Origin of the sequence: Psychrobacter sp. FME5, from assembly GCF_014861375.1 — a bacterium.
GTDB lineage: Bacteria > Pseudomonadota > Gammaproteobacteria > Pseudomonadales > Moraxellaceae > Psychrobacter.
Genome location: NZ_RRYX01000015.1, coordinates 1 through 43916, shown reverse-complemented (window position 1 = coordinate 43916; position 43916 = coordinate 1). Strand labels below are relative to the sequence as shown.

Here is a 43916-nt window from a genome sequence, read left to right as displayed (position 1 = left end):
CTGCAAAAAAACTATACCCGCAGTATCGTAGCGTTTTTAAAGTATTTTAACTATATTGCTTGGTATAAACTCTTATAACCACGCATAACTAAAAAAGCCCTGCTATTCGCAAGGCTTTTTCATTTACTTTAACCAACTTTCTTTATAAAGCTGTTGTTAGTTATACACCACGCTTGCTCATGATCATCTCATATATGAACAACAGGATAATCGCGCCGATTACTGAGAAGATAAGACCCGTGAAACCGCCATCAGCGTTGATACCGATCAGTCCAGCGATGAAACCACCAACTAGAGCACCGACGATACCCAGTACGATCGTCATTATCCAGCCCATAGGGTCGCTACCCGGCTTGATAGCACGTGCCAATAGCCCAGCGACCAAACCTACAATAATCATCCAAATAAAGCTCATTTTTTTCTCCTAATTTATTATCATTTATAATGTTTATTAATTTTGATTGTTCAGTTTTAAATCATCATTCTTATTAATAGATACATTGTAGGCGCAGCTCAGGCGTAAAGGTAAGCACTAAATGTTACCAGTGTATGAGCTATGTGAGGAAAAACACTGATTTGCTAATATGAAGGTAGGATAGGTAAATGAAAGGTTACAAAGGTAGCGGGGACGCTAACACGGTGCATTATTTATGGTTATTACCGATTAAATTGCTCATGGAAACTCGAGAGTAAAAAAGCGTAGCTTGTCTATAACGAAGCGACGCTTTTGGCTAAATTATGTGCTAAGCAGATGCTAGATAACAGGGCTACTGATTGCGCAGCGCAGTCAGTAGACGCTGATGAATACCTTCAAAGCCGCCATTAGACATAATCACAATCGCATCACCCGCTTTTGCTTGCGTGCTGATATGGTCAATAATCGCATCGACACTAGAGAGGACTTGTTGGTTGCCCAGATTCGCGTTTGTGCTACTAGCGCGCTCGATGACTTCTTTTAAGCCCCACTCTAAACCCGTAGGCTCATACCACAAAGTATGGTCAGCCAGTGCAGCAGATTCAGCCAAGCTATCTTGATGAACGCCCATTTTCATGGTGTTGCTGCGTGGCTCAATGATGGCCCAAATGCGTCTGTTTGCCAATTTCTTTTTGGCGCCATCGAGCGTGGTAGTAATAGCCGTCGGATGGTGGGCAAAATCGTCAAACACTAGAACGTCATTAACATCACCGATCAGCTCCATTCGGCGTTTGATACCAGCAAAGGCTGATAAGGCTGCACAAGCAGTTTTAACACTAACGCCAACGTCATAAGCGGCAGCGACAGCGACCAGCGCGTTATTAACATTATGGATGCCACTCATCGACCAATCTACGACGGCTGTGGCTTCTTTATCAGCCGAAAAGCTCACGGTAAACTGGCCACCGTCTTCGCTAATTAGTTCAGCTTGCCAATCACTACTATTTTTTGATTTACCATCATTTTCGGTAGCGCTCGTTGCTTCTTTATCAATAACAGCAGTACGCCAAATAGGGGTCCAAACGCCTTTGGCCAACGTATCTTCTAGGCTAATAGTGGCTGCTGGCATGATGATTTTACCAGTGCTTGGAATCATACGTACCATATGATGAAACTGGGTTTGGATGGCATTGAGGTCAGCAAAAATATCGGCGTGATCGAATTCAAGATTGTTCAAAATCGCTGTACGCGGGCGATAATGGACGAACTTTGAGCGTTTATCAAAAAATGCTGAGTCGTATTCATCAGCCTCAATGACAAAATAGCCCATCTTTTCTGAACTGTCATTGCCGGTCTTTTCTGCACCCAAATAACTGCTATGGGCAAACACTTGCTGCAAATGTTCATCGGTAGTGTCTACTAACGGTACTCCGCCAATCAAAAACCCTGCATCAATACCTGCATAATGCAATATCCAAGCAAGCATGGTTGTCGTTGTGGTCTTACCATGCGTACCTGCCACCGCGATGACGTGACGTGATTGCAGTACTTGCTCAGATAAAAATTGTGGCCCTGAGGTATAGCGCAGACCCGTATCGAGCATATACTCGATCACATCCATGCCACGCTTCATCGCATTGCCGACCACCACCAAATCGGGCGCTGGTTGCAAATGCTCTATGCGATAACCTTCCTCGATAGTCACGCCTGCATGTTCAAGTTGGGTGGACATAGGAGGATAAACATTGGCGTCTGAGCCAGTGACTGTATGTCCAAGGGCGCGCGCTAGTAATGCCAACGAGCCCATAAAAGTACCACAAATACCAAGAATATGAATATGCATAGACGTTCCGTACGGGAGTAAAGTAAAAGAATAAAAGTGCTAAGGTATCCATAACAATGACAGTATTAGCGTGATTCAATGTGTCACTCTTTTATTTTAAACCAACGATATGCTGTATAAAAAAGAGTCAATGGACACTGGTATATCAGTATGGCGCTCGTGCACGCGCTCATTGTAAAGTAAAGATTATAAGATGACCAATAAAAAACGCCTAATAAGTAGGCGTTGTTCAGCTCGTCAATTTGACTGGTTTAACGGTGTTTTATTTATCATTTGATAAATTCTACTGCCTACCTTGGGAGTGTAGATACTTTGCTATTTACGCGACAAGGTATAGTCATTGTCAGGTGTTTTATCTTCATCCATCATAACCAAGTGATTGTCTTTAATTTGATAGGTTTCGATATTTTTTTTCTCATAAACAATGGTGATCATGTCACTATCTTGGCGATAAACACCCGATTCGAGTAAAGGTGGCTGCGCAGGTTCAGCATTATGAAACACACTGGTCTTTAGGACAGAGCCATCGGCAAATAAATTTAAGGTAATATCAATATTATCACAAGATGCGCACGGCACCATACCGCCATAATCGCCCATTAATGTAGCCTGCAGCGTGCTATCGCTACTCGATGCTGAAATCATTGGCGCGCTATGTGTATTGTCGTTTGGATTGGCCGCTGCAATCAGGGATTGGCCCTCTTCGTTGTCAGTTTTATCCGCTAAATCTTTGGCCTTGTTGTTTAATCCAGCAGCCTCATCATTTTGCACCCCAGCATTCTGCGTACTGTTAATTGCTGCACTTTGGGTCATTTCATTATTGGTAGAGGAAGAGGCACTGTCACAGCTAGCGAGCAGTAGGCACACTGGCACCGCCAATAAGGAGCGCATACAGCGACTGATTACTGTGAGCGTTGTCGAAGAAGTAGACGGAAAATATATCATAGTATTACCAAAAACAATTTTTCAAAGTGTATGGCTAGGCGCTGTCTGTATTATGGATAACCTAAAGTTATAGTAAGAAATAATGAAAACAAGAATGACAAGCTTAACGATAATACGTAAACGGTGCGAGTCCGACTTCGTTAATTTATGTGATAGAAATAGGCGGGTCTTTCAGTAGCGTCGCGTTTAGGCACTGTAGTCATTGGCTATATGCGATTATAGTTATAGAAAACCACCCTTTATTCTAATAGGTTAAATAAAGCCTCTTGAGATATCAAAGCGTAAAAGTGACCAGAGAGGTTTTTAAATAGCCGTCTGCAATCCTAATATTTGACTGTTCAACAGGTCCTAAGCTTGACGGCTGTGTCTAGTAGGTCGCACGATACGCCATAATATCAATCCATGTACCACTAGCAGTCCACTAAAGAAGATCAAAGACTGCTCAGGGATACTGAGCCCCCAAAAAGTCCAATCGATAGATGCACACTCACCAGAACCGGCAAAAACTTCTTTTAATACTTGCTGCATGGGTAGGGTGTCGAGCCAGTAATCCAACCCTGGACCACAAGAAGGCACTTGGTCGGCTGGTAAATGCTGTAGCCAAACATGACGTCCCGCCACCACAGTCGCCCAGCCAATACCTGCTAAGCTTCCAAGCCATAATAGTAGTTTAATAGCCATTGACTTGGGGTTAAATAAAGCAGCGATTAAAGCAAAGCCGCCCATCACCATCAGCCCAATACGCTGAAAGACACATAGCGGACAAGGTGAAAAGCCCATATAGCGCTGCAAAAACAACAATGCAAAACTCATGCCTATCACGGCCATTATCACCAAAAATACTTGCAAATTGCGGTAAGTGGTCAGCTTTAGCATTGGGCGGTTACTCTTATAAAATGTTCATTGATGTATAGTAAAAGCAAATAAAGTGCTAACGATATTGTTGCAAGAAGTCCATAAAGTCTTCTGTTTCGGCTTGCTCAATATCAGCTTGTTGCAGTACCGATTTTTCTGCCAATACTTCATATTTGGCTTGGGTATTTGGACTCAGTGTTTGCTGCAATAAAGACTCGCGATGCTGCTGAGCTAAGGTAAAACCAAGCTGCCATAAGCTGCCTAAACGCTGACTATCAGAATTTACTTGGGCAGAAATAGTTGACTCAGAATGCCCTGCTTTCCCTTGCATTAAGGCAACTGCCGCACGGTAATCATTGCCACCATAATGGGCATCAAGTAGCGCGGCAAGTGGCTGCATATGCTCTAAATGTCGCAGCATCCAGCTCTCAAGTAGCTGCTCTTCGCCATTGCTTATGATGTGCAAGCCATCGAGGCGACCTTCATTTACCACACGCTCAAGATTGATGGCTAGGGTTTCTTCTTCCTCAGGTAGCAGGTCGGGTGAGTCGCTGAATAAACAATACAGCGCCATGACTTCTAAAAAGCAGGCGCTAGAGAGGCGAATACCGACGTCGCTATAAGGATCAAGATCGATGGCACGGAACTCGACATAGGCGATACCGCGACGCTCAAGCGCTTCAGTCGGTGTCTCTCCGCTCATCGCAATTTGTTTCGGACGAATGGGACTGTAGTATTCATTTTCTATCTGTAAAATATGATTGTTGATTTGGATAGGATTGCCATCCTCATCATCTAAACCGAGTTTCTCAAAGCTTTCATGCGGGGTTTGAATCGCGCGGCGTAAGCCATCGACATACTCTGGCAGATAGTTATAACGAATATCGAGGTGTTCTTGCACACTATTGGTATAGCCGAGCTTGCCCATACGCAGGCTGGTGGCGGCAGGCCTATAATAGGTAGAATCATTCATCAATTCTAAATCATGCTCACGCCCCGCTAAGAAACAAGGACAAACGCTAGGACTGGCACCCAGTAAATACAGTACCAAACTGGTCAAGCGCTTAAAGTTACGAATTAAGCCTAGGTATTTTTCATTTTTAAATTCTGTCAGCGTTTGGCTTTTTGCATCTGGCATTTCTGCTTGCCAGACTTCAAATAATCCGTCGCCAAACGATAAGTTATAATGCAAACCGGCGATTGCCTGCATGCGGCGACCATAACGGATGCTCAGACCACTACGGTATAGAGTCTTGAGTTTACCCGTATTAGAGCTGCCATAATCAGCCAGTGGAATATCTTCATCATTCGATGACAGCATACAAGGCATAGACAGCGGCCACATCAGCTCACCTTCAGGCATGGCTTGATAAACCAGCACATGCAACTGACGCAGCATGTTTAGCGTCTCTTTTGGTGAGGTTTTTGGGTCGGTAATCAGCTCAAGCAGACTTTCTGAATAATCAGTGGTGATAAAGGGGTGGGTGAGTTTTGAACCTAGTTTGGCTGGGTGAGGCGTTTGGGCCAAATAACCATCAGGCTTAACGCGCAGACCTTCTTTTTCGATACCGCGTAGCATGCCTGTTAAATGCTTGCTGTCAAACCAGTTAGGAATTTCAAAGTTAACAAAGCTGCTCGCAAAATTACTCATAATAGTCATCTATTGTTATTTGTTATGGCGGATCAAAACACCACTGGTGTTTGACCATAAAAGAGGTAGATATTGGATGAAGAATCCCGTCAGTTTAGCTCAAAGCTGCCCTGAAAACCACGGACAATTACAAATACGATAAGCTTTACAGGTGCTAATTTATCTAGATTTTAATGGTGGGTTTCAATCAAAATTTTTATAAATAGCGCGTTATTCTTCTTCTAGAAAACGGATAAAGCAAAAAGCATCTACCTACTAGATAGATGCCTGAAATAGACAGATGCTTCGAAAGTGCGACGTTAAGCTGTTTGTGATAGCTTTGGCTAACGACTAGGGCATCTCGATCAAAGGTCATACGAATCGCTAACTTAAATAGAGAATGACGAGCCGCAGCCGCACGTGGTGGTGGCGTTTGGATTGGTGACGATAAAGCGTGCGCCCTCCAGCCCTTCGGTGTAGTCAACGGTAGAGCCTTGTAGATACTGATAACTTAGCGAATCGACGACTAAGGTCACATCACCATTGTCAAAGTTAGCATCGTCCTCATTTAGATCATTGGCAAAGTTAAAACCATAAGAGAAGCCCGAACAGCCACCCCCAGTCACATAAACACGTAACATCAGGTCGCTATCGCCTTCTTCTTCACGCAGACGACGTACTTTTTGCGCCGCACTGTCGGTTAGATTCAAGACCGTTGGGTCTACTGGCTGGCTTGAGCTTGGGTTAAATTGGTTGGTTGATTCGTTCATATCTACCTCAGTTGCTAGGATCAAATGCGGTGGTCGTCCTGTTTGGGTTTGCAAAATACTTGCAAATAAAGATACGCACGGCGTTTGATTCGATTGGGTACTATTATTATGGCGGTGCTGTTATTACTATTAGCGCATTATAATCGGCACGTTGTACACGTTATAACTGGCACATTATAAATATCATATTTGTACCAGTACGACGATTTGTACCAGTACGACGGTTTGGTTGACGACTGGCACTTATCTAATAGCAGTATATCATAATGGGGGTATTGATTCGTTTGTCAAGAGTGACGCTGCGAGCTGAATTTGATGCGGTGATATTCGTTTTTATTGTCCCAATAAACACTTAGTTTTGAAATAGTTATTTAATCGTTTGCCTATGGGGCAAGCGTTTGAAATAATAGCCGCCAATTAACATGCCCTAACATGCCAGATGTGTGTTTTTCTTATTGCCTTATATTTTATATCACTGTTGAGATGAAGAAATTATATGATCGAATTTAAAGACGTTGGTGTTCGCCGTGATGGCCGCGAGTTGTTTGCAGAGGCAAGCTTCCAGCTACATCCGGGCCACAAAGTTGGTTTAACGGGCAATAACGGCACCGGCAAATCGACCTTATTTGCCTTATTACTAACGCAAATGGGCACGGGCGATACCGAGGTCACGCTCGATAAGGGTGAGGTGAGTATTCCTGATAGCTGGAATGTGGCACATATGGCGCAGGAAGTGGGCGCGAGTAAGCAGTCGGCGATTGATTATGTGCTCAGTGGTGATGAACAGTGGTACGAGATTAATGCAGCATTAAATGATTTGAGCAGCGTCAGTGATGAGCAGATTGGTGTGTTGCACCAACAATTTGATGAAATTGATGGTTATCGTACGCCGACCAAAGCCGCGCAAATTATGGCAGGGTTGGGTTTTAGCACCACTCAACACGAGCTGCCAGTAGAGGGGTTTTCGGGGGGGTGGCGTATGCGTCTAAACCTCGCCAAAACCTTGATGAGCCGTGCAGACTTGATGTTACTCGATGAGCCGACCAACCATTTGGATTTGGATGCGATTTTATGGCTTGAGACGTGGATTAATGCGTTTACTGGTCTGGTGATTGTTATCTCGCATGACCAAGCCTTTTTAGATGCCACAGTCGGTCATATTTTGCATGTCGAACAACAAAAAATTACCCTCTATACGGGTAATTATCAGCAGTTTATTCGTACCCGTCACGAGCGTATGGCGCAGCAACAACAAGCGTTTGAGAAGCAAGAAGCCACCAAGGCGCATTTGGATGACTTTATTCGTCGTTTCCGTGCCAAAGCCAGTAAAGCCAAACAAGCACAGAGCCGTATCAAGCAGCTTGAGCGCATGGCTGAGCTGTCCCCGATGATGGCCGACAATCCGTTCTCATTCCGATTTTATGAGCCGGCAAATATGAGCTCGCCATTGATTGAGCTGACCCAAGCAGATATTGGTTACACCGATACGCCACTATTGCATAACGCCAATGTCCAAGTCACTCCAGATACGCGTCTTGGCTTGCTGGGTATGAATGGTGCGGGTAAATCGACGTTGATTAAAGCCTTAGTCGGCGAGCTTGGCATATTAACAGGGGCGTATCGTGTGTCTGATACGTTAAAATTAGGCTATTTTAACCAGCATCAAATGGATATCCTAGATGCCAAAGCAACTCCTATCGAGATGCTGCGTCGCCTAGCCGGCAAGACTTCTGATGCTGAGCTACGCTCGTTTTTGGGCAGTTTTGACTTTCGCGGCGACCGCATCGACACGCCAAGCGAGCTGTTTTCTGGTGGTGAGCGTGCGCGTTTAACCTTGGCATTAATCGTTTGGCAGCGTCCGAACGTCCTCGTCCTCGATGAGCCAACCAACCATTTAGACTTACAAATGCGCCAAGCGTTAACTATTGCCTTGCAAGGGTTTGAAGGGGCAGTGGTGCTGGTATCGCATGATCGTGAGCTGATTGCCAACGTCTGTGATGAGCTGTATCTGGTACATGACGGTATAATCGAAGAGTTTGATGGTGACATTAGCGACTACGGCAAGTGGCTGGCTGAAAAACGTAAGCAAGAGAATGCCCAAGACAAAAATCCAGGTAAGAAAAAAAGTAAAAAGGAGAGTAAGAAGTTTGTTTCACGTGAAACAAAGGATAGCTCAGCCTCTAATACAGCAGATACCAATAAAAAATCAGACCTATCTTCAAATACTGCAGCGTCGAAAAAGAGCGCATCGGCTCGGCCTGCGCTTAGTAAAGAAGAGCAACGCAAGTTTGCCGCTGAACAACGCAAATTAACCGCACCGTTTCGCCGCGCTATTGACGATACAGAGAAGGCGTTGGCTACCATTGATAAAAAGCTGCTAGCGCTTGAAGAAAAGCTTGCCAACACTGAGCTTTATGAAGAAAGTCGTAAGTCCGACTTGATCGTATTACTCAACGAGCAGACGGCACTACAGCAGCAGCACGGTGATAATGAAGAGAAGTTATTACTATCGATGACGACATTAGAAGAAATGGAAGCTGGATTGGAGTAACAAGCTTTAGATTGTTTAAATTATAGTCGATGAATAATTAAACTAGTGTAGCTGTATTAATGTGCTACTGGTATAAATTTTTCTGGCGTGCTGCATACGCAGAGGCTGCGCAAAATTCATCCCAATAGCACTGTAGTTATTCTAAGTTTTTTTGAATCTATTAAACAGTCTTTAGCTTGAAAAATAGACATAAAAAAGGGAGAGCGTTGGCTCTCCCTTTTTTATTACATTGGTTTTTATTGTATTGGTTCTTATACCATTCACAAAAATTAGCGTAGCAAGGAAAACGAGTGCAAGTGCTACACATTGTAGACTAAACGAATATGACACAGCTAATCGTACTTTTTGGGTTTGGTATTATTCCCTACGGTATTTACCATCACCATAAGAGAGTATTTCCATCGTGGTCGTACACAGTTGACAGTTTATTTGACCTGCAGCGGCTTTCGATAAATCAAGGATACGGCCTCGAATAAAAGGCCCTCTATCGGTAATTTTTACGATTACGCTCTGCTTAGTCTTCTGGTTAGTCACTTGTACCTTCGTCCCAAACGGCAGCGTTTTATGTGCAGCAGTCAGGGAATTCATATTGAAGATACTACCACTAGCGGTACGTTTACCGTGAAACTTATTACCATAATAACTGGTGTTTCCAGCAAAAGCCGTGGTCGTAATTAGTAGTGATAAGGTGATAACTAAAGACTTGATTAAATAGGACATTCAATACCTTTGAGCAATTTATAAAATAGACAGATACGCTTGCCTACGCTATCCATACTCCCTATGAGTACAAATAATAAAGGCATCTTACAAGAAATAGCTTGTTATATCCTTTCTGTTATGTAAAAGAACTGATAAGGTCAAACGACTGTTTTTAAAGACAAAAATGTATCTGTTAATGCTGAGTAATCACATAATAATTATTCAGAACCTGCCTAATACATAAGTTTAAGCGGATGCAAGTATGGTTACAACCGCTACTGTTACAGTGTGGCAGCACTCCTGTTAATATTTATATAACGCGGTGTAATCTTTTTATTGTTATCATTGTTAGTAATTTATGACGAAATAGTTAGTCAAAGCAGCGTAAAATTTATACCAACCGTCAGTGATGTATCGATACTATTGTTCACTGACTATATGGCTGTTCACTGACTATATGTCGTAGCCGAATAAAATTTTAGATTCTATGCTTTAAAATGGGCATACCAATATTGTTAACATGCTTTTATTTTGGAGAAAAATAACATGGCAGAAAAAAACTACTATGACATTTTAGGAGTCAAAAAAGACGCCTCAGACGCCGATATTAAAAAAAGATACCGTAAGCTGGTGCGCCAATATCATCCTGATGTCAGTGACGATCCAGACGCTGACAATAAAATCGCTGAAATTAATAACGCTTACGAAACCATCAGAGATAAGGACAAGCGCGCTGAATACGACGCCATGCTAAACAATCCGTTTGCAGGTCAAGGCGGCACTGGCGGTTTTGGTGGACAAGCAGGTGCTGGGCAAGGCGGTTTTCGTTGGGAAGATATCAAAGATCAGTTTGGTGACGGTGAAGCCTATGGCGATGGTGGCTTTCGCTTCGATGATATTTTTTCGGCATTTGGACGCGGCGCGCGCGGTTCAGCCAATGGGCAGGCAGGCGGTCGCTCTCAAAATAGCGGCTTTGATCAGTTTGGCGGCGGCTTTGGCGCGAACAGTAAAGGTCAAGATCAACATGCAGAAATCACCGTCGATTTGGCATCGGTTTATAGCGGTGATGACTACAGTATCAAGTTAAACGTTCCGGTACGTCAGCCTAACGGCAATGTTGATTACGAGAATAAGACCCTTAAAATTAAGATTCCGAAAGGCATTACCGATGGCAAACAAATTCGTCTCACTGGACAAGGTGCGGCTGGTAGCGGTGGTGGTAAAAATGGCGATTTGTTTTTGAAAGTTAAAATTCGTCATACGGCCAATATTCGTATCGAAGGTGCTGATGTCTATCAAACCGTCAATATAACGCCATGGGAAGCAGCGTTGGGTGAGAAAATCAACGTCAGTACACCAGCGGGCACATTGGGTGTGACCATTCCTAAAAACAGCAAATCTGGCAGCAACTTACGCTTAAAAGGTAAGGGTATCCCCGCCAAGCAAGCGGGTGATTTATACCTATCCTTGAATATCGTCAATCCTAATATCGATAGCGAAGCCGCTACCCAAGCTTATGAGCAGTTAAAACAAGCCTTTGCTGATACTAAGGTTGCACGTTAAATGATGACCGTAGTACCCGACATTTAACAACGTAATAGAGATGCAGACGATAACGATAAAATAAAGAGAAAACGAGGATAATCGCTATGAAACACTCGCCTGAATTTACCGATATTATCATGAGCTTAGATGAACTAGTATCCGCCTGTGGTCAAGAGCGCCAATGGATTATCGAGCTAATTGAAGAAAATATCATTGAATATGATGTGCCTGAGCGCGAACAGTTCACTGGTTATCAGCTCACGATCGTGCGCCGTGCCACACGCCTTAGCCGCGACTTTGAAGCCAGCGTGCCAGCGATTGGTTTGATACTTGAGTTGCTGGATGAAGTCGAACAGTTACGCCAGCTAAAACGTCAAATAGATAGTCAGACGCCCGTCATCGAAGTAGAGATAGAAAATCTAAAGTAGTTAATTGGCCGTACTCAAGCGCATAAAAAAAGGGTCTCTGAAATGAGACCCTTTATTGTTTACAACACTTTGTTTATAGCACTTTTTTATAAAGGACTAACGCGCATACTTTGGATCAGCCGCTGCGGTAAATAACACGTCCGTTGATGAGTTCAAGGCGGTTTCTGCCGAGTCTTGTATTACCCCGATGATAAAGCCAATCGCAACCACCTGCATGGCAATGTCGTTTGGAATACTAAATAGGCTGGCGGCCAGTGGAATCAATAATAATGAACCACCCGCGACACCAGAAGCACCGCAAGCACTAATGGTGGCGACCAGACTCAATAGCAGCGCTGATGCAAAGGTTACCTCGATACCGAGCGTATGCGCCGCCGCGAGGGTTAAGACGTTAATGGTAATCGCCGCCCCTGCCATATTAATGGTTGCACCCAGTGGAATGGTCACCGAGTAAGTATCTTCGTGTAACCCTAATTTACGCGCAAGGTTCATATTGACTGGAATATTAGCTGCCGAACTACGGGTAAAGAATGCCGTGATTCCTGACTCACGTAGGCAAGTAAAGACCAGCGGATATGGGTTTTTGCCCGTCTTAACAAGGACGATAAGAGGGTTGGCAACCAGAGCAATAAACAGCATACAACCGACCAATATCAACAAAATACGCGCATAACCGGCTAAAGAAGCAAAGCCGGTCTCAGCGACTGTATTGGCAACCAAGCCCAAGATACCGAAAGGCGCTAGTGCAATGACCCATTTGACCACTTGTGAGATGGCTTCTGCGAAATCACCGACGACGGTACGAGCAGTGTCGCTGGCTTGACGTAGGGCAAAACCGATAATGATTGCCCATGCTAAAATACCAATATAGTTGGCCTCAGCGATAGCACTCACCGGGTTTGCCACTAGATTCATCAGTAGGTTGGTTAATACTTCTCTGAGATTGGCGGGTGGTACTTGTTCAATATTGGCATTAACCAATACCAAATCCGTTGGGAATAAAAAGCTTGCCCCAACCGCGGTCAGAGCCGCCAAAAAAGTGCCGAACATATACATGATGAGCACGGGTTTGACATAAACTTCATTGCCACTGCGGTGTTGGCTAATGGCTGCCATGACCAAGATAAACACTAATATCGGAGCAACGGCTTTTAGCGCGCCGACAAATAGCGTTCCTAGTAACCCTAACGCAATACCGACACTTGGTGCTAGCCAGCCAATTAAAACGCCCAATACCAAACCAATAATAATGAGCGGTACCAGCCCTATACGCTGATACATCGCAATCAATGAACGCATCTATACACCTTCGAGTTAGTTGATAAATAAGAAATACATAAAGCAAATGAAAAATTAATCGAAAGATGGTAGCATTTTTTTTAATTAAGCGCATGCCTTTAAGCCACACCTAGCTGGGCTTATAGCGCCAAAATAAGAGTAGCATTAAGGAAGTTAAAGAGTTTTTAAGTGCGAGAAGTGGTGGGGTTTTATTGATTAAACTTTAAAATGGCTCAGCTCGTAGCCCAATTGCTGATAGGCTTTATATTTGTGACGACCTTCTTGCACGCTAGTGGCGTCAGGCTTTATCAGCTCAAGTACCCGAGTAGGTTGAGCGTTATTGGTTGTCGCCATAAAAGCATTCACTGGATGTATCGTAGTATTAAGGACGATTCCTTTAAAATTGGCGGGCATATAGGTGCTAAGCAATACGGGTGCTAACGCCTCGTTATTGACCATATCAACAACATCAGTATCAGCGCCCTCTATATCAGAACCCAAAAGGCGTTGATGCGGTATAAAGCTTGCCGCCTCTTGTGCCCATAGCGCCTCATCAAGCGTCGATAACAATTCATCATTACTATCGGTAAGAATCAGTAAAGACTGACTACTTTTATTGAGCGCCGTTTGGGTCAGCTGACAAATAAAGCCCAAGAAATCTTGGGCTTTATTCTCACTTAAAATATAAAAGCTAATGTTCATAAACTGATTTTCATTAATTAGTTTTCATAAATTGGTTTTCATTAACTCATTATGCCATGCCAGCGCTGTTTTTTAGATATTGCATAAATAGCGGTACAGGACGACCAGTGGCGGCTTTGTCTTTGCCTGAATTCCATGCCGTACCAGCGATGTCTAAATGTGCCCATGCTTGACCTTCTTCGACGAAACGCGACAAGAAACAGGCAGCAGTGACAGCGCCAGCACCTTTACCACCGATGTTTTGCATATCCGCGATAGGCGAGTCGAGCTGTGCTTGATACTCGTCATCTATTGGCATGTGCCAGATGAGGTCACCCGATAAGTTACTGGCATTTTCTAAATTAAACAACACATCTTCGTCATTACTAAAGACCGCTGAACGTACGTGACCTAGAGCAACCACACAAGCACCAGTCAAGGTGGCGACATCGATGATGGCTTTTGGTTGATAGCGTTGTACATAGCATAAAGTATCTGCCAATACCAAACGGCCTTCGGCGTCGGTATTTAGAATCTCGACCGATTTGCCGTTCATGGCTTTGACGATATCACCTGGACGGGTGGCATCACCTGATGGCATGTTCTCAGCACAAGCTAGGGCACCAACGACGTTGATTGGCAGACGTGCTTCACACAAGGCTTTAATCGTACCCAGTACCGAAGCTGACCCGCCCATGTCGAACTTCATTTCATCCATGGCCGCACCAGGCTTGATAGAAATACCGCCTGAATCAAAGGTCACGCCTTTACCGACTAATACGATAGGAGCATCGTCGTTTGTCGATTGAGAGTTGCCTTTTTTATCAGACTTTTTATCAGAAGCTTTACTTGGTAGCTTCTCTGCCAGTGCTTTTAGTCCACCCGTTACTTTTGCGCTGTTGCTTGTGGCTTTGCCAGAGTCAGCATTGGCGCTGAAATTAGATTTACCGCGATATTCCATCAGCACGAGCTTACCTTCTTTGGTAGAGCCTTGTGCAACGGCTAAAAAGCATTCCATGCCCAGTGCTGACATCTCATCTTCACCCAATACCGTAACTTTTAATAAATCAGGATAAGTTTTGGCAAGCTCTTGTGCTTGTTCTGCCATGTAAGCGGGGAAGCAAATATTCCCCGGCTCATTGGCCACATTGCGTGTTAGGCTTTGACCAGCGAAAACTGCCTGGGTAAATTCTAATGAAGCTTGCAACGATTTGTCGGCGAGTAAATAGATATCCGTCAATACAGGGGTTTGTTGCTCAGATTTATACTTATCAAAACGATAGCTTGCCGCCAATAAGTTAAGCGCAAACTGACCAAACTGGTTTTCTTCTAAGGCATCGCCTAAAGCGACAGTAATAGAGTCAACACGTTTTTGCGTGCTTTGATAAACTGTATTGGCGATTTTTTGCAATACGCTATGGCTCAGTTTATCAAGGCTACCAACGCCGACCAATAATAATTGGACTGGGTTTTCTTTGGTGGTTTTCTTATCACCGGCTAATGCATAATCAGCCACAGTCTCACAGGCTTTACCATTAAAGTGTGATACTTCAATCAATTGCTCAATGCGCGTTTGATAGTCGCTCAGCTCTAACTCAGCCAAGATGTTTTTTTGATCGTCGACTAAAACGACCAGACAGGCCGCGTCTTTACTTTTGGCTTCTTTTTTAAGTATTTTTTGTGTATGAGTCTTTGGAAGATTTTGGGTTAATTTAATATTCATATAATGATCCTTATTAGAGTTATAAAAATGGCAGATATTATTAATTTAGTTGTACTTTTTAAAATACTATTTTTTAAATGACTGGGTTTTTAAATGGTTTGGCTTATTGAGCCAGCACAATAGTGTAGCATATTGCGAGGCCAGTGCGCAGTGCGCAAGGCTTAGGTAATATGTTCAAATTACTTGGCTATGCTAATTCAGGCTGATGTTGCTGAGTTATCAGTTTAGCAACTAATATGGGAGACACAGGGCCACTGATACGAAGGGCAAACAAAGCTTTCTAAAGTACATAAAGTAAAAGTGTAGTCAGCAAGATGAGCGCAATGTTTTCAAACACATTTCACAGCCATTTTAGAGCAAAATATGCTAGGATTAGCGGTTATCTTTATCGCTGATATTTATAGGGTATAGCTAATAAATGACGCAGGAACTTTTACGTTTATGTACGTTGGTGGTCATTGTTCTTACGGCTGTTTAAGTATAGCCCGTCCTAAATAAAATAAGTGCAAATATTATCACGTGCTACTGGCATAAGTTTTCCTTGCTTGTAGTGCCTGCGCAGACAGAGGCGCCGCAAAACTTATGCCACACGGCCTCTGTTTTATAGTGAATAAACTATATTTGTATGAATAGCCCGATGTCTTTATTACCCAGTTATTACCATTGAATTGTCGTCATTAGCTCTGTCTTTAGTCTGACAATCAAGCGGTGATGAACCCTGCGACTACCAACCTTTTTTTAAGAGTGCCTATTGTGATATTACGCCGCTACATGACCCAACAAGTTGCCTCAACGACCGCATTGGTTTTGGGGTTTTTAGTGGTGATGATGCTGGGCGGCCGTTTGATACGTTATTTTGGTATTGCAGCGGAAGGCAATCTAGATATCAGCTTATTATTTACCATCATTGGTTATAATTTGCCGTACTTTTTAGAATTGATTTTGCCATTGGCTTTTTTTATTGCCTTGATGTTGGTGTTTGGGCGCCTGTATGTCGATCAAGAAATGGCAGTCATCAACGCCAGCGGTATATCGCGTGGCAAGCTTGCCCGTTTGATGACGCCACTGATATTAGCGCTGTTTGTCGGAGAGGCGGCTTTATCCATCGTTGGGAAACCGTGGGGTGTACGTTCATCCGAAAGTATTTGGCAGCAGCAAGCATTGACCAGCGCCTTTGATTTAATTCGTCCCAATCAGTTTATCAGTAGTGGCAACTATCATTTGTATGTGGGTAGCTTGAGTGATGATAAAAAACAACTACAAGATGTGATACTTATTCAATCTGAGCCAAACAAAAAAGGTAGCACCTCTAAAGATAACGCCGCTAAAAATGATGGTGTCGATGTAAAAAACAACATCGATCCACAAACTGCTGAGCAATTAAATATCCCAGAGCTACCAAAAGCGCTAATAGATACGAATATTAGTAAAGACACCATTACGCTGGCCAATCGTGCTCAGCAAGTAGAGACGGGCAGTAGCGGCGTGACCCAGTTGGATTTATTTCAAGGGCGACGTTATGAAGTCGGTGCAGGTAGCCTGAAGTACAATCAAGTGGGCTTTGATCGTTACCGGATTACTTTGACCGAACCATCCAAAGAAGTCATTACGGAAACCAATATCGAAACGCAAGCGATTGGTCCGTTATGGCAAGCAGCAACAGGCAATGCGCCGTTAAATAGTGAAAATACGCTACGAGCCACACAAGCCGAATTGGGCTATCGTTTGGCACTACCGTGGCTGATGATTATCGCGCCTATGCTGGCAGTGCCACTGGCGCAAGTACGCCCGCGTCAAGGTCGCTGGTTGCGGCTATTTCCTTCTATCTTATTATTTGTCAGCTGTGCGCTAGGCATTATTTCACTCAAAAATGCCGTGAGTAAGGGCAGTGTGAGCGTTTGGGCCTATGCGTGGTTGGTGTTAGGGTTTATGGCCTTGGCACTTTATATGAATTGGGGCAGCCGCGTGCAGCATCGATTGCGTTTTCGCAAACCAGAGCATGAACCTTTAGCGGTGGCTAATAATCAAAACAATACTGACAATCAAAGCAATGGCTCACAAGGAGGGCAATCTTAATGCGTTCCTTATTTGCCAAGTCCCCAAAGCCGATACAGCTGGCCGCAAAACCTACCAACCTAAAAGTGCTTAGTCGCTATGTGAAACTCAATGCTTTATTAGCGATTATTGCTGCAGTCATTGGTTTATGGGCACTGCAACTTATTTTCTCTTATTTATCAGAGCTGGACTCACTAGATGATAGCTATACGATGGGTGAGGCGATTAAGTATATCTTTTATCGTTCACCGTATTTTTTAGAGCAATTTATCCCAACGGGCGCGCTCCTTGGGGCAGTGGTTGGTTTGGGCCTGCTCGCCAATAACAGCGAGTTGGTCGTGATGCGCGCCGCTGGAGTTAGCGTCTATCGTATCGTCGGCTGGGTATTGCAGCCAGCTTTAATTTTTGTCCTGTTGGCATTGATGGTTAATCAGTTTGTGTTGCCGCATTCCAATCAATTGGCAAAAGAGATTAACGATGAGGATAACAGCTCGTTGGTGACATCGGTACGCGGTTATTGGACCGTGCAGCCACGCTTTGTAGAGTCAAACGATGGCAGTACAAAACCAGATGGCAGCGATATCTTATATATCGATTATGCCGATGTTCAAGGCAATATCGGTCAGGTAAAGCGTTGGCACTTAGATAACAAGGGTAGCTTGCAAACTGCCGTTCATGCTGAGGGCGGCCAATATATCGGGCGCGAGCCTATTAATACTGCCAGTAGCAAACTGAGCGAACAATATCGTTACGAATGGCAGCTGAATAATATGACCGAGCTTACTATCAATCAAGGTTTTGAAAGTAGCCAAGCCATCTCACCGTCAGATACCTTAAGTCTGCCCTTTGCCCCTGAGTCAGTGTATTTGCTCACTCGTGAGGCGGATGATTTATCATTGACCCAGTTGTATGAGCATCGTCAGTTTATGCGCCAACAAAGTACCCGTTCTTTAGGTCATGAGCTGGCATTTTGGCAAAAGCTGTTATCGCCATTGTCTATCTTATCACTGGTGATTGTTGCTTGTTCATTCGTCTTTGGCTCGCTGCGTACGCATAGCTTGGGTTTACGTATCGTAGTGGCCTTATTATTTGGCTTGTTGTTTAGCTACGTCCAGGATTTAGTTGGTTTTGTCTCGCTGGCAACTGGGTTTTCACCGTTATTAATGGTCATATTACCGATTATCGCCAGTGCGATATTGGGTGGCTATTTATTAAAACGACAAATGTAAAAAAGTAGCTAAGCACAAAAAAGCCCACCAAAACGATAATGTCTTAGTGGGCTTTTTTGTGCTTAGCTTTTAAAAACTTAAGGTTTCAAAAAGCTATTCTTTGGTCGCCATGGTAATGGTATAAGTCTTGCCTTGTTTGACCTTTTCGCTATTGCCAAACACTTCGGTAAACGAGCGTTTCATAAACTGACGTAAGCCATTAATCGTTACCACATAAAAACGGCCCCCTTGACGCATACGTGCATAGGCATCGAGGAAGTATAAATAGTGCTGCTCTTTACCCACTTTGGCTGGCAAGTTCGACATCACAAGACTAAAGTCTTTGTCCTTTGCTACCTGATTAAAGCCGTTGGATAAATGTACATCGACATTTTTTAGACCATTTTTTTCACAATTAAGACGCGCATATTCTACTGCCATAAAGTCTTTATCAATCAAAGTATGTCGGCCATTCGGACATTCACGCGCCGCCGTCATACCGAGCACGCCATAACCACAGCCTAAATCTATCGAGTCATCATCGGCTTGAAAGTCCACATAATCAAGTAGCATCAGGCTACCATCGTCAAGCTTTTGCGGTGAAAAAATACCCCACGTGGTGGCAAAATCAAATGGTTTGCCAAGTACATCTTCACGAAAGTTAATGTCTTCGCGCCAATGTTGCGCTTTTTCTAATAGGTCAGCAGGGGGTCTATGGCTCATGGGGTTCTCGGATAATGGATAAGTAATAGGGGGTGCATCGCCCAATCAGACAGTGTGCACATCATGACGAGTATTGTAACGAGAAAAGGGCAGGTTTGCAGCTACCGATTGCTAGAATTGTATCGTGGGGAAGAGTGGTTGTGGTCAGGAGTAGAGATTTATTTACCTTTGAGTGCTATGTTGCAGCGTATTAGAAAGATTCATTTACGCATTTATGTCTTAAAGCTATAGCATACTTATGGAAGCTATGGAATACTAAGAAAGCTAACGCACTGGTCAACTATTTATTATAGTTTGTTATAGTAACTTCCCATTATCCTGGGAAGCATACCAGCTTACTAAGCTTAAATTTATATCAAACCCAAAAATTACGATTAGCTATGTCAAACTCGTTTAGTCTACAGCTCGTAACACTTGCACTTGTTTTCCTTGCTACTCTAATTTTTGTGAATGGTATTACTAAGCTTTCATTAAAAAGAAAGGATGCTAAAAAATGAAGTCTAGAATTAAAACTAAAACAAACCCAGCACAAGAAGTGTTTATTCATATCGTACACAGCAGACGGCTAAAGCCTCTTAAGAAGCAACCTGCTGTGAAGTGTGTTGAAGCGGTAAAAACCATCGACAAAGCTTATCTTGCTGAGCTATCAGGATCTGATGAATATGTGTCTATCGCCTTTTGCTATCAAAATTATAATGAAGACACCAATCCACGTCTTAGTGCCAACGAAAGCTGTGCTGTTATTAGTGTCGAAAAAGCCAAAGAGCTATTGCATACTGAAGAGCTGGCTGAAGAGGCACTGAGCGCCGTTAGTATTATTTTGTTTAGCGCTGTATCGCAGACGTTTGGTGGTTTCCTAACAGATGGTGAAACCAGTAAGCGTTATGTGCTGTCAAAAGGCACAGAATATGCAGGCTTGTCATCATTATCACTATAAAAATGTGAATCAGCAATGAGGCCGATTGTCTTAAATATAAATAATACCAAACCCAAAAAGTACGATTAGCCGTGTCACACTCGTTTTCCTTGCTACTCTAATTTTTGTGAATGGTATAAGATGACGTTTTTAATAGTTATAAAAAAGCGGCAGTATTAATAATACTGCCGCTTTTACTTTGGTTCAGGTGTAATATAGTCAGTGAGAAGTAATATCGCTACATCACGTACTGCAGGTACCGTTTTTTCTTGCTTGCTGTGCCTACGCAGACAGAGGCTGCAAAAAAACTATACCCGCAGTATCGTAGTGTTTTTAAAGTATTTTAACTATAGATGTTTTTTATTTCCAGTGAGGTAGTTCTCGAGTGTGGTGATTCTCGCGCACTAACAACTTAACCCCTTGGATGGTGTTCTGCATGCAATTTTTGCAATCTCGCTGTCGCTACGTGGGTATAAATCTGTGTCGTCGATAAATCGCTATGGCCAAGTAATAGCTGCACACTACGTAAATCTGCGCCATGATTGAGTAGATGCGTGGCAAAAGCATGACGCAGGGTATGCGGCGACAATTCTTTATCAATACTGGCAATTTTGGCGTATTTTTTTAATAAATACCAAAAGTTTTGTCGCGTCATATAGCCGCCTTGCGCGGTCAAAAATACTGCTTGGCAATTTCCTGCTTTTAAATGTGCAATCAAATCCACACGTCCATGGGTTAGATAATCTTCCAGCGCGTCTGCTGCGTATTCACCTAAAGGCACCAATCGCGTTTTATTACCTTTACCGGTGATTTGTAGCCAGCCTGAATTGAGATTCACCTGCTCAAGCGATAGATTAATCAGCTCGCTGACACGCAGACCGCAAGCATACAACACTTCTAGCATGGCTTTATCACGTAATCCAAGCGCGGTGCTGGTATCAGGTGCAGCAAGGAGGTTATCGACATCGCCTTCGCTTAAATCCTTTGGTAATGGGCGACCAAGCTTTGGGCTTTTGATGCGCTCGCAAGGATTGTCTTCACGCAGGTTACTGGCGATCATCCATAGGTAAAACTGGCGCAAGCTTGAGAGCATACGTGCTTGGGTACGTGGGGTTTTGCCTTCGACGGTAAGCGTTGATAGGCAGTGCAGCACGTCATCAGGCTGCCAACGTGTCAGGGCGATAGGATTGGTCAGCTCGCAAGAACGCAGATCACGGACATAAGCATTGCGGGTGCGCGTTGCCAGACCACGCGAGAGCATGGCTTGACGAAACTCAGTGATATAAGTTGGCTCGTCATCAACGGCTAACGCTTTTGGTTGGCGCTGCTGTACGGCACGGTCGCGGCTCATAATATAATACTCGGTGGTTGAATATTAAACACGTTCTAGACACCATAACGAAGTGATTTCCAAACTACGCGCCGCAAATAGCGGATCAGTATTATCTTGGCTACGACCATGCTTAGGGGTGGTATCGAGACGGTATTTGACTGCTAAACCAGCATCTGCAAACCAGCCCAATAACTCATCACGGCTGCGCAGCTGCAAATGTTCTGCTAAATCTGACAGAATCAACCAGACTTCTCCCTGCTCGGCTAAATGCTGCTTTGTACCTTGCAACAACCCGCGCAACATCGTGCTCTTAGCGTCATAGACGGCGTACTCTAATGGCGAGCTTGGCTTAGCGGGCAACCAAGGTGGATTACAAACTATTAAATTGGCTAGCGGCGCATCATTTGGAAACAAATCTGCTTGCTGTAACTGTACGGCAGATAACTCCAAACGCACAAAGTTCTCGCTGGCGCAGGCTAACGCACGCGGATTTAAGTCTGTCGCAATGATCTGTTGCACACCGCGCTGCGCTAAGATAACTGCCAGCAAACCTGTTCCAGTACCAATATCAAAGGCAACATCACAAGTATCTGGCAGCGGTGCATCGAGCAACAACTGCACATACTCGTGACGTGTTGGCGCAAAGACCCCATAATGTGGAAAAATCGATAGACCTAAACTCTCAATCGGTACGCCTTTTTCGCGCCACTGCGCTGCGCCTAACGCCCCTTGCAGGTCACGGAACGAAAGCAAGCAAGATTCATCCAACTGGCCAAAAGCTGCCATACAAGCGGCACTGACATCGGGGGCGCGACGTAGCTTACTGACATAACCAGTCTCAAGCTCTAATAATAAACGACTTAATATGCGCGAACGTTGGGCTTGGGTTTGGCGTTGCTGATGAAATAAGTTAGGTATGGCTTCGGGGGTGACCAACTTATCGGCCGTAGACTTATTAGCGGCTTTTTTTATTTTGCGCTGTTCAGAACGTTCATTAGTACGATCGATACGTCGATTGAGGGCTTGTAGCAGTTGTTTTGCATTATGAAAGTCACCGCGCCACAGCAGTGATGTACCTTCGCAAGCCAAGCGATAGGCTTCATCTGCGGTCGTTTTGTCATCGACTAAAACGATACGCGCAGGCGGCGCATGATTGCTCTCAGACAGCCAGCGGGCGCTATGCAAAGTTTCATCCTCAAACCATTGTACATACTGCTTTTCTGTTGATAACACGCGGCTTACCTTCTGTGAGTGATACGTTGTTTACAAAGCAAAAATATTTTTAAACTATTAAGCGCTGATTTCTATACAGCCCCTAAGCGCTTTTTTTCTTAACCAAGTAACGATAAAGCGTGGCGCTTGTGGGCCCATCATCGTCGCTAGCAATGGTTATTTCTTCCGGATCGGAACGTAAGCTCACATTTTCAGCAATCACTTCTTGATTCAATAGTTCATGACCCAAATGACGACAAAAATTAGGGATATCACGAGTGGTCGCTGGATCGGTGGCGAGTATTTCAACTACTTCGCCGCTTTCTGCTTTACGAATGGTTCGATGCAGCATCATCACTGGCTCAGGACAAATCAGTCCTTGAGTGTCTAAATGATGTTGGATAGTGGTGTCGGATATTGAAGTGGTCATAATATTAATTTTCTTAACCTAAGAGATAAGTGTGGTCGCTGTGCATTGTTTTTTATGTTGCTATAAAGGGGTGTTTTCTGGATCAGTGGTTGTTTCTTGTTTTTCATCTGTTTTTTCATCAGTGTCAGGCAAGTCTGCCACTTCCAAAAAATTAAAAAAACGTTTAAAGCTCACTTTGAATAAAAACGCCACGCCAAGCCACGATGCCAATCCTAACCAAGCCGTATCAGCAAATAACAGCCCACCGATAAGGATAATGCTTGAGACGCCAATGGTCATTATCACCATCGAGGATTGATTGAGGCGATAGCGATAGATAATAAACGCATCATAGAGCGTTAGCGGAATGGTCAGCGCAATCAGCGCGTAGGGCAGATTAAAGAACAAACGATACAGCAACTGATTGTCATGAAAAGCTTTTATACTAGCAATGGTGCCAAAGACCATAAAAGCAATAATGGCGGCATAAATGAGGTAAATGGCAATTTTATTGGCACGCTGAGCGCCCTTGATACGGGCGATGGCCAGCGGCGCAAAACCATGTCGCGAGTTATTTTTTAAGGATTGGTCTGAGACAGTGGTCATAATAATTCAGTCGCTTATCCGTTTAGAGGGTCTAGCAGAAGTTGGCGGAATGTTGAAAATCAAGCGGTCGCGCAATTAATTGGCTTTGATAGCGTCGATTGCGATACTACTATTAGGATCAGCAAAATAAGTCGACATCAAAATACAGGCGGAGATGTCATCAATCGGGTCGCGCTCATTTTTAATCCAGCCATTTTCCCAGGCTATTTCCCGCGCAGCAACGGATGTTAAGCGCTCATCACATAGAGTCACTGTCACTGGTAAACGCTGCTCCATGACTCTATGTGCTAGACGCCGCGCAAATTTGTGCGCACGCTTTGAGAGCATTGAGCTGCTACCGTCCATATTGAGCGGTAGTCCAACTACCACCTTTGCCACACCCCAAATCTTGATGATACCTAATAAATTGTCCCAATCAGGCTGACCATTATTCATCGCTAAAATATCGAAGGCACGCGCGGTTTCGGTAATGGTGTTTCCAAGCGCCATGCCCATTTTTTTGACCCCGTAATCGAGTGCTAGTATGAGGTGCGGCTTAACGGTTGGCTCTACTGTAGCAGTGTCAGCAGTTGCCGTTGCAATGCTAGTTTCAGAATCTACCATAATGATGCGTGCTTCCTATTTCTATTGAACACCATTTTTTTTAACTTAATGGCTTTAACCTAGATGATACTTTTTGCGCTCATCACCAATATATTTGTGAATGTTCAACACACCCTAAGCATGACCAATATCGCTGCTAAGATAGTCAAAATTAACCCCAATCTTATCAGCGGCTATTTGCCAGCGCTGTTCAAATGGCGTATCAAACAACAAATTCAGATCAGCGGGACACACTAACCAGTCACCGTTATCAAGCTCAGTCTCTAACTGTTTTTTGCCCCAACTGGCATGGCCCAAGCACAGCTGATAGTGTCCAACACCTTGACCATCAGCGATGCGTTTGAGGATATCTTGGCTAGTGGTGATACAAACGTTTTCTGAAATGGCAAAAGAAGACGCCCACTGAGGTTGTCCGGTATGCAGCACAAAGCCCACTTCAGGATACATAGGGCCACCTTCTAACGGCAAGTCATCCATCACTTGCGGATCGGTAACCTCAATGTCTAAATCCTCTAGTAATTTTCCCACCCGAGTTTGTTCCAGCGGACGATTGACCATGAGACCAAGCGCACCGTGTTTATCGTGTCGGCAGATATAAATTAGCGCCTGCTCAAACCTAGGGTCTGACAGCTCTGGCGCTGCAATTAAGAAATGATGGGTCAAATTGGCTTTAGACATAGAGACAAACGTAACCTACTAATAAAGGTGGGAGACCACTATATGGCGTTAATGGGTAAAAAATCAACTAAAGCAAATATTTAGCCATTATTAGATACTTAGTGTAGATAAGCGGTTTTTACTTAACATCGGACAATAAGCTACGGGCGTGGTCACGGGTGACGTCAGTGATTTTTACGCCGCCAGACATGCGTGCCAGCTCATCGACTTGCGCGCTATCGGTGAGGATTAACAGCTCACTTTCGGTTTGCTGGTCATGATGTTTTTGTACCAAAATATGCTGGTGTGCTTGTGCCGCGACTTGTGCTTGGTGGGTAATGGCCAGCAATTGCTGCGTTTGTCCCAGTGCGCGCAGTAGCTCACCGACGACTTGTGCCGTACCGCCGCTAATACCAACATCGACTTCGTCAAATACCAGCATGGGTTTGGCGGCATTATTATCAGCATTGGTTGCTTGCAGGACTTGCATCACCAGTGCCATGCGCGACAGCTCACCGCCCGAGGCAGTTTTGTGTAGTGGCTGCATCGGCATACCCACATTGGCGCTAAATAATAAATCAATATCAAAGCAACCTTGCCCATTATATTGGCTAGAATCGGCTTTTTTGTTAAAGACAAACTCACAGCGCGCATTGGGTAAGGCGAGCGGTTGTAATTGCTTAATCAGTTGCTTGCTGACAATTGGCGCCGCTTTAGTGCGCGCTTTATGTAGCTTAGTCGCGAGCGTTAGATAATCTTGCCATGCTTGTTCAATTTGTGCCGCCATTACATCACTGCTTGGCTCATTTTCTAGTTGCTCTAATTGCATCTCCCAACCCTTTGCTTCTTCAAGCAAATCGCTAGCGGGCAGGCCATGCTTACGTGATAAACGATGGCCCAAACTGATTAAACTGTCTAATGTTTGCAGACGCTCAGGGTCAGGCAATTGCTGTTCAGCATAATCTGACAACAAGCCCGTCACTTCAGTGATTTGCTGCTGCGCCAAATGCAGCTGTTCAGAGGCTTGCTCAAAGGTTTGGCTAACGCTGACTTGATTATCGCAGAGTTTAATTGCTTGCCCCAATAAGGTCATAACATCTGGCTCATCGGTATCATTATCGAGCAAATGCAGACCGTGACTGGCCTCTTGCATTAAGGCTTCTATGTTAGACAGCTCTTCATGCTCCGCTTCTATTTCTGCATAATCAACCGCCAATAGCGGCGCGATATCGGCCAATTGGCTTTGCAACAGTTGGATACGGTCTTGGCGCTGTGCCTCACGACTAGCAATATCATCAGCTTGGCGTTTGAGCTGCTGATAAGTTTGATAGCTGCTTGTTGTTTTTGCCGCTAGCGGTGTTATCTGCGCCATTTCATCTAGCCATTGCACCACAAACTGCGGCTTAAGCAAGGCCTGCTGAGCATGCTGACTATGAATATTGACCAATAACGACCCCAAGTTTTTTAGCTCAGCCAAGCTGACAGGAGAGCCATTTAGCCATGATTTTGAGCGTCCGGTATTACTCAGTTGGCGGCGAATTAATACTTCTGGCTCGTCTAGCGCGCGGTCATTTTTGGCGAACCAATCGGCAACGACGCTGTTATCTTGTACATCAAACTGCGCATAAATATCTGCGTGCGTGGCACCATGTCTGACCATCGCACTGTCGGCGCGCTCACCGGCACATAAGGATAGTGCGTCTAATAGCAGCGATTTGCCAGCACCCGTCTCACCAGTGATGACATTGAAGCCTTCAGCCACACTAAGCTCGTGCTGAGCGATCAGTGCAAACTGATGTAAAGTTAAAGATACTAGCATCAACGCCTCTCATGACAGACAATGAATCCTGCATATAATACAATGCTAAGAAGTCATCTCTAAGCCAATTAAATTGAAAAATAGAGTAAATAAAGGAATGAAAGTGTTCGGTTAATACTACTAAATATTATGGTAGCAAAAAGTCTTAAATACAAATTTTAAAGCTAATCAGTCATATAGCCAGTCTACTATAAAAGAGGTGCGTGAAAAATAGCGCTCTGCTGGCATGAATTGTTTTAAATTGGATTGACTATATCAATCACTATTTTAATAATGAGCGGAACTTTGATAGCCGCTTTAACAAACTTTATAGATATAATGTGGTAGCATAATCTCACATAATGATAAACTCTTGCTACTAAGTTTTAGGCGCGGTGCTAAGTTTTATGCACGATGTTGCATGACAATCATTTTTCATCATAAAATTAAACAGCGTATAACGGCAGGGATAAGCACTTTCATCATTATACTAGAATGTTCCTATAGCAGAAACACAGACGTCGAATATCAAAATATGTAGTATTTAGAGTAAGCATTCTAGAAGTATTCGCATTTTAGTTGTACTTAATCCAGTTACTTATTTTTTAGTTTTGCAATAATTATTTGATAAGGAAGCCACTATGACAGCGGCGCAATTTACCAATGTAACAGTCAATGCTCAAGCCACGGTATCTTACGATGGTCGTTGCTCGAGCCATACCATTATGTTTGAGGACGGTCGCCATAAGACGTTAGGAGTGATTTTGCCTTGCGACAATTTGGTCGAGCATTATCATTTTAGTACCAATACTTCTGAGCGTATCGAAATCATCAGCGGTGAGTGTGAAGTCAAAATAAATGGTGATGAAGAATTTAGCTATTACCGTGCGGGACAATCGTTTGTTGTCGAAGGCAATAGTGGTTTTAATTTGCGGACAGAAGAAATCGTACAGTATGTCTGTCACTTAGAAGGCTAATACTGCTGAAAGAGAGCACTGTTGGACGTGTCGTTAGATGATAGATAACGCCAAAAACCCAAGCCTTCAAACAGCAACTCTATCCTTCAAAAGTAATAACCTTATCGTATTGGTAAGGTTTTTCTTTTTTTAGTGCTATTACTTATATGAAAATGTGTATTAGTTGCTACAATTACAGACCTGTCTTTTTATCGCATGGTTTTTATCAAAATAGTGCGATACCCACTTTATAATCAATAGGCCTATTATGGCAAAACCAACCTATTTCTATGGCATTCACGCGATTGATGCTTTACTCGAACACCGTCCTCTCGATGGGCTGAGCCTATTTGTGCAGCAGGGACGCGAGAGTGACAGCCATGTACAGACTATCATGGCGCAAGCAAGCGCTAACGGAATCAGCATTCAACCAACCCAAAAAGACAAGCTCACCCAGCTTTGTGGCAGCCCGCAACACCAAGGCGTGGTGCTTAATGCGCGTCCGCTAGGTTTCGCTGATGAAGGTTTGCTTGATACGCTTGCTGGTCGTGAGCAGTGCTTATTATTGGTTTTAGATCAAATCACCGACGCGCATAACTTCGGTGCGTGCTTGCGTACCGCTGTGGCAATGGGTGTCGATGCCGTTATTTGTCCAAAGCATCATGCGGCAAGCCTTACCCCGACCGTTGCCAAGGTATCAGTGGGCGCAGCAGAGATGATGCCCATTGTTAGCGTGACCAATTTGGCACGCACGCTGGCAAAGATTAAAAATGCTGGGGTATTTGTGTTTGGTACCGCGCTCAATGCTGACGCTAAACCAATACATGCAGCAGACTTGACTGGCAAGACTGCCATTATTATGGGGTCGGAAGGCGAGGGAATGCGCCGCCTGACTACAGAAAGCTGTGATGAGCTAGTTTATATTCCGATGTCAGGCAATGAGCATGGTAACTTACAAAGCTTAAATGTGAGCGTGGCCACTGGTATGGCTTTATACGAGATCAATCGGCAGCGAACTTTAGCTGCTGGGCAAGCGTGATGTAGTCTTGATGCAGCGGTTCTAGTTGTAAATATAGAGCCGTAAGATCACTTTCATTTAACACCACATCATCAGCATGACGGTTACGTTCTTCACGGCTCAGCTGATTGACCATAATCGCTTTGATTTTCTGCACGCTTTGCTCATCACGCTGACTGGCACGCGCAAGCTGCGTGTCTTCAGCCGCATCGATGACCAATATACGCTGGCATAAGTTGGCTAGCCCAGCTTCTGCGGCTTCAATCAGCAAAGGCGCTGACAACACCACATAAGATGACGTACTCTGTGCTAATTGTATTTTAGCGGCTTCGCGTATCGCTGGATGGGTGATTGACTCAAGCTCAATGAGCGCTTCAGGATGGGCAAACACATGCGTCCGCACAGCGGCGCGGTCCATCCCTCCATTGGCATTTAACACCCAATCACCAAATTTTCTTTGAATTTTGCGCAGAGTAGCGCTGCCTTTAGCCACCACTTCATGGGCGATAATATCCGCATCAATAATATTAATCCCTTGCTGGGCAAACCAGTCGCTGGCAGCAGATTTTCCGCTACCGATACCTCCGGTCAAACCCACGACTAAAGTTTTACTTCTAGGCTCAGGTGTTTGTGGTTGATGCGAATAAGGTGAGCGTGTTTCTATAGATTTTGACATAATAATGACTTATCTGACGGATAAAAGGATAATGTAGTCGATGAACAGTAGCACTGTAGTCATTTTAAGTTTTTTGACTATAGCCTTGCAGTTGCGGTGACATTAGTAGTATTAGTGACATTGGTTGTTAAAGGTTAACAGTAACTATTAAGAATAGTTACTGTCTATGTGTACATACCAAGATACCAGCTGACGATATCTGACCCGTATAATAAAGCCACGATACCAGCAATGGCGATATAAGGACCAAAGGCAAAAGGCTGGCTCTCGCCCTGTTTTTTCATGAGAATGATTCCAACGATCGAGCCAAGTAAAGATGACAATAGAATAATTAGTGGTAGCATCAAAGGGCCAAGCCAAGCCCCCAGTACTGCTAATAATTTAAAATCTCCTTGACCCATACCGTGTTTCTTAGTGATTAAATAAAACACCTTGACCACTATCCATAAAGACAAGAAGCCAAATAGTAAGCCCCAAATCGATTGGGTTGGTGTGACAAACCAGCCTTGTGAGTTTACAGCCAGTCCTAGCCCTGCTAATGGAAAGGTTAGACGGTCGGGCAGCAATTGGGTATCAAAATCAATACCGGTTAAGGCCACGAGGGTCCATACCAACACTAATGCAGATATTCCAGCGGCACTGACACCAAATTTATAAATAACCAATATAGAGAGCAGAGCAGTAACTAGTTCAACGATGGGATAACGTAACCCTATAAATGCTTTACAGTCTGAGCAGCGTCCGCGTAGTGCCATCCAGCTGATTAAAGGTATGTTTTCGTACCATTTAATTTTATGTCCACAGTGCGGACAGCGCGAGGCTGGGTGACTTAAGGTGATTGGTGTATCAGTGGCGACAATATCTGCCAGCGGCGCAGTATGTTCGCGCGGCATGTCTGTTTGCTCAGATACGAACTGGCTACATTCTTGTCGCCAAGCGACCATCATCATCAGTGGAATACGATGAATCACCACATTTAAAAAACTACCAACACAAAGACCTAATAGACCAAATGTGGCTAGCGCGATAGCCATATTTTCTTGTAATAACTGTATAAACTGCATCAAATCGCTGTCCTTTAATTAGCCTTTAGCCTACCACTGAGCCCATCTGGAAGATTGGTAAGTACATGGCAATGACCAAGCCACCGATTAAGACCCCTAATACCGCCATAATTAGCGGTTCCATCAAGCTGGTCAGACCATCGACGGCGTTATCGACTTCGTTTTCGTAATAGACGGCCACCTTATCTAACATTTCTTCCAAACTACCAGATTCTTCGCCGATACCGACCATTTGAATAGCCATGCTGGGGAATAAATTGGTTGAGCGTATAGAAAACTGTAATTGTTGACCGGTAGCGACGTCGTTTTTAATTTGCTGAATCGCGTTATAAAACACCACATTATTTGCTGCACCAGCCGTAGAATCCAAAGCATCAATAAGCGGTACGCCAGCGGCAAAAGTCGTAGACAGCGTACGAGCAAAACGGGCAATGACCGCTTGATAAGCAATGTTGCCAAAAATTGGGGCTTTTAGCGCAGCACGGTCTAAAAAATCGCGAAATTTCTTAGAGCGCTTTTTGGCTTCTGAAAAACCAATAATAGTGCCGCCAATAATAATAAGTAAAAGGAACCACCATGCCTGCATCCACTCAGACATACCCACCACCATTTGGGTAAAAGCAGGTAGCTCTGCACCAAAAGATTCAAATAATCCAGAAAATACAGGAACTACTTTGACCAGTAGAATAATGGTGACAATGATAGCAACCACGATGACCGCTATAGGATACTTCATGGCTTTTTTAATTTTCGCTTTGAGTAATTCGCTTTTCTCTTTATAGGTCGCAACCCGCTCAAGCATGGTTTCCAAAGAACCGGACTGCTCACCAGAATCGATAAGAGAGCAAAAGAGATCGTCAAAATAGCGTGGATGCTTACGTAATGCCGACGCAAAGGTGCCACCGGCTTCAATATCCGCTTTTATTTGCAAAACTAGCTCTTTCATACTAGGGTTATCAAGAGAATCAGCAACAATCTCAAAGGACTGTGTCAATGGTACGCCTGCTTTCATCATGGTTGCCAATTGACGGGCAAAAATAGCAATATCAATAGGCTTAATAGATTTTTTAAAGGTATATAAGGGCTTTGGTTTTTTCTTGATGCCTTTGACCGTAATACCTTGCTTGCGTAGAGTGGCTTTCGCCAGCTCCAAACTACGACTGGTGGTTTCACCCTTCACTTTTTGTCCGCGGCGGTTCACCCCATCATAGACAAAGTCTAACAACATATCGGTCTTAGCTTTTGCCATGTGACTACCCTCAAAAATTATCTAATTAGATATTGCAAGTATATAAATAATGCCTAGCTAATAATAGCTGGATTACTCTATTTTAGCGCAAAAAACCAGTGTCCATCTGTTTTATTTTTAATTCTGTTCAGCAATGGTTATTGCTGGCTTATAATAATAAGGCGCCTGACGGTTTAGAAGATATTATTCGGAGGTGACACGCATCATTTCTTGAATACTGGTCACGCCTTGCAACACTTTCAAAATACCAGAGCGACGTAGGTCTCGAAAGCCATTTTTGAGAGCCGCATCTTTGATATCTATGGCGTTTCCGTCTTCCATAATAATTCGTGAAATATCTGAATTGACTTTCATCACCTCGTAGATACCCACACGCCCTTTATAACCTTCACGGCATTCATTACAGCCTACTGGCTCATGAATGATATTATCTGGATTGTCTAAGTCGGCATCGGTGAAACCAAGCTCAAGCAGACTTTGTCGTGGGATGGTAATCGGTTTTTTACAGTTTTTGCATAAACGCCGCGCTAGCCGCTGGGCAATGACCAAATTCACTGACGTTGCGATGTTAAAGGAAGCCACGCCCATATTACGCAAACGCGTCAAGGTTTCAGGTGCGGAGTTGGTGTGTAGGGTTGACAGCACCATATGTCCTGTCTGCGCCGCCTTTATCGCAATTTCAGCGGTTTCAAGGTCACGAATCTCACCAACCATCACGATATCAGGATCTTGGCGTAAAAATGACTTAAGAGCAGTGGAAAAATTCAGTCCCACTTTCGGGTTGACGTTGACCTGATTGATCCCTTCAAGGTTAATCTCAACTGGGTCTTCAGCGGTTGAGATATTAGTATCACCCGTGTTAAGTATATTGATACCCGTATATAACGATACGGTTTTACCAGAACCTGTTGGACCCGTAATCAGTAGCATACCTTGTGGTTTGTGTAGCGCTTCTAAAAACATCTCTTTTTGATCAGGCTCATAACCGAGTGCTTCAATGCCGAGCATCGCCGATGATGGATCTAGGATACGTAGGACCAGCTTTTCCCCAAATAGGGTAGGCAAGCAGCTAACCCGAAAATCGATGGCTTTATCTTTGGATAACTTCAGTTTGATACGTCCATCTTGCGGGACACGGCGCTCTGAGATATCCATTTGTGACATCACTTTTAAACGCGCTGCGATTTTCCCTGCAAGTTGTACGGGCGGGTTGGCCATTTTTTGCATCACCCCGTCGACCCGAAAGCGAACGCGATAGGTTTTTTCATAGGGCTCAAAATGCAAATCAGAGGCGCCCATGCGTATGGCATCGACCAGCATTTTATTGACGAATTTGACGACTGGTGCTTCTTCTACACTATCGGTAAGCTTAGTTTCACCTTCTTCATCGGCTTCTTCGCCGTCTTCCAAGCCAACGTTGAAGTCACCGTCAGAGAAACTATCAAAACTTTGCATGGTATCGGCGTAAAGACTTTCGATGTGCTTTTTGAGCTTATCTTCTTCGACGACAACCGTTTCAATAGATAGGCGGGAATTAAAAGCAATCGCATCAATGGCATCTATACGTGTCGGATCACTTAGAGCGACAAATAAGCGCTGACCGCGCTTAAAAATTGGCAAAGCATTAAATTTTCGAACGATTTTTTCGTCGACTAAGTCTTTTGGGATAACATTGAGGTTTAATGCATCAAGGTCGAAAAGAGGGTCGCCAAAGGCTTGTGACAGCATCTGAGCCAGTTGTGAGGCTTTGGCCATCTTATTGTCTACTAAGTATGGTACCAGCCCTATTTTTTGCTGCTGCGACTCGGTTTGCGCGGTTTTCATGTTCGCTTCGCTGACAACCCCTTCATTGATAAGTTGTTGTGCTAAACCACCATACTTATTGGTTGTAATAGACATTATGACCTCTCCTTAATACCAACTATTTTGTGTATTTACCTAGGGGTTATATAGCCCCTATCTAAATAACCCCTATTTATATAACCTTTAAGAGTCACGTGTTTTTATCAATAACAGCACTGTCGCCATTTTAGTTTAGCGTACTATTTATAGTGATGCTTTTTTATGAATAGGCAGTGTTTGGTTTTCTATCAATATAATATAGGACTTTACTTCACTTTGAAGGCTTTATTTTAAAGGCTGTATATAGACCATTAAATGGATAGTTGGTGAAAATATATCAATAGCGCAAGCACAGCGTAAAAATATAAAACCAGACTACAATCAGACCTAAATAAAATAAATACTATAACGCGCTATTAGAATAGATTTTGCTTGCTATGCCTGCGTAGATGGAGGTTATGAAAAATTAATCTCAGCAGTGCTATAGCCTTTTAAAGGTGAGTCAACTATATATAGCTGTTTTCTATCAATGCCATGGTCGGCTATTTAACCCACCCTAACCGTAAAGCTCTGTTTTGATTTGGGCAGCACTATACTATAGCACTTGTGAATTATTTGTTATACTGGCGCGCATATCAGCCGCATTGGCATGAATACATGAGACAAGGTAGATAGGTATGCAAGCTTGGGTAATTGGCAATTGGAAACAAAATCCAGCAACGAGCCACGACGTCAATGTGTTATTAGACGATTTATTGGTGGCAGTTGATGCCGAAAAGCAAGCCGCTATAGAGGTATCGAAACGATGCACGTTAATGGTGGCGCCAAGCTGTATTCATCTGGCGGCTGTGAATGCACGTTTAAAAGGCAGTTCAATACTTAGTGCGGCTCAAGATATCAGCGCTCACAGTGCGAGCACTGGCGCGTATACGGGTGATTGCTCAGCGCAGCAAGTAGCAGATACTGGCGCAACGTGGACGATACTTGGACACTCTGAGCGCCGTCAATACCATAACGAATCTAATGATAGCCTAGTAAAAAAGCTGACGCATGCACTGACGCAGAACTTAGGCGCGATACTTTGTATTGGGGAAACCCAAGCGCAATACGATGCTAAGCAAACGCTTGACGTCATCGATACCCAGTTATCGGTTATTAAAGACTTGCTTGCCCAGCAGCCAGACCTGATAGCATCATTACCTGAGCGCCTAATCATTGCTTACGAGCCAGTCTGGGCGATTGGCACTGGCAAAGTACCGACCGTGGCTGAAGTCAGTAAAACCCACCAGCATATTAAGCAAAAGATGGCCAGTTTTGCCGAAGCCATTGATTCAATGACTGTTTTATATGGAGGTAGTGTCAATGCTGATAATGCCGATAGCTTTGCCTCAGATCCTATGATTGACGGTGCATTGGTCGGCGGCGCTTCATTAAAGGCCGAAAGTTTTTTGATGATTGCCAAAGCCTTTAGTAGTGCAAATATTTAGTTAATATAAGCAAAATACAGCTAATAAATATCTCATGCGTATATAAAATGTCTTTATCAGTTGGCAAAAGTAGGTTTAACAGTGCCCTTGCAATCGTGTACAATGCGCCTTATTTAACACAATCGAATTGGCGTTATTGCGCGCTAATTGCTATCACCATTAACCTTAAGATTTATTTTCCGTTATCAGTCGTCATTACGCGGCAAAAGAGGCCACCATGTTTACGTTTATATTAGCCCTGCACATTATCGTGGCGATTGCCATGATCGGCTTGATTTTGATACAGCATGGCAAAGGGGCAGACGCTGGGGCTTCGTTTGGTGCTGGCTCTTCAGGCACTGTATTTGGTGCAGCAGGAACGGCTAACTTCTTGACGCGTGCGACTGCGGTGCTTACGGTCATATTTTTTATCACCAGTATGACTCTTGCGGTTCATGCTCGTAAGCAGGCAGAAGATCAGTTTCGTTTAGATGCGCCGGTTTCAGCACCACAAACACCACGCCCTTTGACTCAAAACCCTGAATAGTTATTTTTTCGTAAGCGTTTTTGAATAGGCAACGCTTGCTATTTTAAGGCGTTAGATTTACAATGCTTTTCTGTTTTTACAAGTCTTTGTCTATTGGTGCCTACCTTAAAGCATCTATTAAAATAGAGTAAAGGTTAGAAAACAGAGCAGTGAGAAGAATGCGATTGTGGTGGAATTGGTAGACACGCCATCTTGAGGGGGTGGTGGCGCAAGCTGTGGGGGTTCAAGTCCCCCCAATCGCACCAAGTTTTGAAGTATTAGTTTTTTAAATTGATATATTTCAAAGTATAAAGCTGTTAAGGTAGTATCGTATTAAGAGAGTTGATCGAGTTAAATACTTTATTTTAAATTATTTTTAAATAAGTATTGACACTTCTATAAAACCTCCCTATAATACGCGTTCTAGATTGATGCGGGGTGGAGCAGTCTGGTAGCTCGTCGGGCTCATAACCCGAAGGTCGTTGGTTCAAATCCAGCCCCCGCTACCATTTTTTATACTGATGTATTGCACGCTAAATTTGTCAGTACCGATTAGCCCACCATTATGTTTGTGGGTTTTTTTGTATCTGATGATTGGCGTTATCGCGGTATCTATCCTACTTATGCTAAGCTCTAGGCCTATAGAGTACGACGCCATTTATGGTAGCTTGTTATTACTCGTCGTCATTAGAGTGACGTTTCTTAAGCAAACTATTTTTTAGTACTCTTTTACTCCTCACTCTTTTATCGATAGTACTGCTTTATGAATAATAAAAGCATGGTTTGGCTGAGCTTGATGTTTTATACGCTCATCCTCATATAAATACACAGCGTCTCTATGATAATGGCCTATATAATAATGATAGGTTTGTGATTTAAAAATAAAACAATGACAGTGTCTCTTATGGTTAAATAAATACTATATGATGGCAGAGATAAGCAAAGACTTTAAAACAGTTTATTAAGTACGATAGATAAGTGAATAGGAAAATATAAATAGATTATGAAGCTTTCGACCAAAGTTGCAGAACTGACCAATATTATTGCCCCTGCCGTCGCCGCTTGTGATGTGGCATTGTGGGGCATAGAATTCGCGCCACAAGGCAATCGCTCTTTATTACGTATTTATATTGAGGCGCTGCCAGAAGAGCAAGCCCAAGATAAGCACGTGACCATCGAAGACTGTGCTGCGGTGAACCATCAAGTGAGCGGTATTCTTGAGGTTCATGATCCTATCGCTGGTGAGTATATTTTAGAAGTGTCTTCGCCAGGTTTTGACCGTGCTTTTTTCTCAGATGAGCAGATGCATGCTTATGTGGGTCAAACCGTGAGTTTGCGTTTAATACAAGCGATTGGTGATGGCGATCAAAAACGCCGTAAAGCCACTGGTACTCTAGATAATATTGATGCAAACACCTTGAAATTGACGTCAAGTGATGGTGAACAGTTTGAAATTGCGTTAAGTAATATCGATAAAGCCAATTTGGTTTATGAAGATGCTTAATCTTTAAAACTTTACTCTCTAATAGCTTACTCTTCAAATAGCGTAGTCTCCAAATAGCTTAGATAGCTTACGGTGAAAATATATAGCAAGTCATAAATTATAAAATTTAAGTCAATTAAAAAATGATAGGACAGGTATAGTATGAGTCGTGAAATCTTAACGGTAGTAGAAACTGTCAGTAATGAAAAGGGCTTAAATCCTGAAGATATCTTTGAAGCCATCGAAGACGCTTTAGTGGTATCGACGAAGAAAAAAGTATATACCGAACAGCCAGAAGTGGCCGTACGGGTTGCCATCGACCGTACAACGGGCGATTACGATACTTATCGTTACTGGACAGTGGTTGCAGATGAAGATCACGAAATGCCTGCCTGTCAGTTAGCAATTACTGACCTTGATCAAGATGAATGGTCTATTGGTGATGTTAAAGAAGAGCAAATCGAATCGATTGAGTTTGGTCGTATTGCGGCGACTCAAGCCAAACAAGTTATCATTCAAAAAATTCGTGAAGCTGAGCGCGCGCTCGTAGCTGATGCTTTTGAGCCACGTGTTGGTGAGATGATGTACGGCGAAGTCAAAAAGCAAACTCGTGATGGTTATATTATCGATTTAGGTGACAACGCAGAAGGTTATCTTTCACGCGATCAGATGTTGCCACGTGAGCAGCTGCGTGCAAAATCGCGCATCAACGCTATCTTGTATCATGTGAATCGTGAAAACCGCGGTGCACAGCTATTGTTGTCACGTACCCATCCTGAGATGCTTTCAGCCTTGATGCAAAAAGAAGTGCCTGAGATTGCAGAACAAATTATTGAAATCCGTAACGTCGCTCGCTTGCCAGGTACTCGTGCTAAAATAGCGGTGAAGACTAACGATCATCGTATCGACCCTGTTGGTGCTTGTATCGGTATGCGTGGTACGCGTATTCAAGCGGTACAGCAAGAACTTGATGGCGAACGTATTGATGTGGTGGTGTGGTCAGATGATCCAGCACAATTCATTATCAGTTCTTTAGAGCCAGCTGATGTCAGCAGTATTATTTTAGATGAAGACATGCAGATGGCCGATATTATCTTTAGTACCAACGATCAGTTGGCGCGCGCGATTGGCTCACAAGGTCAAAACGTCCGTTTGGCGTCCGAGCTTACGGGCTATAAGCTTAATATGATGCTAGAAGAAGAGTATCAGCAGCGTCAAGAAAACGAATCTAAAGCATTCATCGAATTATTCTATGAGCGTTTAGAGGTGGATCGCGACCTAGCGCATGCGCTTGTTGATATTGGTTTTACCAGTATCGAAGAAGTGGCTTATGTACCAGTCGAAACCTTTTATGATATAGAGGGTTTAGATGATGAAGCGATTGATATGATTCAAGAGCGCGCCAAAGAAGTGGTCATTGCAGATGAATTATTTAAACAACAAAACATGAAAGAGCCAAGTCAAGAGTTACAAGATCTTGAGGGTATGACCGTCAGCTGGGCTTATAAAATGGCACAAAAAGACATCATCACCGTTGATGACTTGGCAGAACAAGCCGTCTTCGATTTAGAAGATATCGAAGGATTAGATACTGAAACCGCAGGAAAACTCATCATGAAAGCTCGGGAATCTTGGTTCAATGAATAAGCGGTGACTGCATATCGCTGTCTTTTGGTGATATGCTATCGATAATAAAGTGTTGGTATGATTGCAATACAAATACCAGCCTTACCCCAATCATTTGTAGCCAACAACTGAATTGAACATATAGCAAATAATAGACAGTAGGTGATATTAAATGGCAGATAAGACCGTCAAAGAACTGGCAGATATGGTAGGCAAAACTACGAGTGCTGTACAACAGCAACTGGTAGATGCTGGACTGCCTACTCGCGCAGAAGATGACTTAGTTACTGAGGTTGAGCAAGAAAAACTGGTGACGTATTTAAAACAAAGTCATGGTCAGCAAGAAAAGCGTCGTATTAGTCTGAAGTCTAAGACAACTAGCACCGCGCGTGTGACCGGCTCTTCAGGAAAATCTAAGAGTGTCAATGTTGAAGTGCGTAAAAAGAAAGTATTCGAAAAGCCTGATCCAGAGAAAATGGCTGAAGAATTGGCTGCGCGTGAGCAAGCGATGATTGAGTCGCAAGAGCGTGCTGCTAAAGATGCTGAAGAGCGTGCTGCCACCAAGAAAAAATCTGAAGAGCGTCAAGCAGCAACCTTAGCTGCGATGCGTGCAAGCTTAGGTTCTAGCAAAAAATCAGACGACAAGAATGACGATATCTCAACCTCAGTGGTTGTGAAAAAAGGTGGTAAAGCCGCTGTTGAAGTTAAGCCAAAAGAACAGCCGAAGAAAAAAGTCGCTGCAACCAAACCAAAAGTTGAAACGGCAGCTGAGCGCAAAGCTCGCGAAGTACGTGAAAAAGAAGAGAATCGTTTACGTCAAATCGAAACAGAAACTCGTCAAGCCCAAGCGAAAGAAGCGCAAAAACGTACGCTTGAGCAAATGCGTAAAATGGCGGGTCAATATACGGATCAGCCTGCTGCTGAAGTTCGTAAAGACGAGCCACTGGCAGAAGGTCTAGTCGGTGATGCGTTAGAAGAATCATTTGAAAAGGAACGTCGTGAAATCAAGCGCGGTGCAAGTAGCACTGGAGCTCGTGGTCGTCGCCGTAAGAATCAAGATGAGCGTGAAATCAAAAACCGTAAAAATGGTTTACGTTCAAGTCAGTCGACACAGCATAAGTTTGAAAAGCCGCTTGATAAAATTATTTATGATGTTGAGATTAGTGAGCAAATCACCGTAGCAGATCTCGCGCAGCGTATGGCGGTTAAAGCTCGTGAAGTGACTAAATTGCTGATGAAAATGGGTGAAATGGCTCGTGAATCAGATATGATTGATCAAGCAACAGCCAGTCTACTTGTTGAAGAGATGGGTCACAACCCTGTACCAGTCAGCGATACCAAAGTTGAAGATGATCTACAATATGCCGTTGATGAGCGCAGCAGTAATATCCAAACGCGTCCACCAGTGGTTACTATCATGGGTCACGTTGACCATGGTAAAACATCACTACTCGATAAAATCCGTGAAACTAAGGTTGCGACTGGCGAAGCGGGTGGTATTACCCAGCATATCGGTGCTTACCATGTAAAAACAGATCGCGGTGTGATTACTTTCCTTGATACCCCAGGTCACGCAGCTTTTAGTGCCATGCGTTCACGCGGTGCCCAAGCGACAGATATCGTCGTAATCGTTGTTGCTGCTGATGACGGTATGATGCCACAAACTGCAGAAGCGATTGATCATGCTCGCGCTGCTGGCACACCTATCATTGTTGCTATCAACAAAATGGATAAGCCAAGTGCTGATCCGGATCGTGTCCTAAATGAGTTAACCACGAAAGAAGTGGTATCAGAAGAATGGGGCGGCGATACCCCAATGGCGCGTATCTCAGCCAAAACTGGCGAAGGTATCGACGAGCTATTGGAATTCATTAGCCTCCAAGCTGAATTGATGGAATTAGAAGCACCATTAGATGGCGCGGCGCAAGGTGTGGTCATTGAATCAAGACTTGAGAAAGGTCGTGGCCCTGTTGTTAGTGTTCTAGTCAAAAAAGGTACCTTAAAGCAAGGTGACTTGGTCTTAGCCGGCGAACATTATGGTAAAGTTCGTGCGATGACTAATGAGAGTGGTCAGCGTATCAAAACTGCTGGTCCTTCTATCCCTGTGGAGATTTTAGGTTTGCCTGAAACGCCAGCGGCTGGTAGTGAATTCTTAGTCGTAACGGATGAGAAAAAAGCTCGTGAAGTGGCGGACTTTAGAACCAACCGTGAGCGTGAGCGTCAACTTGAACGCCAGAACGCCATGCGTTTAGAGAGTATGTTCGATCAGATGGAACAAGGCGATGTATCATTCTTAAATATCGTATTGAAAACAGATGTCCGTGGTTCACTTGAAGCATTACTTGCTGCATTGAACGAGCTATCAACTGATGAAGTAAAAGTCAGAGTGATTAGCTCCGGCGTTGGCCCTATCTCTGAATCGGATGTCACTCTTGCAGAGTCGAGCGAAGCAGTACTATTAGGCTTCAATGTCCGAGCAGATGCGACCGCCCGTCGTAAAGCTGACGCGGCTAATATGGATATTCGCTATTACAGTGTTATCTATGGCTTGATTGATGATGTTAAAGCAGCCATGAGCGGTATGCTCGCGCCAGAACATCGTGAGAAAATCTTGGGTGTGGCGGATGTTCGTGAAGTATTCCGCTCTAGTAAATTTGGTGCAGCTGCTGGTTGTATGGTGGTTGAGGGTACGATTTATCGCAACAAACCTATCCGCGTCTTACGTGATGACCAAGTTATCTTTACTGGCCATTTGCAATCATTGCGTCGTTATAAAGAAGACGTCAATGAAGTACGTACTGGCATGGAATGTGGTCTTGCAGTTCGTGGCTACGATGTCGAAGCGGGTGATAAAATCGAAGTCTTTGAAATCCAAGAGTTCGCACGTACTATCTAAAGTTACTGTTTAAAACGAAGACAGTTGGTTATGTAACTTGCTTTATTAAGCATCACATAAATAACCAGCTATCTTATGAATATTCAGCTGTACTTAGGCCTAACAGGTACATCCTGCTAGGCCTTTTTTGACAACTATTAGTCTTCAAATTTACAGTCTTCAAATTTATTGATAAACAAATATGTTAGTTAATTAATGAATGAAGACGAGCCATATAAAAAATAAGGTAATAATATGAATCAACGCTTACAACGTTTGGCTGATCAAATTCAGCGCGAGCTTGCGGTCCTCATTCGTGACGAAGTCAACGATCCTCGTTTAACAGGTTTTGTCACAATCTCTAGTGTTAAGGTCAGCCCAGATTTAGGCTATGCTGATGTCTACGTCACCATCATGGAGCCTGAGCTTAATGATGCTATGACCAAGACCAACCACGAAGAAAGCATCAAAGTACTCAATAAAGCCGCTGGGTTTTTACGTACGGAGTTGAGCCACAGCCTGAAAACACGCACCACGCCGCGCTTGCGCTTTCATTATGATGAAGTCACCGCTCGTGGTAACTATATGATGGACTTGATTAATCAGGCGGTCACCAAAACTGAGCAAAACGAGAACGATGAGTAAGAAATCAAAGAGTAAAAGCCATTATGTCTATACCACCCAATCAAGCTGACAAAAAAGCCAATAAGATGGCTGATAAAATAAAAGTCTCTGGTGTTATCTTAGTGGATAAGCCTAAAGGTATGACCTCGCAGCAAGTGGTGTCAAAGGTGAAGTATCTGTTTAAATCACCGATACACGATAGCAAAAAAGCCGGTCATACGGGTACGCTTGATCCCATGGCAACGGGGCTACTGCCTATTTGTATGGGTGAGGCGACGAAGTTTAGCCATTATCAACTTGATGCGGACAAGTCCTATCAAGCGACTATTTTACTTGGTAGCCAGACAGATACAGGTGATGCCGACGGGCAAATCGTAGCACAAGCACCTATTCCAAAATTTGACGATGCGCTATTAGACAAGGTTGCCCAACAGTTTTCGGGTGCCCAGCAGCAGATACCACCGATGTATTCTGCCCTAAAAAAAGATGGCAAAAAACTATATGAATATGCTCGTGCTGGTATCGAAATAGAGAGAAAGCCAAGAGATATTATTCTCAAGGCGATTAACCTCGAAGCCATCGATGATACGCAGATTCAATTGACAGTCACTTGTACCAAAGGCACTTACGTGCGCGTACTGGGTGAAGATATCGCTAAAGTAATGGGAACGCTGGGGCATTTGACTGCGTTACGACGTACGCAAGTTGGCAATTTCAACATTGAGGAAGCGATTGCTTTATCAGCATTAGAAGAGATGGCTTTAGACAGTCGACAGTCTCATTTATTAGCCATTGACGCTTGCATTGATATCGATGCTGAGCTGACATTGACGACTGAACAGTGTGCTCGCGTGCATATGGGTCAGCGCCTAAACGTATTTGAACAGCTGACGGAAGATATCAGAGGTTATATATCGGAAGTTATTAACCAGTCGTCTAACTCTATAAGTGTAACCAATAGTCAGAATGATAAAGTCCAGCCATTGGAACATGAAATACCCGTAGATATTCGCTTAATAGACGAGCAAGGTTGCTTTCTTGGGTTGGGTGCGGTTAGTCTTAATGGGCGATTGCAGCCTAAAAAACTGATTCAACGTTAGTCTTGCGGTGTTAAAACTATATTCTGTTTATTGCTTCTCAGCTTACTAACAGTTTACACTAATCACATATCGTCACATTTTATTGCAGGTTTCACCTATGGTGGAACCTGTTTTTTTTGTACATTGGTTAAGTCAGCTAGGGAAAGCTAGACAAAAATAAAAAATAAGAAAAATTATAATAACTTAGATTAACATACCAAGTGCAACGCTAAATTATATTATAGAACACCTGATTGGGCGTTTTAAACCCTAATCGTTTTCTTGGTCTGTTGTTTAGTTTATTCTCAATGTCCTGTATCTCATTATCAGAGACTTGTCTAAAGTCACAACCCTTAGGCAAGAACTCTCTGATTAAGCCGTTAGTATTCTCGTTGGTTCCTCGCTGCCATGACGCATAAGCATCGGCAAAGAAGAAGGAAGTAAAGAGCTTTCGTTTCACCTTCTTATGCTGAGCAAACTCTTTACCATTGTCAGAGGTAATGGTCTTAACCTGCAACCTCACTGGTTTTAGGATACCTATCATTG

At 43.6% G+C, this 43916-nt stretch carries 38 protein-coding genes and 2 tRNA genes; 17 read left to right on the top strand and 23 right to left on the bottom strand.

Annotated features, from left to right (window positions below; all coding sequences use genetic code 11):
• Positions 1-160 precede the first annotated feature (160 nt).
• The 6 genes from EI161_RS03995 to erpA all read right to left on the bottom strand — a co-directional run bounded on the left by EI161_RS03995 (position 161) and on the right by erpA (position 6458).
• Positions 161-415, bottom strand: coding sequence for a GlsB/YeaQ/YmgE family stress response membrane protein (locus EI161_RS03995; protein ID WP_192523701.1), 255 nt, complete (start codon positions 413-415; stop codon positions 161-163).
• Between the two features lie 352 nt (positions 416-767).
• Positions 768-2258: a UDP-N-acetylmuramate:L-alanyl-gamma-D-glutamyl-meso-diaminopimelate ligase gene (gene mpl / locus EI161_RS03990; protein ID WP_192523700.1), complete on the bottom strand. Its 1491-nt coding sequence runs from the start codon at positions 2256-2258 to the stop codon at positions 768-770.
• A gap of 315 nt (positions 2259-2573) precedes the next feature.
• On the bottom strand, positions 2574-3203 hold the full coding sequence (locus tag EI161_RS03985; protein ID WP_192523699.1) for a copper resistance protein NlpE N-terminal domain-containing protein: 630 nt from the start codon (positions 3201-3203) through the stop codon (positions 2574-2576).
• A 348-nt stretch (positions 3204-3551) separates the two neighbouring features.
• Complete coding sequence (locus EI161_RS03980) at positions 3552-4079, bottom strand: disulfide bond formation protein B (RefSeq protein ID WP_192523698.1); 528 nt, start codon at positions 4077-4079, stop codon at positions 3552-3554.
• A 55-nt stretch (positions 4080-4134) separates the two neighbouring features.
• Positions 4135-5709 (bottom strand): glutamate--cysteine ligase, encoded by a 1575-nt coding sequence (gene gshA / locus EI161_RS03975; RefSeq protein ID WP_192523697.1) that lies wholly within the window; start codon positions 5707-5709, stop codon positions 4135-4137.
• A gap of 368 nt (positions 5710-6077) precedes the next feature.
• Positions 6078-6458, bottom strand: coding sequence for an iron-sulfur cluster insertion protein ErpA (gene erpA / locus EI161_RS03970; protein WP_225735213.1), 381 nt, complete (start codon positions 6456-6458; stop codon positions 6078-6080).
• Positions 6459-6954: 496 nt separating this feature from the next.
• Here erpA and EI161_RS03965 point away from each other — a divergent pair, with 496 nt between their 5' ends.
• Entirely contained in the window at positions 6955-9009 is a 2055-nt protein-coding gene (locus EI161_RS03965; protein ID WP_192523696.1) for an ABC-F family ATP-binding cassette domain-containing protein, read from the top strand.
• A gap of 357 nt (positions 9010-9366) precedes the next feature.
• On the opposite strand, the gene EI161_RS03960 is transcribed toward EI161_RS03965, so the two are convergent.
• A complete protein-coding gene (locus tag EI161_RS03960) occupies positions 9367-9729 on the bottom strand; it encodes a septal ring lytic transglycosylase RlpA family protein (RefSeq protein ID WP_192523389.1) in 363 nt (120 codons plus the stop codon).
• A gap of 528 nt (positions 9730-10257) precedes the next feature.
• Between EI161_RS03960 and EI161_RS03955 the strand changes: the two genes are divergently transcribed.
• Together EI161_RS03955 and EI161_RS03950 are read left to right on the top strand one after the other, a co-directional pair.
• Positions 10258-11274: a DnaJ C-terminal domain-containing protein gene (locus tag EI161_RS03955; RefSeq protein WP_192523390.1), complete on the top strand. Its 1017-nt coding sequence runs from the start codon at positions 10258-10260 to the stop codon at positions 11272-11274.
• An 86-nt stretch (positions 11275-11360) separates the two neighbouring features.
• Positions 11361-11684 (top strand): chaperone modulator CbpM, encoded by a 324-nt coding sequence (locus EI161_RS03950; protein ID WP_192523391.1) that lies wholly within the window; start codon positions 11361-11363, stop codon positions 11682-11684.
• Positions 11685-11780: 96 nt separating this feature from the next.
• Here the strand turns inward: EI161_RS03950 and sstT are convergent, their stop codons facing one another.
• The 3 genes from sstT to EI161_RS03935 all read right to left on the bottom strand — a co-directional run bounded on the left by sstT (position 11781) and on the right by EI161_RS03935 (position 15366).
• Entirely contained in the window at positions 11781-12983 is a 1203-nt protein-coding gene (gene sstT / locus EI161_RS03945; protein ID WP_192523392.1) for a serine/threonine transporter SstT, read from the bottom strand.
• Positions 12984-13178: 195 nt separating this feature from the next.
• Positions 13179-13664 (bottom strand): DNA polymerase III subunit chi, encoded by a 486-nt coding sequence (locus EI161_RS03940; RefSeq protein WP_192523393.1) that lies wholly within the window; start codon positions 13662-13664, stop codon positions 13179-13181.
• A gap of 49 nt (positions 13665-13713) precedes the next feature.
• A complete protein-coding gene (locus tag EI161_RS03935; protein ID WP_192523394.1) occupies positions 13714-15366 on the bottom strand; it encodes a leucyl aminopeptidase in 1653 nt (550 codons plus the stop codon).
• A gap of 771 nt (positions 15367-16137) precedes the next feature.
• On the opposite strand from EI161_RS03935, the gene EI161_RS03930 reads away from it, so the two are divergent.
• Positions 16138-17442: an LPS export ABC transporter permease LptF gene (locus EI161_RS03930; protein ID WP_192523395.1), complete on the top strand. Its 1305-nt coding sequence runs from the start codon at positions 16138-16140 to the stop codon at positions 17440-17442.
• Entirely contained in the window at positions 17442-18650 is a 1209-nt protein-coding gene (gene lptG / locus EI161_RS03925; RefSeq protein ID WP_192523396.1) for an LPS export ABC transporter permease LptG, read from the top strand. Before EI161_RS03930 ends, lptG begins: the two co-directional genes overlap by 1 nt.
• A 93-nt stretch (positions 18651-18743) precedes the next feature.
• On the opposite strand, the gene EI161_RS03920 is transcribed toward lptG, so the two are convergent.
• Positions 18744-19352, bottom strand: coding sequence for a class I SAM-dependent methyltransferase (locus tag EI161_RS03920; protein ID WP_192523397.1), 609 nt, complete (start codon positions 19350-19352; stop codon positions 18744-18746).
• A gap of 493 nt (positions 19353-19845) precedes the next feature.
• Between EI161_RS03920 and EI161_RS03915 the strand changes: the two genes are divergently transcribed.
• Positions 19846-20289: a hypothetical protein gene (locus EI161_RS03915; protein ID WP_192523398.1), complete on the top strand. Its 444-nt coding sequence runs from the start codon at positions 19846-19848 to the stop codon at positions 20287-20289.
• A gap of 391 nt (positions 20290-20680) precedes the next feature.
• Here EI161_RS03915 and xerD read toward each other — a convergent pair whose 3' ends face one another.
• The 7 genes from xerD to recN all read right to left on the bottom strand — a co-directional run bounded on the left by xerD (position 20681) and on the right by recN (position 26907).
• The gene (gene xerD, locus EI161_RS03910) at positions 20681-21619 is read right to left on the bottom strand and encodes a site-specific tyrosine recombinase XerD (protein ID WP_192523399.1); all 939 of its coding nucleotides are present in this window, start codon (positions 21617-21619) and stop codon (positions 20681-20683) included.
• Between the two features lie 24 nt (positions 21620-21643).
• The gene (locus EI161_RS03905) at positions 21644-22834 is read right to left on the bottom strand and encodes a methyltransferase (RefSeq protein ID WP_192523400.1); all 1191 of its coding nucleotides are present in this window, start codon (positions 22832-22834) and stop codon (positions 21644-21646) included.
• A gap of 82 nt (positions 22835-22916) precedes the next feature.
• Positions 22917-23243, bottom strand: a complete 327-nt coding sequence (gene tusA / locus EI161_RS03900) for a sulfurtransferase TusA (protein ID WP_192523401.1) — start codon at positions 23241-23243, stop codon at positions 22917-22919.
• A 60-nt stretch (positions 23244-23303) separates the two neighbouring features.
• Positions 23304-23828: a hypothetical protein gene (locus EI161_RS03895; protein ID WP_192523402.1), complete on the bottom strand. Its 525-nt coding sequence runs from the start codon at positions 23826-23828 to the stop codon at positions 23304-23306.
• Positions 23829-23903: 75 nt separating this feature from the next.
• On the bottom strand, positions 23904-24431 hold the full coding sequence (ruvX, locus tag EI161_RS03890) for a Holliday junction resolvase RuvX (RefSeq protein WP_192523403.1): 528 nt from the start codon (positions 24429-24431) through the stop codon (positions 23904-23906).
• 114 nt (positions 24432-24545) lie between these two features.
• The gene (locus EI161_RS03885; protein ID WP_192523404.1) at positions 24546-25109 is read right to left on the bottom strand and encodes a YqgE/AlgH family protein; all 564 of its coding nucleotides are present in this window, start codon (positions 25107-25109) and stop codon (positions 24546-24548) included.
• Positions 25110-25227: 118 nt separating this feature from the next.
• Positions 25228-26907: a DNA repair protein RecN gene (gene recN / locus EI161_RS03880; RefSeq protein ID WP_192523405.1), complete on the bottom strand. Its 1680-nt coding sequence runs from the start codon at positions 26905-26907 to the stop codon at positions 25228-25230.
• Between the two features lie 620 nt (positions 26908-27527).
• Here recN and EI161_RS03875 point away from each other — a divergent pair.
• Both EI161_RS03875 and rlmB read left to right on the top strand, forming a co-directional pair.
• Positions 27528-27863, top strand: coding sequence for a pyrimidine/purine nucleoside phosphorylase (locus tag EI161_RS03875; RefSeq protein ID WP_192523406.1), 336 nt, complete (start codon positions 27528-27530; stop codon positions 27861-27863).
• A 247-nt stretch (positions 27864-28110) separates the two neighbouring features.
• Positions 28111-28881, top strand: a complete 771-nt coding sequence (rlmB, locus tag EI161_RS03870; protein WP_192529031.1) for a 23S rRNA (guanosine(2251)-2'-O)-methyltransferase RlmB — start codon at positions 28111-28113, stop codon at positions 28879-28881.
• On the opposite strand, the gene coaE is transcribed toward rlmB, so the two are convergent.
• The 4 genes from coaE to pilB form a co-directional block, all read right to left on the bottom strand.
• The gene (coaE, locus tag EI161_RS03865) at positions 28844-29536 is read right to left on the bottom strand and encodes a dephospho-CoA kinase (protein ID WP_192529030.1); all 693 of its coding nucleotides are present in this window, start codon (positions 29534-29536) and stop codon (positions 28844-28846) included. The two genes, rlmB and coaE, sit on opposite strands and share 38 nt — an antisense overlap.
• Before the next feature lie 164 nt (positions 29537-29700).
• The gene (locus EI161_RS03860; protein WP_192529032.1) at positions 29701-30600 is read right to left on the bottom strand and encodes a prepilin peptidase; all 900 of its coding nucleotides are present in this window, start codon (positions 30598-30600) and stop codon (positions 29701-29703) included.
• 25 nt (positions 30601-30625) lie between these two features.
• On the bottom strand, positions 30626-31849 hold the full coding sequence (locus EI161_RS03855) for a type II secretion system F family protein (RefSeq protein ID WP_192529029.1): 1224 nt from the start codon (positions 31847-31849) through the stop codon (positions 30626-30628).
• 183 nt (positions 31850-32032) lie between these two features.
• Complete coding sequence (gene pilB / locus EI161_RS03850; RefSeq protein ID WP_192529028.1) at positions 32033-33748, bottom strand: type IV-A pilus assembly ATPase PilB; 1716 nt, start codon at positions 33746-33748, stop codon at positions 32033-32035.
• A gap of 620 nt (positions 33749-34368) precedes the next feature.
• Between pilB and tpiA the strand changes: the two genes are divergently transcribed.
• From tpiA to truB, 9 genes are all read left to right on the top strand, one after another.
• Positions 34369-35178 carry a triose-phosphate isomerase gene (gene tpiA / locus EI161_RS03845; RefSeq protein WP_192529027.1) on the top strand — a complete coding sequence of 270 codons (810 nt, stop codon included), beginning with the start codon at positions 34369-34371 and terminating at the stop codon, positions 35176-35178.
• Positions 35179-35395: 217 nt separating this feature from the next.
• Positions 35396-35704 carry a preprotein translocase subunit SecG gene (gene secG / locus EI161_RS03840; RefSeq protein ID WP_021814138.1) on the top strand — a complete coding sequence of 103 codons (309 nt, stop codon included), beginning with the start codon at positions 35396-35398 and terminating at the stop codon, positions 35702-35704.
• A gap of 160 nt (positions 35705-35864) precedes the next feature.
• A tRNA-Leu gene (locus EI161_RS03835) sits at positions 35865-35949 on the top strand.
• A 166-nt stretch (positions 35950-36115) separates the two neighbouring features.
• Positions 36116-36192: transfer RNA gene (locus EI161_RS03830), tRNA-Met, on the top strand.
• A 494-nt stretch (positions 36193-36686) separates the two neighbouring features.
• Positions 36687-37187: a ribosome maturation factor RimP gene (gene rimP, locus EI161_RS03825; RefSeq protein ID WP_192529026.1), complete on the top strand. Its 501-nt coding sequence runs from the start codon at positions 36687-36689 to the stop codon at positions 37185-37187.
• Positions 37188-37328: 141 nt separating this feature from the next.
• A complete protein-coding gene (nusA, locus tag EI161_RS03820; protein ID WP_192523413.1) occupies positions 37329-38813 on the top strand; it encodes a transcription termination factor NusA in 1485 nt (494 codons plus the stop codon).
• Positions 38814-38964: 151 nt separating this feature from the next.
• The gene (infB, locus tag EI161_RS03815; RefSeq protein WP_192523414.1) at positions 38965-41688 is read left to right on the top strand and encodes a translation initiation factor IF-2; all 2724 of its coding nucleotides are present in this window, start codon (positions 38965-38967) and stop codon (positions 41686-41688) included.
• Between the two features lie 234 nt (positions 41689-41922).
• The gene (locus EI161_RS03810; RefSeq protein WP_192529025.1) at positions 41923-42312 is read left to right on the top strand and encodes a ribosome-binding factor A; all 390 of its coding nucleotides are present in this window, start codon (positions 41923-41925) and stop codon (positions 42310-42312) included.
• A gap of 23 nt (positions 42313-42335) precedes the next feature.
• The gene (gene truB, locus EI161_RS03805; protein WP_192529024.1) at positions 42336-43391 is read left to right on the top strand and encodes a tRNA pseudouridine(55) synthase TruB; all 1056 of its coding nucleotides are present in this window, start codon (positions 42336-42338) and stop codon (positions 43389-43391) included.
• A 208-nt stretch (positions 43392-43599) separates the two neighbouring features.
• Here the strand turns inward: truB and EI161_RS03800 are convergent.
• Positions 43600-43916: IS30 family transposase (locus tag EI161_RS03800; protein WP_192529023.1), on the bottom strand; the 317-nt coding region annotated here is incomplete at its 5' end.

Coding starts and splice junctions, on each gene's coding strand:
- EI161_RS03995 (WP_192523701.1), bottom strand. CDS start 415: ATGAGCTTTATTTGGATGATTATTGTAGGTTTGGTCGCTGGGCTATTG.
- mpl (WP_192523700.1), bottom strand. CDS start 2,258: ATGCATATTCATATTCTTGGTATTTGTGGTACTTTTATGGGCTCGTTG.
- EI161_RS03985 (WP_192523699.1), bottom strand. CDS start 3,203: ATGATATATTTTCCGTCTACTTCTTCGACAACGCTCACAGTAATCAGT.
- EI161_RS03980 (WP_192523698.1), bottom strand. CDS start 4,079: ATGCTAAAGCTGACCACTTACCGCAATTTGCAAGTATTTTTGGTGATA.
- gshA (WP_192523697.1), bottom strand. CDS start 5,709: ATGAGTAATTTTGCGAGCAGCTTTGTTAACTTTGAAATTCCTAACTGG.
- erpA (WP_225735213.1), bottom strand. CDS start 6,458: ATGAACGAATCAACCAACCAATTTAACCCAAGCTCAAGCCAGCCAGTA.
- EI161_RS03965 (WP_192523696.1), top strand. CDS start 6,955: ATGATCGAATTTAAAGACGTTGGTGTTCGCCGTGATGGCCGCGAGTTG.
- EI161_RS03960 (WP_192523389.1), bottom strand. CDS start 9,729: ATGTCCTATTTAATCAAGTCTTTAGTTATCACCTTATCACTACTAATT.
- EI161_RS03955 (WP_192523390.1), top strand. CDS start 10,258: ATGGCAGAAAAAAACTACTATGACATTTTAGGAGTCAAAAAAGACGCC.
- EI161_RS03950 (WP_192523391.1), top strand. CDS start 11,361: ATGAAACACTCGCCTGAATTTACCGATATTATCATGAGCTTAGATGAA.
- sstT (WP_192523392.1), bottom strand. CDS start 12,983: ATGCGTTCATTGATTGCGATGTATCAGCGTATAGGGCTGGTACCGCTC.
- EI161_RS03940 (WP_192523393.1), bottom strand. CDS start 13,664: ATGAACATTAGCTTTTATATTTTAAGTGAGAATAAAGCCCAAGATTTC.
- EI161_RS03935 (WP_192523394.1), bottom strand. CDS start 15,366: ATGAATATTAAATTAACCCAAAATCTTCCAAAGACTCATACACAAAAA.
- EI161_RS03930 (WP_192523395.1), top strand. CDS start 16,138: ATGACCCAACAAGTTGCCTCAACGACCGCATTGGTTTTGGGGTTTTTA.
- lptG (WP_192523396.1), top strand. CDS start 17,442: ATGCGTTCCTTATTTGCCAAGTCCCCAAAGCCGATACAGCTGGCCGCA.
- EI161_RS03920 (WP_192523397.1), bottom strand. CDS start 19,352: ATGAGCCATAGACCCCCTGCTGACCTATTAGAAAAAGCGCAACATTGG.
- EI161_RS03915 (WP_192523398.1), top strand. CDS start 19,846: ATGAAGTCTAGAATTAAAACTAAAACAAACCCAGCACAAGAAGTGTTT.
- xerD (WP_192523399.1), bottom strand. CDS start 21,619: ATGAGCCGCGACCGTGCCGTACAGCAGCGCCAACCAAAAGCGTTAGCC.
- tusA (WP_192523401.1), bottom strand. CDS start 23,243: ATGACCACTTCAATATCCGACACCACTATCCAACATCATTTAGACACT.
- EI161_RS03895 (WP_192523402.1), bottom strand. CDS start 23,828: ATGACCACTGTCTCAGACCAATCCTTAAAAAATAACTCGCGACATGGT.
- ruvX (WP_192523403.1), bottom strand. CDS start 24,431: ATGGTAGATTCTGAAACTAGCATTGCAACGGCAACTGCTGACACTGCT.
- EI161_RS03885 (WP_192523404.1), bottom strand. CDS start 25,109: ATGTCTAAAGCCAATTTGACCCATCATTTCTTAATTGCAGCGCCAGAG.
- recN (WP_192523405.1), bottom strand. CDS start 26,907: ATGCTAGTATCTTTAACTTTACATCAGTTTGCACTGATCGCTCAGCAC.
- EI161_RS03875 (WP_192523406.1), top strand. CDS start 27,528: ATGACAGCGGCGCAATTTACCAATGTAACAGTCAATGCTCAAGCCACG.
- rlmB (WP_192529031.1), top strand. CDS start 28,111: ATGGCAAAACCAACCTATTTCTATGGCATTCACGCGATTGATGCTTTA.
- coaE (WP_192529030.1), bottom strand. CDS start 29,536: ATGTCAAAATCTATAGAAACACGCTCACCTTATTCGCATCAACCACAA.
- EI161_RS03860 (WP_192529032.1), bottom strand. CDS start 30,600: ATGCAGTTTATACAGTTATTACAAGAAAATATGGCTATCGCGCTAGCC.
- EI161_RS03855 (WP_192529029.1), bottom strand. CDS start 31,849: ATGGCAAAAGCTAAGACCGATATGTTGTTAGACTTTGTCTATGATGGG.
- pilB (WP_192529028.1), bottom strand. CDS start 33,748: ATGTCTATTACAACCAATAAGTATGGTGGTTTAGCACAACAACTTATC.
- tpiA (WP_192529027.1), top strand. CDS start 34,369: ATGCAAGCTTGGGTAATTGGCAATTGGAAACAAAATCCAGCAACGAGC.
- secG (WP_021814138.1), top strand. CDS start 35,396: ATGTTTACGTTTATATTAGCCCTGCACATTATCGTGGCGATTGCCATG.
- rimP (WP_192529026.1), top strand. CDS start 36,687: ATGAAGCTTTCGACCAAAGTTGCAGAACTGACCAATATTATTGCCCCT.
- nusA (WP_192523413.1), top strand. CDS start 37,329: ATGAGTCGTGAAATCTTAACGGTAGTAGAAACTGTCAGTAATGAAAAG.
- infB (WP_192523414.1), top strand. CDS start 38,965: ATGGCAGATAAGACCGTCAAAGAACTGGCAGATATGGTAGGCAAAACT.
- EI161_RS03810 (WP_192529025.1), top strand. CDS start 41,923: ATGAATCAACGCTTACAACGTTTGGCTGATCAAATTCAGCGCGAGCTT.
- truB (WP_192529024.1), top strand. CDS start 42,336: ATGTCTATACCACCCAATCAAGCTGACAAAAAAGCCAATAAGATGGCT.